Annotated in this window: 32 protein-coding genes and 2 riboswitches (1 of these 34 only partly in view); of the genes, 9 read left to right on the forward strand and 23 right to left on the reverse strand. The window is 61.2% G+C overall.

Annotated elements, in window-relative coordinates; genetic code table 11:
- The 3 genes from H7C19_RS05535 to H7C19_RS05545 all read left to right on the forward strand — a co-directional run.
- Nucleotides 1-1,478: the 3' portion of a sensor histidine kinase gene (locus H7C19_RS05535; RefSeq protein WP_185141571.1), read on the forward strand. The gene continues 277 nt to the left of window position 1, outside the view; the window shows 1,478 of its 1,755 coding nt (coding positions 278-1,755); its start codon lies off the left edge, out of view; its stop codon occupies nt 1,476-1,478.
- Nucleotides 1,478-3,049, forward strand: coding sequence for a response regulator (locus tag H7C19_RS05540; RefSeq protein WP_185141572.1), 1,572 nt, complete (start codon nt 1,478-1,480; stop codon nt 3,047-3,049). The genes H7C19_RS05535 and H7C19_RS05540 overlap by 1 nt, the downstream gene beginning before the upstream one ends.
- A gap of 108 nt (nt 3,050-3,157) precedes the next feature.
- A complete protein-coding gene (locus H7C19_RS05545) occupies nt 3,158-4,492 on the forward strand; it encodes an ABC transporter substrate-binding protein (protein ID WP_185141573.1) in 1,335 nt (444 codons plus the stop codon).
- Nucleotides 4,493-4,695: 203 nt separating this feature from the next.
- Here H7C19_RS05545 and H7C19_RS05550 read toward each other — a convergent pair whose 3' ends face one another.
- Complete coding sequence (locus H7C19_RS05550; RefSeq protein ID WP_185141574.1) at nt 4,696-5,601, reverse strand: DUF3895 domain-containing protein; 906 nt, start codon at nt 5,599-5,601, stop codon at nt 4,696-4,698.
- A gap of 377 nt (nt 5,602-5,978) precedes the next feature.
- Between H7C19_RS05550 and H7C19_RS05555 the strand changes: the two genes are divergently transcribed.
- Genes H7C19_RS05555 through H7C19_RS05565 form a run of 3 tightly spaced genes read left to right on the forward strand, consistent with a single transcriptional unit; the run spans nt 5,979 to nt 8,797 of the window.
- A complete protein-coding gene (locus H7C19_RS05555) occupies nt 5,979-6,881 on the forward strand; it encodes a carbohydrate ABC transporter permease (RefSeq protein WP_185141575.1) in 903 nt (300 codons plus the stop codon).
- Nucleotide 6,882: 1 nt separating this feature from the next.
- Complete coding sequence (locus tag H7C19_RS05560; RefSeq protein WP_185141576.1) at nt 6,883-7,728, forward strand: carbohydrate ABC transporter permease; 846 nt, start codon at nt 6,883-6,885, stop codon at nt 7,726-7,728.
- Nucleotides 7,729-7,762: 34 nt separating this feature from the next.
- Nucleotides 7,763-8,797, forward strand: coding sequence for a glycoside hydrolase family 88/105 protein (locus tag H7C19_RS05565; protein ID WP_185141577.1), 1,035 nt, complete (start codon nt 7,763-7,765; stop codon nt 8,795-8,797).
- Nucleotides 8,798-8,998: 201 nt separating this feature from the next.
- Here H7C19_RS05565 and H7C19_RS05570 read toward each other — a convergent pair whose 3' ends face one another.
- Entirely contained in the window at nt 8,999-9,691 is a 693-nt protein-coding gene (locus H7C19_RS05570; RefSeq protein WP_185141578.1) for a putative endonuclease domain-containing protein, read from the reverse strand.
- A gap of 133 nt (nt 9,692-9,824) precedes the next feature.
- Entirely contained in the window at nt 9,825-10,901 is a 1,077-nt protein-coding gene (locus H7C19_RS05575; RefSeq protein WP_185141579.1) for a DUF3048 domain-containing protein, read from the reverse strand.
- A gap of 288 nt (nt 10,902-11,189) precedes the next feature.
- On the opposite strand from H7C19_RS05575, the gene H7C19_RS05580 reads away from it, so the two are divergent.
- The gene (locus H7C19_RS05580; RefSeq protein WP_185141619.1) at nt 11,190-12,950 is read left to right on the forward strand and encodes a glycoside hydrolase family 13 protein; all 1,761 of its coding nucleotides are present in this window, start codon (nt 11,190-11,192) and stop codon (nt 12,948-12,950) included.
- A gap of 473 nt (nt 12,951-13,423) precedes the next feature.
- Here the strand turns inward: H7C19_RS05580 and ald are convergent, their stop codons facing one another.
- The 6 genes from ald to H7C19_RS05610 all read right to left on the reverse strand — a co-directional run bounded on the left by ald (nt 13,424) and on the right by H7C19_RS05610 (nt 21,554).
- Nucleotides 13,424-14,560: an alanine dehydrogenase gene (gene ald / locus H7C19_RS05585; protein WP_185141580.1), complete on the reverse strand. Its 1,137-nt coding sequence runs from the start codon at nt 14,558-14,560 to the stop codon at nt 13,424-13,426.
- Between the two features lie 341 nt (nt 14,561-14,901).
- Complete coding sequence (locus H7C19_RS05590) at nt 14,902-16,155, reverse strand: PucR family transcriptional regulator (RefSeq protein WP_185141581.1); 1,254 nt, start codon at nt 16,153-16,155, stop codon at nt 14,902-14,904.
- Between the two features lie 255 nt (nt 16,156-16,410).
- A complete protein-coding gene (locus H7C19_RS05595) occupies nt 16,411-18,003 on the reverse strand; it encodes an alpha-amylase family glycosyl hydrolase (RefSeq protein ID WP_185141582.1) in 1,593 nt (530 codons plus the stop codon).
- Nucleotides 18,000-18,839 carry a sugar ABC transporter permease gene (locus tag H7C19_RS05600; protein WP_185141583.1) on the reverse strand — a complete coding sequence of 280 codons (840 nt, stop codon included), beginning with the start codon at nt 18,837-18,839 and terminating at the stop codon, nt 18,000-18,002. Before H7C19_RS05600 ends, H7C19_RS05595 begins: the two co-directional genes overlap by 4 nt.
- A complete protein-coding gene (locus tag H7C19_RS05605; protein ID WP_185141584.1) occupies nt 18,836-20,149 on the reverse strand; it encodes a carbohydrate ABC transporter permease in 1,314 nt (437 codons plus the stop codon). Before H7C19_RS05605 ends, H7C19_RS05600 begins: the two co-directional genes overlap by 4 nt.
- Nucleotides 20,150-20,231: 82 nt before the next feature.
- Nucleotides 20,232-21,554 carry a sugar ABC transporter substrate-binding protein gene (locus H7C19_RS05610; protein WP_313731399.1) on the reverse strand — a complete coding sequence of 441 codons (1,323 nt, stop codon included), beginning with the start codon at nt 21,552-21,554 and terminating at the stop codon, nt 20,232-20,234.
- Between the two features lie 450 nt (nt 21,555-22,004).
- Here H7C19_RS05610 and H7C19_RS05615 point away from each other — a divergent pair, with 450 nt between their 5' ends.
- Both H7C19_RS05615 and H7C19_RS05620 read left to right on the forward strand, forming a co-directional pair.
- Nucleotides 22,005-23,045, forward strand: coding sequence for a LacI family DNA-binding transcriptional regulator (locus H7C19_RS05615; RefSeq protein WP_185141586.1), 1,041 nt, complete (start codon nt 22,005-22,007; stop codon nt 23,043-23,045).
- A complete protein-coding gene (locus H7C19_RS05620) occupies nt 23,042-25,042 on the forward strand; it encodes a glycoside hydrolase family 15 protein (protein ID WP_185141587.1) in 2,001 nt (666 codons plus the stop codon). The genes H7C19_RS05615 and H7C19_RS05620 overlap by 4 nt, the downstream gene beginning before the upstream one ends.
- A 620-nt stretch (nt 25,043-25,662) precedes the next feature.
- Here H7C19_RS05620 and H7C19_RS05625 read toward each other — a convergent pair.
- From H7C19_RS05625 to H7C19_RS05690, 14 genes are all read right to left on the reverse strand, one after another.
- The gene (locus H7C19_RS05625; RefSeq protein ID WP_185141588.1) at nt 25,663-26,484 is read right to left on the reverse strand and encodes an alpha/beta hydrolase family protein; all 822 of its coding nucleotides are present in this window, start codon (nt 26,482-26,484) and stop codon (nt 25,663-25,665) included.
- Nucleotides 26,485-27,167: 683 nt separating this feature from the next.
- Complete coding sequence (gene purD / locus H7C19_RS05630; RefSeq protein ID WP_185141589.1) at nt 27,168-28,427, reverse strand: phosphoribosylamine--glycine ligase; 1,260 nt, start codon at nt 28,425-28,427, stop codon at nt 27,168-27,170.
- A 514-nt stretch (nt 28,428-28,941) separates the two neighbouring features.
- Entirely contained in the window at nt 28,942-30,489 is a 1,548-nt protein-coding gene (purH, locus tag H7C19_RS05635) for a bifunctional phosphoribosylaminoimidazolecarboxamide formyltransferase/IMP cyclohydrolase (RefSeq protein WP_185141590.1), read from the reverse strand.
- 32 nt (nt 30,490-30,521) lie between these two features.
- A complete protein-coding gene (gene purN, locus H7C19_RS05640; RefSeq protein ID WP_185141591.1) occupies nt 30,522-31,139 on the reverse strand; it encodes a phosphoribosylglycinamide formyltransferase in 618 nt (205 codons plus the stop codon).
- Nucleotides 31,139-32,182: a phosphoribosylformylglycinamidine cyclo-ligase gene (gene purM, locus H7C19_RS05645; RefSeq protein ID WP_185141592.1), complete on the reverse strand. Its 1,044-nt coding sequence runs from the start codon at nt 32,180-32,182 to the stop codon at nt 31,139-31,141. Before purM ends, purN begins: the two co-directional genes overlap by 1 nt.
- Nucleotides 32,183-32,816: 634 nt before the next feature.
- Nucleotides 32,817-34,361 (reverse strand): amidophosphoribosyltransferase, encoded by a 1,545-nt coding sequence (purF, locus tag H7C19_RS05650; RefSeq protein WP_185141593.1) that lies wholly within the window; start codon nt 34,359-34,361, stop codon nt 32,817-32,819.
- The gene (gene purL / locus H7C19_RS05655) at nt 34,346-36,589 is read right to left on the reverse strand and encodes a phosphoribosylformylglycinamidine synthase subunit PurL (protein ID WP_185141594.1); all 2,244 of its coding nucleotides are present in this window, start codon (nt 36,587-36,589) and stop codon (nt 34,346-34,348) included. Before purL ends, purF begins: the two co-directional genes overlap by 16 nt.
- Nucleotides 36,567-37,259, reverse strand: a complete 693-nt coding sequence (gene purQ, locus H7C19_RS05660; RefSeq protein ID WP_185141595.1) for a phosphoribosylformylglycinamidine synthase subunit PurQ — start codon at nt 37,257-37,259, stop codon at nt 36,567-36,569. The genes purL and purQ overlap by 23 nt, the downstream gene beginning before the upstream one ends.
- A 6-nt stretch (nt 37,260-37,265) precedes the next feature.
- On the reverse strand, nt 37,266-37,508 hold the full coding sequence (gene purS / locus H7C19_RS05665; protein ID WP_185141596.1) for a phosphoribosylformylglycinamidine synthase subunit PurS: 243 nt from the start codon (nt 37,506-37,508) through the stop codon (nt 37,266-37,268).
- Nucleotides 37,509-37,571: 63 nt separating this feature from the next.
- Nucleotides 37,572-38,465 carry a phosphoribosylaminoimidazolesuccinocarboxamide synthase gene (locus H7C19_RS05670; RefSeq protein ID WP_185141597.1) on the reverse strand — a complete coding sequence of 298 codons (894 nt, stop codon included), beginning with the start codon at nt 38,463-38,465 and terminating at the stop codon, nt 37,572-37,574.
- Between the two features lie 96 nt (nt 38,466-38,561).
- Nucleotides 38,562-39,863, reverse strand: a complete 1,302-nt coding sequence (gene purB, locus H7C19_RS05675; RefSeq protein ID WP_185141598.1) for an adenylosuccinate lyase — start codon at nt 39,861-39,863, stop codon at nt 38,562-38,564.
- Nucleotides 39,864-39,869: 6 nt separating this feature from the next.
- On the reverse strand, nt 39,870-41,168 hold the full coding sequence (gene purK / locus H7C19_RS05680) for a 5-(carboxyamino)imidazole ribonucleotide synthase (protein WP_185141599.1): 1,299 nt from the start codon (nt 41,166-41,168) through the stop codon (nt 39,870-39,872).
- The gene (gene purE, locus H7C19_RS05685; protein WP_185141600.1) at nt 41,165-41,650 is read right to left on the reverse strand and encodes a 5-(carboxyamino)imidazole ribonucleotide mutase; all 486 of its coding nucleotides are present in this window, start codon (nt 41,648-41,650) and stop codon (nt 41,165-41,167) included. The genes purK and purE overlap by 4 nt, the downstream gene beginning before the upstream one ends.
- A 299-nt stretch (nt 41,651-41,949) precedes the next feature.
- Nucleotides 41,950-42,051: riboswitch (purine riboswitch) on the reverse strand.
- Nucleotides 42,052-42,367: 316 nt separating this feature from the next.
- Nucleotides 42,368-43,759, reverse strand: a complete 1,392-nt coding sequence (locus H7C19_RS05690) for an NCS2 family permease (RefSeq protein ID WP_185141601.1) — start codon at nt 43,757-43,759, stop codon at nt 42,368-42,370.
- Nucleotides 43,760-43,991: 232 nt separating this feature from the next.
- Nucleotides 43,992-44,092: riboswitch (purine riboswitch) on the reverse strand.
- Nucleotides 44,093-44,685 lie beyond the last annotated feature (593 nt).

Genomic DNA, 44,685 nt, shown 5'->3' on the forward strand with positions numbered 1-44,685 from the left:
CGTCCGAGTACGACCGCCACTTGCTCAAGGAAGACATCGTAGGCCGGCTCGTCAGCTATGCGGGAACGGATTCCTCGATCTACTCCATTCAGCTGATCGACACGTACGACGTCAAGCACGAAGCCGGCGCCGTGTACCCGATCGGCATGAACAAGATGGCACGGATTCGGGACATCACGGAAGCGAGCAAGGGCGGCAACAGCTGGATCTACCCGGACCTGGAGGATCCCGCCCTCATCTCCGCCCGCGAAGTCCGGTCGTTCAGCAATCTGAATCTCGATCTCCAGTATCTGGGGCTGCTCATCATCCGCGTCAACATCGACAAGATCGTCCGCAAGTACGCCGGCGAGGGCGAGGACCTCATCATGATCGCGGGCGACGAGGTTATCTATCCGGAGCATCCGCTGTTCGAGCCGAGCCGATATACCGGGCTGATCCGGTCGGAGAACGGATACTTCAAGCACGACTTCGACGGCAAGACGTACTTCGTCTCGCATATCCGCTCCGCGAACACCGGCTGGACGTACCTCAACATCACGCCGTTCAATCAGGTGTTCAAGCAGGTCATCTTCATCAAGGAGCTGGTCATTCTCGTCTTCGTCTTCCTCTTCGTCGTCGTCGTCCTGCTGGGCATTCGGTTCTCGCGCAGCCTGACGCGTCCGATCGAGGATCTGATCGGCCGGATGAAGCTGGCCGAGCGGGGCAACTTCGCCGAAGCGAATCTGTTGCCGGAAGGCGACCAGCCCGTCGCGATGGACGAGATCGGCCTGCTGCACCGGACGTTCCGGCTCATGATCGAACGCATCCAGGCCTTGATCACGGAGAACTATTCGAACCGCCTGCTGCTGAAGGAGACGGAGTTCCGGGCGCTGCAAGCCCAGATCAACCCGCACTTCCTCTACAACACGCTGGAATCGATCAACTGGCTCGCCAAGGTGAACCGGCAGTCCCAGATCTCCCAGATGGTCGAAGCGCTCGGCTTCCTCCTGCGCAACTCCATCAACCTGAAGCAGCCGATCCTGACGCTCGCCGAAGAGATCGACATCGTGAACAGCTACGTCGTCATTCAGAAGTACCGGTTCGAGGAGCGGCTCGACTTCACGCTGGACGTGCCGGATCGCTACCTGCAGCGCCGCATCCCGAAGCTGACGCTGCAGCCGCTGTTAGAGAACGCCGTTCAGTACGCCTTGGAGCCGTCTATCGGCACCTGCAAGATCTCGATCCGCGCCTGCGAGGCGGACGAAGGCGACGATTGGCTGGTCGCCATCAAAGACGACGGCCCCGGCATGGCGCCGGATACGCTGACGCGCCTTCGCAGCGGCGAGCTCGCCGCCAAGGGCAGGGGCATCGGCCTCGGCAATATCGACGAACGGATCAAGCTCGCCTTCGGCGAGCGCTACGGCATCCGCATCGACAGCGAACCCGGCCGGGGGGCGCGCGTTCTCATCCTGCTGCCGGGAGAAACGGAGGGAACCTGATGTACAAAGTGCTGCTGGTCGACGACGAACGCATCATCTTAGACGGCATCTCTCAGCTCGTAGACTGGTCTGCCTTAGGCACGACGCTCGCCGGGACGGCCGCGAACGGAATCGAAGCCTACGAGCGCATCCTGCGGGAAGCGCCCGACATCGTCGTGAGCGACATCCGCATGCCGGGCATGGACGGATTGGGGCTCGTGCAGCGGGTCAGCGAATCGCATCCAGACATCAAGTTCGTCATCCTGTCCGGATTCGGCGAGTTCGAATACGCCAGCAAGGCGATGCAGTACGGCGTAAAGCACTATCTCCTGAAGCCGACGAACGAGCGCAAGATCGGCGAGGCGCTGACCGAGCTCGTGGCCGAGCTCGACCATGCGCGCCGCAAGGACGCGTTCGTCCGGGACATGAAGGACGGCTTGGCCAAGCTCATGCCCCACGTGAAGGAGCAGGTGCTGAAAGAGTTCGTCACGAACAAGACGTACGGCAGCCGGGAGTGGGACTACTACCGCGACCTGTTCCGCTTCGAGATCGACGCGCCGGTACGGCTCCTGCTCTTCCGGCTGGAGGGGAACGACTTCGAGTTCGAGCATCTGTTCGCGCTCAAGAACATCGCCGAAGACCTGCTCGAGTCGACGCTGCTCGGCACGACGATCGGCGACCATGTGCTCATCCTCATCGAGGATACGCCGGACCTGGCTAGCCTGTACCGCCGCATCCAGGAGATCCGCTGCACGTTCAGGGACTACTACAAGCGGGACACGACGATCGCGCTCAGCGAGCCGAACCGGATCACGCACGCGCGCAGCCTGTACCGGGAGACGCTCCAATGCCTCGGCTACCGGTTCTATCTGGGCGAAGGGAGCCTGATCACGCTCAAGGACACGGCCGAGGGCGCGCAGGGCGGCGCTGGCGCGGACGCGTTCTCCTTTCCGGAGGAGCGGCTGACGATGCCCGTCCGGTCCGGCCATCGCGAGGAGGCCGAGCAAGCGCTCGCCGACTTCATCGAGGCGCTGCGGCGGGCGGGCCTGGCGATCGAGCAGACGAAGTCCTACGCGATCCAGCAGTACGTCTCGCTCATCCGGCATGCGGATCCCGCGCGATTGAACGAATATTACGCCCGCATCCCCGCCCTCGTGGAGCTCGGGACCCTTCAAGCGATCCACGCCTTCCTCGGCGAGACCGTCCGCGAGCTGACCGAGCGCCATTACGAGCAGAACGTCGTCAAGCACACCGCCATCGTGCGCAAGGTGATCGCCATCGTCGACGACCATCTCGGCGATTCGCAGCTGTCCCTGAACAGCGTCGCGAGCGAGATGCTCTATATGAACGCGGACTACCTCGGCAAGCTGTTCAAGAAAGAGACGGGCGAGAAGTTCTCCAACTACGTCATGAAGGCGCGCATCAAACAAGCGACCGAGCGGATGACCGACCGGCCGGATATCAAGGTCTTCGAGCTGGCTGAGCAGCTTGGCTTCGGCGACAACCCGCAATACTTCAGCCAGGTGTTCAAAAAGTACGCCGGATGCACGCCCTCGGAGTTTATGAAGACGGCCCACTCCTCTGCTTTTTGAACAAGATGATCTGTTTTTTGGATTAACCTTTCTCCCCTCCCGCTTGATAATAGGAAATGTAAGCATTATCAATCCGCTACAGACGACCATAAGGGGAGGAAATAAGCTATGAAAAAAGCAGCTACAGCGCTTCTGACGCTGTCCCTGGCAGCAGGTCTGACGGCAGCCTGCGGCGGAGGCGGCAAGGATGACGCCGCATCGCCAAGCGGCAGCGCGTCAGCCTCTGCGGGCGCATCCGCATCCAAGGGCGGCGACGGCGAGAAAGTGACGCTCCGCGTCGCCTGGTGGGGCGGCCAGTCCCGCCACGATTACACGCTGAAGGTCATCGACCTCTATCAGCAGAAGCATCCGAACGTCAAGATCGAGACCGAGTACGCCGCGTTCGACGACTACTGGAAGAAGCTCGCGCCTCAAGCGGCCGCGAACCAGCTGCCGGACGTCATCCAGATGGATATCTCCTACCTGTCCCAGTACGGCAGCAAAGGCCAGCTCGAAGATCTGAAGCCCTACATCGACAAAGGGCTGATCGATACGAGCAACGTCAGCGACAGCGTGCTGTCCGGCGGCAAAGTCAAGGATACGCTCTATGCGTTTAACCTGGGCTCCAACGCGCTCGCCTCGATCGTCGATTTACAGCTGCTGAAGGACAACGGCATCGACGTGCCGACGAACGAGTGGACGTGGGACGACTACACCGACATCGGCGCCAAGCTGAAGGAGAAGGGCAAGATCTTCGGCGGCTTCCGGTTCGACGTCTTCTTCCCCTTCTATCTGAGAGGACAGGGCAAGCACATGTACGCCGCGGACGGCACCGGCCTCGGCTACGAAGACCAGCAATTCATCGACTACTTCACGATGTACAAGGGCTGGTACGACAACGGCTACCTGCTGTCCCTGGACAAAGAGTCGCAGAAGAAAGGGACCCCGGAGGAAGACGAAATGGTGCCGGGCCACTCCTTCTCCTCGAACGGCTGGTCCAACCAGTACATCCTGCTCGCGAACGCGGTCAAGCGTCCGATCGATCTGCTGCCGGTCCCGGGTTGGAACCAAAACAAGGCGCTGTTCCTGAAGCCTTCGATGTACTTCTCCATTCCGCAGAGCTCCAAGGCCAAGGAAGAAGCCGCCAAGTTCATCGACTTCTGGGTGAACGACGTCGAAGCCAACAAGATCATCATGGGCGAGCGCGGCGTGCCGATCTCCTCCAAGATCAAGGAAGAGCTGAAACCGCTCCTGACGCCGGAGCAGACCAAAGTGTTCGACTACGTCGCCTGGGCCGAGCAGAACGCCAGCGAGATGGATCCGCCGAACCCGGTCGGCGCGACCGAGGTCGACGCGCTGCTCAAATCGTACGGCGAGTCGATCCTGTACAAGAAGATCACCATCGAAGACGCCGCCGCCAAGTTCCGCAAGGAAGCCGAAGAGATTCTGGCGAAGAACAAGTAAGGCTGGGGCTAACCTGACGGAGTTCATTAAGGCGGGGAGATCCTAGCGGAGAGCAAGGAAGATGAGGGCATAGGCTCTACTGGGAACGCCGCACATCACAGAAATCCGGACTCGCAATTGCCGCGGGTCCGGTTATTTTGAGTACGAGCGCCGCTCCCGCTCCGCAAGCCCGAGATTGACGGTTCTCCGGCTATTTCCTTCTTTCAGTAACTATATAGCCGATCATCCGTTCCTTGGATCGCAATACGAATACCATCCTGTGATTCAATGAATTTGCAAACCGGAACGAATAGGTGCGGCTTCCCCGTAATAAATCGAGTATCGGGGGCTCCATGGTCTTTCATTAGAAGTTCGCAAATGACCATTGCACTCCGAACGCCATTTGCCAAATACTTCAAGACAGGATCCTTCAATCGGTTAGGGAGTAGAAAATGATCCGGAAGCGGAGAGTTCGATGTCGGCTTCTCCTGAATCTCGACCCAGTGGAACAAGTCATTCGGGATCTCCTCCGGTTGAGGTCGTTTTTCGAAATAGAGCGGTATACCTGCTGCACGATTTGCATTACGTTTCTGCCGAAGCCGCTGGATTTGCCGATCCAGCAGCGGAAGACCTTGCTCGAGCTGAAGTTGGATGTCTTTGGGGATGTCGTCTATCTGCAGCAGCTCCGGATCAGGCTGCCACCCATTAACCACCTTGGTTAGAATATCGTCCAGTTCGAAGTCGATCGCGTCGAACCCTTTCTTGATAGCTGCAACAGCTGCGGCATCAATGCCGAGATGTTCCTTTAAATGCTCAATGCCAAATTTCTTTACCTCGCCGGAGGACTTGTGTTCTACATGATGCTGATATCTTAAGGGACGGCCGCATTCGCATCGAAGTTCGGGAGAAACCTGTCCAGTATCATAATAGCCGGTATACACCCATTCCGTTAGCAGAGCCTCGATATCCTCTGGCGATGCGTCATCCGGAATATGATGGCCTTTTTGCGCAGCCAGCGCATTCGCGAAGGCCGTTCTTCTTCCTCGGATCATCTGTTCATTCAGAAAGAGCCGCTGCTCTGGCGTGAGTTGGGCAAGTATGGGGTCCCGATCCTCGATGGATAGCCTCAATTATCATCCCCCCCTTGATCTTGTGTAGCTATAAACATAGCGACGACTACCCATACCTGACATAATCATTCTTGCAGAGAATCCCGCAGCCAGAAATAACAAGCCCACTCCACTGCGTTTATCGGGCTCCGACTCATATTTCTATCTCATACTCCTTGTTTTGTATTTCTTCACGTTGGCAGCCCATTCCTTCTATCAAGCCGAGTTACCTCTCCCGCCTCCCTACCTCCGCCTCCAGCATGTCGGCTTATTAAACAAACTAATCGGATTTTTGCCTTCATCTCCCTCCCCCCGTCCGCCATAATGAGAGACAGATTGAGAGCGCTTAAGCGCGCGTCTCGCCGCCATTCCACGCCATTCGAAAGGGGAGATCCGCCTTGAAGAAGCTCCGCGAGAACGACCATCTGGTCGGCTACGTATTCTCCGCCCCTTTTATCCTGGGCTTCCTCGTCTTCACGCTGTACCCGATTCTCAGCTCGCTCTACTACTCGTTCACCGACTACACGATGCTGGGCGCGCCCAACTGGGTCGGCCTCGACAACTACCAGAAGATGCTGTTCCACGACGACAAGTACGCCAAGTCCGTCAGCGTCACGCTCACCTACGTCCTCTCCAGCGTGCCGTTGCGTCTCGCGTTCGCGCTGCTCGTCGCGATGATCCTGAACCGGGCGGTCACCGGCATCGGCCTCTACCGTTCCGCCTACTACCTGCCTTCGCTTATCGGCGGCAGCGTCGCGGTCTCGATCATGTGGTCCCAAGTGTTCGGCAGCGACGGCCTCGTCAACTCCGTCCTGCGCACGTTCGGCGTCGACGCCAGCACGAACTACGTCGGCTCTCCAGGATACGCTATCTGGACGCTCATCGCCCTCTCGGTCTGGCAGTTCGGATCGTCCATGCTCATCTTCCTCGCCGGCCTCAAGAGCATTCCCGCTTCCTACTATGAAGCGGCGAGCGTCGACGGCGCGAACGGTCTCCATCGCTTCTTCAAGATCACGCTGCCGCTGCTCAGTCCGATCATCCTGTTCAACTTGATCATGCAGACGATCTCGGCGTTCATGACGTTCACGCCCGCCTACATCATCTCCCGGGGCGACGGCCGGCCGGTGGACGAGACGCTCGTCTACTCGCTGTACCTGTACCGCAAAGCGTTCGAATTCTCCAGCATGGGCTTCGCCTCCGCCATGGCCTGGATCATGCTGATCGTGATCGGGCTGCTGACGCTGCTTATTTTCCAATCGTCCAAGTATTGGGTCCACTACGAAACGAAAGGAGAGGGTTAAGATGGCGCACACGAACCGACGCCTCAAGGCGTTCGCCTACCACCTCCTGGTCGGGGGCCTTGCGCTGATCATGCTCTATCCGATCATCTGGCTGGCCATGAGCTCGCTCAAGCCGAACGACGAGATCTTCACGACCGCGTACAGCCTCCTTCCGAGCAGCTTCGAATGGTCGAACTACAGCAAGGGCTGGGCGGGCTTCGGCGGCAACACGTTCGCGAACTTCTACAAGAACTCGTTCATCATCGTCATCGCCTCCACCTTCGGGGCGGTGGCCAGCTCCGCGCTCGTCGCCTACGGCTTCGCCCGGGTGTCCTACTTCGGCAAAGCCTTCTGGTTCACGTGCATGATGATCACGATGATGCTGCCGCGCGACGTCACGATGATCCCGCAGTACATCCTGTTCTCCAAGCTCGGGTGGCTCGCTTCGTTCAAGCCGATCATCATCCCGCAGTTTTTCGCGACGCCGTTCTTCATCTTCCTGATCATGCAGTTCATCCGCACCATCCCGGGCGAACTGGACGAGGCGGCCAAGATCGACGGATGCAGCCGGTACGGCATCTTCTTCCGGATCATCCTGCCGCTCATCGCGCCGGCTCTCGTCACCTCCACCATCTTCGCGTTCTATTGGAACTGGGAGGACTTCATTCACCCGCTGCTGTACCTGAACAACCCGGATCTGTTCCCGGTCTCGCTCGCGCTGAAGCTGTTCCTCGACACCGACGCCGTCAACAACTGGGGCGGACTGTTCGCGATGTCGACGCTGTCGCTCGTTCCGATCTTCGTCGTCTTCTTCCTCTTCCAGAAGTACATCGTCGAGGGGATCAGCACGACCGGTCTGAAGGGATAACCGCACTATGAACTTGGAAGGAGCCGATAATCATATGCCAGCACTCGTCATTGACGACAATCGGATTCGCGAGGTCATCGACCAAGTCGTGAACCGCACGTTCCGCATGGATTTCAGTTGGGATTGGCCGGGGGGCGTCGCTTTTTATGGGGTTTGCGAGGCTTACCGGGCGACAGGCAACGAGACGTATCTGGAGAAAGTAAAAGCGTGGGTCGACGAGAATATGGCGGAAGGGCTGCCTAAGCTGTCGGTCAACGGCGTATCGATCGGTCACTCGCTGCTCACCCTGTACGAGGCGACGCGCGAGGAAGCCTACATGGAGACGGCCAAGGAGATGGCCGAATTCCTGACCCGTCAGGCGCCGCGCTTCGGCGATGGCATCTTCCAGCACACCGTGAACTCCGAGTCGTACAACTTCCCAGAGCAGGCGTGGGTCGATACGATGTTCATGGCCGGCTACTTCCTCCTGCGGATCGGGGCGCTGCTCGGCCGCAGCGACTATTTCGGGGACGGCTTGCGGCAGTATCATGGGCATGAGAACGTGCTGCAGGACGCGGTCTCCAACCTCTACTATCACGGTTGGGACAACATCGCCGGCAACCATATGTCCGGCATCAACTGGTGCCGGGGCAACGCCTGGGCGGCGCTCACGATGGCCCGCGCGCTCGAGATCGTGCCGGTCACGCATCCGTCGTTCATGATCATCGAAGGCTCGCTGCGCGACCAGCTCAGCGCGCTCGTCCGGCTGCAGGACGAGAAGTCGGGGCTGTGGCACACGATCCTGCAGGACCCGTCGTCGCCGCTCGAGACGTCCGGCTCCGCCGGCATCGCGGCCGCGGTGCTGACCAAAGGCCGCCTGTACAACAAGTACACGCAGCGCGCCATCGACGGCATCCTCGCCCAGATCGCGGACGACGGCACCGTCACCGGCGTCTCCGCCGGCACCGCGGTCATGGTCGACGCCGACGGCTACCGCGGCGTGCCGGACAAGCGCATCCAAGGCTGGGGCCAAGGCCTCGCCCTCGCGTTCCTGGCGGAGGTGCTGCGGGTCAAGGAGAATCCTTATTGAGCGCCGAATGATGGCACATTCAGATGCCGTTTTGCTCCTTCGTCCAAGGGACGGAGGAGCTTTTATTGGTGCTCGCTTTCGCGCCTCACGCCCACCAACCGCGAATGTAGGTAGTCTACATACGCACTTTCGCGCCTCACGCCCACCAACCGTCAATGTAGGTAGTCTACATACGCACTATTCGCTGCTTCAACCCACTACTCATCTCTTGAGGTCTCGAATATCCGGAACAGCCGTCACATAGCCCATCACCCTTCCTGTCGGCGAGATGATGGCGTTGAAATATCCCTTCTCCGTTAGGGATTTAAGATGTACAATCGCAGTTCTACTATTGATTTGCAGAGCTTCCGCTACGATCGAAGGCTTCAAGATCTCTCCCTCAAAGGTCGTATTGAACTGTATTATTGCCCGTTCATGGACGCAAAGTTTCTCTTTCCTGCCAAGCGACTGCCCCCACTTCGCCATCGCCAGCAGCAGCGTCCGCTGACAGCGGTGGGACTTCTCCTTGATCCCGTCGCTCGTGAATCGCAGCAGCTTCCAGCCATCGATCAGCAAGTGGTTCTGCCGCTCGCGCTCATCATCCAACTGCCAGCGGGTCATGTCCCGGCCATGCGATCCGAATCCATCTGCCTCGATCGCCAGTTGAAACGCTCGGGAAGGCATATAGCTATAGTCGCAGAACCGCACCCTCCCATTGAGATCGCGATATTCGTACTCCGGATGAAGATAATCCAAGCTGCCGATCACCGGCCACCATACGGAGGCAAGGAACAATTTCTCCAAGTGACCATGCTTCTCCAGCAGTCGTCTCTTGCGCTCGCCCCTGCTTTCTGTGGCCGCGCGCTCCATCAACCGGCCATATGCCGCTTCAAATGCCATATCCTGCTTCTCCAAAACTCCATCTCCTCCTTCAAAATAAAAGGCCGCCCGTCCGGAATCTCTCCGGTACGAGCGGCCTGTGCTTCAGGACGCATCCATATGCGGTGTAAATGTCGGTTTAACGGGCAACGCAGGCGGGCTTAGGCCGCTACTGATACTTCACATGCTCCGAGAACGCGGGCGTCGTCGGCACTACGTGATAATAGGTGATGCCCGGCACGAACTTCAGCTCGGCGCCATCCTTCATGAGCCGGACGATATCGCCCTTCTTGCGCTCCCAGGTGCAGGAGATCGCATGTCCCTCCTGGAACAAGACTGCTTCTCCGCCGCTGGTGAGATCGATCTCGAGCCGGCCGTAGCTGTCATAAGTCTTATGCTTGGCCGACAGGACAACCAGATTCGCCGCGGTGAGCTGTTCTTTGTTGTTCAGGTCGATGTGCGGCTGTCCGTTGATCGATCGCTCATAGAGTCCTGTCGAAGCATCGAAATGGTACGATACCTTGTAGTCCGACATCTGGAACATGATCTCGATGTCGGTCGCCGCGGGCTCGGCCGCAACGTTAGGCTTCGAATCGAAGGAGACGAACGGCACCGGCGCCGTCTCGGCGTACTTGTGCTTGGCCGCGCCTTCTCTCAGCTTGGCTATCGTCGAGTACAGGTTGTGCGGGGCTTTGCGCGATTTGTCGCGGTGGAAATAGGCGCCCGCGTTGTTGATCTCGTCGAGGTCCGCCTTCCCCGAGTGCTGCAGCAGCGCCAGCGCGTCGTTGCTGGCCCCGGCATGCACCAACACGCCGCCGTACCACTCGCCGATATCGATGAGATAGGGACGGATGCTGCGGATCGGTCCGACGGGCTCATCGAACGATTTGCTCTGGAAGATACCCACGAGCCTCGTAATGCCGCCTTCGGCCAGAATCTCCCACACGGTGTCCGCTTGGGTCAAGCCGGACTGGGGACGGGCGGCCTTGAAGTTGTTGATCATAATCGCGAGCGGGCGCTTCGAGACTTCCTCCTCGACGGGCAATCCCGTGAGCGGCGCGAGGAAAGCCGCGTCAGGCGCCTCGGATGCGGAGTCCGTCGCGGTCGGTTCAGTCGACGCGGACGTCGTCGGCTCAGGCGCGACAGTCGGTTTGGCGCCGCCGCATCCGGACAGCACCGCGAGACCGGCAGCGACCGTCAGCGCCAGCGCGACGCGCCGGGTGTAGCGAGAATGTAGCACGTTCATCCCGTTTCCTCCGTCTAATCGATGTATGGGGGCGTAGTAGGTACTTAATCCCATTAAACCATAATGCGGCGGGCTTGTCTTGGTCTCGTCGGCACATCTTGCCGGATTCGGGCAGCGAGAAGGCGCGTTCCAGCCCCTAGCGCATCCCGGCGCCATCCGGTATAATGAAGCTACAACTAAAAGGCAATGTTACCGGAAGGTACAACCTCGGCAAGCAAGCGGGGTTGTGCCTTTTTTTGCGCTTGTTTGCGGCATTCTATACCTAACAAGGAGTGTATCGAACCGATGATGCTAAGAGAAGCGATCTACCACCGCCCGAAGCTGAACTGGGCCTATGCCGCCGACAAGCGGACGCTGCATATCCGCGTGCGCGCGAAGCGCGGCGACGCCGAGCAGGTCCATGCGATCGTTGGCGACAAGTATGCTTGGGAGGATACCCGTTGGACCGAGCCGATGCGCAAGTTCGCCTCCGACGCGCTGTTCGACTATTGGGAGACGGCTGTCGTGCCGCCATACCGCCGCCTGCGGTACGCGTTTCATTTCCAGAGCAAGGACGAAGAGCTGTTCCTGACGGAAAAAGGGTTTGAAGACGCGCTTCCCGAACACAGCCTGGAATTCTTCGACTTCCCGTATATCAACCCGGCCGACGTCTTCGCGCCGCCGGCTTGGGTGAAGGAAGCCGTGTTCTATCAGATCTTCCCGGAACGGTATGCGAACGGCGATCCCTCGCTCGACCCGGCGGGCGTCGAGCCGTGGGGCGGCAAGCCGACGCCGGGCAACTTTTTCGGGGGCGACTTGAAGGGCGTACTCGAACACCTCGACCATATCGAGCGGCTTGGCGTCAACGCGATCTACTTCACGCCGCTGTTCGAAGCGACGACCAACCACAAGTACGATACGCGCGACTATATGAAGGTGGACCCGCAATTCGGCACGAACGAACAGCTGACAGCATTCGTAGCCGCCTGCCACGCGCGCGGCATCCGCGTCCTGCTCGACGCCGTCTTCAACCATGCCGGCAAGACGTTCGCCCCGTTCGTCGACGTGCTGGAGAAGGGGGCGGATTCCAAGTATGCAGACTGGTTCCACGTGCGGGAATTCCCCCTGCGCGTCGTGGACGGCATCCCCACGTACGAGACGTTCGCGTTCGAGCCGATCATGCCGAAGCTGAATACGGAGCATCCCGAAGTGAAGGCTTACCTGCTCGAAGTCGCGCGCTACTGGGTCGAGGAGATCGGCATCGACGGCTGGCGTCTCGACGTGGCCAACGAAGTCGACCATGCCTTCTGGCGCGAGTTCCGTGAGACGGTTAAGGCAGCCAACCCGGAAGCCTACATCCTCGGCGAGATCTGGCACGACTCCATGATGTGGCTGCAGGGCGATCAGTTCGACGCGGTCATGAACTACCCGTTCACCAACGCGGTGCTGGACTTCTTCGCCGCGGGCAAGATCGACGCGGCCGGCTTTGCGAACGCCATCGGCGCACAGCTGGCGGCCTATCCGCAGACGGTCACCGAGACCGCGTTCAACCTGCTCGACAGCCACGATACGCCGCGCCTGCTAACGCTCTGCGGCGACGACGAGCGTCGGATGCGGCTGGCCGCGCTGCTTCAGTTAACCTTCCCCGGCGTCCCGTGCATCTACTACGGCGACGAAGTCGGCATGAACGGCGCGGGCGATCCCGACTGCCGCAAGTGCATGGTGTGGGAGCGGGAGGCGCAGAACGCGGACCTGCTGCGCTTCTACACGGAGACGATCGCGCTGCGCAAAGCGCATGAAGCGCTGCGGGGAGCGGACCTCCGCTTCCTGCAGGCGGAGAGCGGCAGCGACTTGCTCGTCTACGCGCGCGGCGCGGCGGGCGGCGAGCGCTTCGTCATCGCCATGAACGCGGGCGATGCGGCGGCATCCGTCGCCGTCGACGTCGGCGATGCCGCCGCGGCGGGATGGACGGAAGCGTACACAGGCGCTGCTGCGAACGCGTCCGGCGGTCGGTTGCGCGCCGCGCTGCCGGCTTACGGCTACGCGGTTTGGCGTCACGCGGGCACGTAAGGCACAACAAAGGAGACCCCAGCGGGTCTCCTTTGTTGACTGCGACTGGGGACGGATCGTCACGAAGGCGCGGAACATTCATTTTCAGGAGGCGGCGATGTTTGGCTGGCAGTGGGCAGCCTTCCTATCGCGAGTCCAAACTGACAGCATAGATGCTAACCCTACTCCAAGCTTTGTCGGAAAATTAAACCGCATTCTGCGGGTCATTTCTCAAAAAAACTAGCTCCAAAGCAAAATAAGACGCAAAATGCGTCTTATTTGCTGATCGCAATCGGACAAGCCAGTTGCCTGGTCACGTTGTCATCGCCCCGCCATTAACTACCATCATACTGTCATTGGCTGCCTCATGCAGCAAGCCTCCGCTTCATACTGTCATTGGCTGCCTCATGCAGCACAAGCCCCCGCCTCACGCTGCCGTCGGCAACCTTGCACAGCGAGCGCCACTCGCTCAGCCACAGCCCTAGGCGCACCGCTCAGCTCGCCGATCCGAGCCGGCGGCCCAGCGCCTTCTCCGCCGGCACGTAGGCGAGGCCGAGGTCGCGCGCGACCGCCTCGTACGTGATGGCGCCGCCGGCCACGTTCAGGCCGAGCAGCAGCGCGCGGTTGTCGGCCAGCGCCTGCGCCGCCCCTTTGCCCGCGATCTGCAGCGCGTAAGGCACCGTCACGTTCGTCAGCGCGAGCGTGGACGTGCGCGGCACCGCGCCCGGCATGTTCGCGACCGCGTAGTGCACGACGCCGTGCTTGACGTAGGTCGGCTCGGCATGCGTGGTGACGCGGTCGACCGTCTCGAAGATCCCGCCTTGGTCAACGGCCACGTCGATGACCACGGAGCCCGGACGCATCGTCCGCACCATGTCCTCGGTCACGAGCTTCGGCGCTTTGGCGCCGGGGATCAGCACCGCGCCGATGACGAGATCCGAGTCCGCCACCGCTTCGGCGATGTTGAACGGGTTCGAGATCAGCGTCTGCAGATCCGAACGGAAGATGTCGTCCAGCTGGCGCAGCCGCTCCGGACTCAGGTCCATCACCGTGACGTCCGCGCCGAGGCCGACCGCCACCTTCGCCGCGTTCGTCCCGACGACCCCGCCGCCGATGATCGTCACCTTGCCCCGCTTCACGCCGGGGACGCCGCCGAGCAGGATGCCGGCCCCGCCGTACGGCTTTTCGAGGAATTGCGCGCCGATCTGCGCCGACATTCTCCCCGCGACTTCGCTCATCGGCGTGAGCAGCGGCAGCGTCCGGTTCGCTTCGACCGTCTCGTAAGCGATCGCCGTGACGCCCTTGTCCGCCAAGGCGCGCGCCAGCGCCGGCTCCGCGGCCAGATGCAGGTAGGTGAACAGAATGAGCCCTTCCCGGAAATAAGCGTACTCCGAAGCCAGCGGCTCCTTGACCTTCATGATCATGTCCGCCGCCGCCCAGACCTCGGCCGCTTCGCTCAGCACGGCGGCTCCGGCCGCCGTATATTCGGCGTCGACGAAGCCGCTGCCGAGACCCGCGCCTTGTTCCACATAGACCGTATGTCCGGCCCGCGTCAGCGCCGCCGCGCCCGCCGGCGTGATCGCTACCCGGTTCTCGTTGTTCTTGATCTCCTTGGGGATGCCTACCTTCATGTCGCCCAGCTCCTCGCGAATCGATTCGTCTGCTATATCTTCAGTATAGGAGAACGAGCCGTCCGCATCTTCGTCCCAAAACGACAAAAAAGAAAGGGCGCTTTGTGAAATCGCACAAAGTCACCCAATCAAGTAAAAACGGCTTTGCCGTCTTCGCGGAAGAGGGCAAAACGTTTTATCGGCGGTCATACAGAAATGGATAGGCGTGAAACTTATAAATTCTGTATGCCCAAGTAAAAACGGCTTCCCCGACCTCCTTTGAGGCGATACGTTTTTATCGGAGACCTCCTTTGAGGCGATACGTTTTTATCGGAGACAGATCCGTGAGGGATAGGCGAACCTTATCCTTTCTGATCTGTAGCCAAACGCTCCGCCTTCAAAGCCAAGTACAGCGAGACCTTCTGGTCCATGTCGGTCAAGTCGATGCCGCCGATCTCCGCGATCCGCTTCAAACGGTAGCTCAGCGTATTCGAATGCACGTGGAGCGCCTCGGCCGCCGTCTTGGCGTTGCTGTCATGGGCGAGGAACGTTGCAAGCGTGCTCAGCAGATTGGCGTCATGCTCCCGGTCGTACGCCCGGAGCCGGACGAGCGATTCGTTCCGGAAGACTTCGGCGCGGCTCTGGGCCGCGATGGCGGGCAGGAAGCGATAGTAGCCCAGATCCGGGTAGTAGAACGCGCGCTCCGTCTCCCGGGGAAAAAGCCGCTTGGTCTGCAGCACCGCCAATGCCTCCCGGTGCCGTGCCGGCGTCTCCGCGTACGACTGTCCGAAGGCGCTGCTCCCGACCGCCGCCGGGACGCCGTCTTCTTCCCCCCTAGCGAGCCGGGCGAAGAACGCCTGCGCCTCGCGCGCATAGGCGCGCCTGTCCGCCCCGGCCAGTTGCGGGGCGCAGAGCAGGATTGCTTGCGCGCGATCCACCGCGTGCAGCACCGGCCTTACCGACCGGCTCGCCGAGACGCGGTCCAGCAGCCGCTGCTCCGCCCGCTCGTCGATCGCGCCCGCCGCCTGCACGACGACCACGTGCCATTCTGCCGGCAGGGCGAGGCCGAGCTGCTCCGCCTTGTCCCGGATCGGCGCCTCCGAGCCGAACTGCCCGTGCAGCAGCATCCACATGAAGTCGCGCAGGCCCTCCCTGGACTTGCGCCGCGCGCTCTGCAGGCGCACCATCTTGTCCGCCGCCGCCCGCGCCGCCTGCTTGAACAGCGCGAGCTCCCGGCCGCCGAGCGTCTTGCCCGACTCAAGCAGCCACAGGTAGCCGAGCACGGCATCCTTGTGACGGATGGCGATGGCGAGACGGCCGCTGAACCCGACCTCGTCGATGGCCGGCACCCGGATCGGCTCCAGGCTGTCCGCGAGCCGCTGGATGACGCCGTCCCGCCGCAGGCTGGCGATGACGTTCTCGGGCACGCGCCGGCCTACGATCGTGGCCAGCCTGGCCGAGTCCGTATGGGGATCGTGCGCGCTGTACGCCAAGAGCCGGTGCCCCGCGTCCTCGATCGTCACCGGGCAGCCGAGCACTTCGTTGATCGTCTCCGCCAGCGTCTCCAGACTATCGAACGACTGCGCGAATGGATTGTTCTCCGTGGGCTCCGTCAATGCTCTCTCTCCCGTTCGTGTTCCGTATCGAGATTTATTTTACCGCATTCGTCTCCCCCTGTCTCACCCAAAAAAGATGCGTTGATGCGGCGAAGCGCCAAAAACGATCCAGCCACGCATCTTCAAGTTCCGCCTCACGCCCCTTTTCTCCCGCCTCACATCGCCCAGCTCCACCCCGAGACCTACCAGCAATCCCAGGCTGACCTGATCATACGAAAGACCGCCGACCCCAGGCCGGCGGCAATCCTCATCCTATCAAGGCTTCAAGACAACAGTCGTATAAGGCGGGAGCGTCAGCTTCCCTTGGCGAAGGGAGGCCGCGGCGTCCGTCGATCGCGCGATCTTAGCGAACGCGTCGCCCGTCCCCTTCGGCGGGACGATCGTCACTTCCTGCTCCTTGCCGGAAAGGTTGTGCAGCACGAGGCGCTTGACTTCTCCGGCAGCGCGCGTATACGCCATCACCGCGTCATTGCCGATCTCGTAGGAGCCGACCGTCCCTTTGCGGAGCGCCTCATCCTGCTTCCGCCACGAGATGAGCGTCCGGTAGCGGCTGAGCAGCGAGTCCTTGTCGCTCTCTTCCTGCTCGACCGAGACGGTGCCGTCGCCGCGATATTGCGATGCCTCCCAAGTCGTCTCGCCCGCCTTGCCGGGCTCGCGATTCCAGGGGAACGGCTCCCGGATGCGCTCGTCCGGCTTCAGCCCGCTCATGCCCAGCTCCTCGCCGTAGTAGACGAAGGCGTTGCCCGGCAGCGTCAGCAGCATCGCGGCCGCCGTCTTGGCATGGTTGACGTTGCCGCCGACGGCGGACATGACCCGGTTCTGGTCATGGTTCGACAAGAAGAGCGCGTCGACGAACTTGCCGTCCGAAGACTTGGCGTAGTAGTCGTAGATCCGCGAGAGCGTGAAGCCGATATCCGCCGACCGCTCGGTATCGGCCGCCCCGATCAGCTTGCCGGCCAGGTCGAAGTTGAACGCGGAATCGAAAGCATCCTTCAGATAAGGTCCGATCACCGCCGGTCCATCCCACACTTCGCCGACGAGATACGCCTTCGGGTTGACCTCGTTCAGTCCGCTGCGGAACTCCTGCCACCAGGCTTGGTTCTTCTGCTTCACGCCCGGGGTGTTGATCGTGGAGTTGAAGTCGCCGTAGATATGCTTGGCCGCATCCAGCCGGAACCCGTCAAAGCCTTGCTTCAGCCAGTATTGGCCGACGGCCGTCATCTCTTGGCGCACGGCGGGGTTGTCGAAGTTCAGGTCCGGCATGCCCTCCCAGAAAATGCCGAGATAGTCGTCTCCGTTCAGCGCATGCCACGGCGGCGCGCCGGCGGCGCCGTCGGCCGGGCTGCGTCCGCCGCGTTCGCTGGACCAGATGTACCAATCGCGGTAGGCGCTCGTCGGCCCTTTAGACGCATCTGCGAACCAGGGATGCTCGCTGCTCGTATGGTTGACGACCAGATCCATGATGACGCGGATTCCCCGCTTGTGCGCTTCCGCGAGGAGCCGCTTCAGATCGTCCGGCGTGCCGTAATCCTTGTTGATGCCGTAGTAGTCCGTCACGTCGTACCCGTGATAGCTCGGCGAGGGTTGAATCGGCATCAGCCAGATGCCGTCCGCGCCCAGCGATTTCACGTAATCCAGCTTCTGCGTGACGCCGTTCAGATCGCCGATCCCGTCGCCGTTGGAGTCCGCGAAGGAACGGACGAAGATCTCATAGTACACGTCGGAAGGTCCGGCAGCGTTCTTCTCGTCCTTCGCGCCGCCCGGCGTGCAGCCGGACAGCAGGACCGCTAGCGCCGATAGGACGGCCAAGCCCGTTCCGGCGCGCCTGCCGAGAGGCCGTCGCCTCATCCCTTGCTGGCTCCCGAAGTGAGCCCTTCGACGATGAAGCGCTGCAGCAGCAGGTAGACGATCGTGATCGGCAACGCGACCAGCACGCACCCCGCGGCGAACATCGTGAAGTTCGCGGTGCGGAAGTTCGTCGCCAGATCCCACAGGCCGACGGCCACCGTCCACTGCTCGCGCGAGCGGAGCACGAGGCGCGCCAGGATGAAGTCGACCCACGGGCCTACGAATGTCGTAACCGCCATGTAGGTGAGGATCGGCTTGGCCAGCGGAATCATGATCTTGCCGAATACCGTCAGATGGCTGGCGCCGTCGATCCGGGCCGACTCCTCCAGGCTGCGGGGGATCGTATCGAAATACCCTTTGACGATAAACGTCGATAAGACCGGAGCTCCGCAGGAATAGACGATGATAAGCGCCAGATGCGTATTCAGCAGATCGAACTGGTACAGCAGCAAGAAGATCGAGATGAGGGCCATGAAGTTGGGGAACATTCCCAGGATGAGCAGCGTGGAAAGCCCTGCCTTGCGCCCCTTGAAGCGGAATCTGGAGAGCACGTACGCGACCATAGTCGTGGCCAACGTGCCGAACAGCATCGTGAAGATGCCGATCTTAAGCGTATTCCAATACCAACGGCCGAACACAAAGCTCTTGTCGGTGAACAAGGCCGAATAGTGCTCTCCCGTCCAGTTGGAAGGGAAGAAGGTCGGGCTGTAGATCGCGCCTCCCGGCCGGAACGAAGATACGAGAATCCACACGGTCGGATAGAGGACGGAGAGGCCTAGAATCGCGAGCAATACGTAGCTGAAAAAGAGACGGATGCCCGTACCCGTTTTTCTCATTGCACCATATCCTCCTCTTTGAACGACTTCGTCCGCAAATAGCTGGCGATCGAGATGGACGCGATGATCAGGAACACGATAATGCCGATCGCGGAAGCGAAGTTGTATTTGTTATTGTCCAGGGTCAATTTGTAAAGCCAGGTGACGAGCAAGTCGGTCTGGCCCGCGAATTGATAGTCCCCTGTCTTCGGATCGCCGCCCGTCAGCAAGTAAATGGCGTTGAAATTGTTGATATTGCCGGCGAACTGCGTAATTAATACGGGCGCCGTCACGAAAAGCACGCGGGGGAGCGTGATGGTCCGGAATTTCTGGAAGGCGGTGGCGCCGTCAACCTCCGCGGCCTCGTACAGGTCCTTAGGGATCGTCGTCAGTACGCCGAACATGAGCATCATCGTCACCGGAATCCCGAACCAGGCGTTAACGAGCACGACGGTGAACTTCGCCCATTGGGGATCCGTCAGCCAGCCGATCTTCTCGATGCCGAGCATCCCGAGATACTGGTTGATCGGACCGAACTCGCCGTTGAAGAGGTTGTTCATGATCAAGGCGGAGCACAGCTGCGGGATGGCGAAAGGAACGATGAACAGCGTGCGCCAGAACTTCTTGAACCGGATGCCCGGCTGCTGCACCAGCATCGCCACCAGCATGCCGCCCAGATAGGTCGTCACCGTCGCCAGCAACGCCCACTCCACCGTCCAGAGCAGGACGTGCCAGAAGGTGTAGCTCCAGGTTTTCAGCGTCAGAAGATCCGTGAACGTTCGGAAGCCGACCCAGTCGACCAGGGCATTCGGAGGCACGAAGTTCGGCCCCGAGAAGTTCGTGAAGGCGATCAGAATCCCGAAGATGATCGGCATGATCGTTAAGAACAGAATGCCGACGATCGGCACCGCCAGCATCGTAAACGGGAACGATCTGTCAAACAGGGCGCCGGCCGAACGGTAGAAGTTCACCGTCTGGCCTCCGTTCTCTCTCACCAGGCCGTTGCGGCGGGCGTCGATCACGGCTTGCACGTAGAACCACGCGAAGATCATGAACAAAATAAGAATGATCAACCCCTGCACCAGCAAATGAATCGAGTGGTCGCCGGGCACCATTTTCGTGATCTTGCCCACTTTCTCCATGTGCTGCTTTTGCGTGCCCAGCGTCACGATGCCCCATACGGCACGAGGCAAATGGTTGATGAAGTACCACAGGCCCAGCGCGTCGATCGCTAGGAACAGGACACCCTTGATGAATTGTCGATTGTATAATTGCCCCAGTCCGGGAGCGATAAGCGACAGAACGGAAGCCGTCAGGCTCATACGGCGCATCCCGCCTCCCCCTTTCACGGTCCTTGCAAAGCATCATCCGCCGTCGGGACGGCGGATGACGTTATATAGGAACCCAGTAATTTTACTTGACTGCTTTGTTCGCTTCCTGGATTTGCTTCACAGCGTTATCCAGCGCCGCTTTCGGATCCGTTCCCTTATCCCAGATGTCGGCCATCGCCGCTTGGCCGGGACCCCATACGTTGCCCATCTCCGGAATGGCCGGCATCGGATAGGAGTTTTTGAACTGTTCGAGGATGCCGACGATCAGCGGGTCGGACGTGACGGTCGAATCCGATGCCGCTTCGTTGTTGGAAGGCAGGAAGCCCAATTCCTTGAAGTCGGCCAGTTGATTCTCTTTCGTCGACGCGAAGTGCGCGAACAAGCGGCCTGCGTTCGGGTATTTCGAGAAGGCGTTGACCGCGTAGCCTTTGACGCCGGAGAACGAGACGTTCGGCTTCCCGTCGATCGTCGGCAGCGGCGCGATCCCGAAGTTGACGCCGGCTTTCTTCAGATCCGCGATCGCCCATGGCCCGTTGATATCCAGCGCCAGCTTATTGCTTGTGAACAAGCCTTTCTTGACGTCGAACGTCGCGTCGCCGGACTTCATCGGCAGGATGGACTTCAGTTGTTTATAGACCGTTGCGCCTTTGACCGCGCCTTCGTTGTTCAGGCCGATGTCGGCCGCGTCGGAGCCGTTTTGGCCGAATACATAACCGCCTGGAGTCGCCAGGAAGGAGTATGCATAGTAGAAGTTGCTAATTTCCCACATCAAGGCGTATTTCTGATTTTTCGTATCGTTGAACGTTTTCGCGAATTCGATGATCTCGTCATACGACTTCGGAGGATTCGGAATCAGGTCTTTGTTGTAGAACAGCGCGTACGTCTCGACGGAGCGAGGATAGCCGTAGAGCTCATCTTTGAACGTAAACGCCTTGACGGACGCTTCGGAGTTCTCCGTCTTCGTATCGTCGGCGAAGTAGTCGTTCGGCAGCAGTAAGCCTGCGGCCACCGCTTTGCCGAGATTGTCGTGCGGGAAGATGACGACGTCCGCGCCGACGCCGGCAGGTCCGTCGTTCATCAGCTTGTTGATTTGGTCCGGTTCGTTGACCTCTTCGACCTTGACCGGTATGCCGTATTTGTCGGTGAATGCCTTCGCGATCGTTTCCATGCGGGGACGGAACTCCTTGGACTCCCATACGATGAGGGAAGCGCCGTCTTCCGGTTTCAGTTCGTCATCGGCGGATGCCGAGGCGGTCGCCGAAGCCGAAGCGGACGGGCTCGCTGCGCTGGCGGAGGGAGACGCGTTGTCTCCGCCGCTATTGCTGCCGTTGCCGCCGCAAGCGGCCAGGGCTGCGGCCATCAGCGACAGCGCGCTAATCATGGACAATGTTTTCTTGGTATTCACTTTCATGTCCCCTCTCTAATCGTGTACATGCGTGATCATCGCTTACATGCTTCAAGCATTCGTTCGACGATTTGCGCAAACGTTTGAACAAGCGCGAGCTCCCAGGGTAGGTTTTGACGTTCAAACGTTGATTTCGAAAATGGAAGCGCTTCACGTCTCGCTCCTATACTATACACCATTTATTTCGTTTGTTAAAACGTTTGCACAAACGGAATATGGAAAAGAAGACTTACATAGCTTTGAATTACGCCGATTTTCGATCGATTGCTCACGTTTTCGCTCATACAGCGTTTTCGCTTCTACTATTAGAATTAGGGGATCCCTCATGCAAAATGTCGCGAACGAGATGCAACGCATGCACAAAGCGCCGGTTTACAATCCCTTTTGGTTCATGTAACATGAAGGCATACCAGGGTAGTTCAAACGGTTGCACAAGCTGTGGAGGTCTATATGGCAGTCACGATCAAAGACGTCGCCAAAAAGGCGGGCGTCTCTCCTTCTACCGTATCCCGCGTCTTGTCGAACCATCCCCGGATCAGCCGGGAGACGACGCGCAAAGTCAAAGCCATCATGGAAGAGATGGGCTATCATTCGAATATGATGGCTCGCAGTCTCGTCTCCAACAAGACGTATACGCTCGGTATGATTCTGCCCCGACCGGCGGAAGAATTATTCCAAAACCACTTTTTCGCGGAAAATATACGAGGGATTACGACCCAGGCCTCGCGCAACGGATACGACATTCTGATGACGACCGGCCATTCCGAGCAAGAAGAATTGGCAGCGGTTACCCGGCTCGTCAAGGGCAAACGGGTCGACGGCGTCATCCTGCTGCAGTCCCGGCGCAACGACCCGATCATCGCATTCCTGAAAAACGAAGATTTCCCGTTCATCCTCATCGGACACTACGCCCAGGACGAAGACATCCTGTGCGTCGACAACGACAACGTCCAAGCCGCCTACGACGCGACGCAGCATCTGATCGCCCAAGGTCACGATCGCATCGGCTTCGTGAGCGGGCCGCCGAACCTGACGGTCTCCGTGGACCGCTTGGACGGATACCGGCGCGCGCTGGCCGATCACGGCCTGCCGATGCAGCCCGAATGGATCGTGGAAGGCGAGTTCCTGCAGGAGAGCGGCTACCGGGCGATGTCCTTCTTCATGAATCTGCCGGAGCGGCCGACCGCGCTCGTCGTCATCGACGACCTGGTCACCTTCGGCATCCTGCGGGGCCTGACGGAGCTCGGATTCCGCGTGCCGGACGACCTGAGCCTCGTCAGCTTCAACAACATCTCGCTGACCGAGCTGTCTACGCCTCCGCTGAGCAGCATCGACATCGGCATTTATCAGCTCGGGTATATGGCTTCGCAGCTGTTGATCCGGCAAATTCAAGGCGACAAGCCGCAGCAGAGCCGCACCATCGTGCCGCATCGCTTGATCGTGCGGGAGTCGTCCTTGAACCTTCATCGAAACGGAGCTGAACGCAAGTGACTTCCTATCTGGAGAACAAGCCTTACCTCGTCGACGCCGTCATCGGCAACGGCCGCTTCCTCGCTTCGGCGCTGGACACGGGCCGTATCGTGCGCATCTGGTGGCCGCACGTCGACATCCCGCAGCATGCGGATACGCTGCGCGCCGGCCTGCGCCTCGCGGGCGAAGGCAACCGCACCTCTTGGTTCGACGGCAAGGAAGACGGCTGGCAGCATCGTTCCGGCTATCGGCCGCAGTCGAACGTCTTCGCCGTCGAGGCGTCTTCCGACCGGCTGCCGCTCCAGGTCTCGTCGGCCTATTATGCCGTACCGGGCGAAGACGTTCTGGTGTTCGACCATGTCATCACGAACGCCGGCGCGACGCCGGCTTCCTTCTCGTTCGTCTTCTATTCCGCGATGCGGACGGCCGAGAGCCCGTATTACCATACGACGCAGTTCAACGAAGGCGCGGACGCGATCGTCCACTTCCGCCACCGCTATTATTTTTCGGCCTCTAGTGCAAACGTATGCACAAAATTCCAGTCCGGTTTTGCGTGGGAGAACGCCCAGACGGGCGAACTGAACGGCGACGGGATCCAGATGGCGACCGACGGCGCGATGGAGTGGACGTTCGCGGACGTCGCGCCTGGCGCGAGCGTTCGCGTTCCCGTTTATCTGACGGCAGGACATCGTCTGGAGGAGGCGCTCGGCGCGCTGGCCAAAGCCAAGGCGACGAGTCCCGACGTCTGGCTGGCGCAGACCGACCGCTACTGGGCGGACCATGTGGCCGCCGCGAACGCTTGCCCGATCGACCAGCCTGATCTGAAGGACCTGTACGAGCGCTCGGTGCTTATGATGAAGCTCATGTCGGACGAGGCGACGGGCAGCATCATCGCCGCGCCGGAGTTCGACGAGCGCTTCTCCCGATGCGGCGGCTATGCATACTGCTGGGGACGGGACGCGGCGTTCATCACGACCGCGCTCGACAAGGCGGGGCTCACGGACATGTCCACCCGCTTCTATGAATGGACGCTGACCGCGCAGGACCCGGACGGCTCCTGGCAGCAGCGCCATTACCACGACGGCTCGCTCGCGCCTTCGTGGGGTCTGCAGATCGACGAAGGCGCTTCGATCCTCTGGGGGATGTACCAGCATTACCTGGCATTGTCCCAAGACGCGCAAGCGCCCTTCCTGGGCTCCGTCTGGGAAGCCGTCCGAAAGGGCGCCGAGTATCTGCTGAGCTATAGGGACCCGGACAACGGATTGCCGCTCGCGAGCCGCGATCTGTGGGAAGAACGGGAAGGCCAGCACACCTATTCGTCCGCGGCCGTCTATGCCGGCATGACTGCGGCGGCGAGCTTCTCCGTCCTGGCCGGAGAGCCTGCGCTGGCCGAGCGGCTGCGCCAAGCGGCGGACCGCATCGCCGAAGCGATCAAGACGCTGTGCTGGAACGAACAAGGCGGCGTCTTCTACCGGGGCGTGAACCTGACGGTGACGCCCGAAGCCTATGCCCGTGCCGCCGAGCAAGGTCTGGCGGTCTCTCAGCTCGCTCGATCCAAAGGCTATGTCCGCCATCGTCTCGCGCACGATCCGATCGTCGACGTCAGCCTGCTCGGCTGCGCGGTCCCGTTCGCGGTCGTGCCGCCTGATCACGATCAGGCGCTGCGCACGGCCGAAGCCGTCGAGCGCGCGCTGACCGTGCCCGGCGTGGGCGGCATCAAGCGCTACGAGAACGACGCCTACATCGGCGGCAACCCGTGGATCTTGACGACGCTCTGGCTCGCGCAGTACCGCGCCGCCAACCGCCAGCTCGACGAGGCGCGCCGTCTGCTCGACTGGGCCGTCCGGCACCGCACGCCGTCCGGCCTGCTGCCGGAGCAGGTGGACCGTGAGACGGGCGCCGCCGCCTGGGTCGTGCCGCTCACCTGGTCGCACGCGATGTTCATTCTAACGGTGCATATGGTCGCTGAACTCGAAGCATCGGCGGGCACGTCCGCGGAAGCCTCCGCGACGCGCTAAGCAGTGGGCTCAGCTACGGCAAAAATGCTCAATGAGACGTACTGAGTACGTCACTTGGGCACGGCTGAGGCGAAAATGCTCAAAGAGACGTGCTGAATACGTCACATGGGCTCAGTTGCGGCGAAGATGCTCAATGAGACGTACTGAGTACGTCACTTGGGCACGGCTGAGGCGAAGATGCTCAAAGAGACGTACTGAGTACGTCACTTGGGCTCAGCTGCGGCGAAGATGCTCAAAGAGACGTACTGAGTACGTCACTTGGGCACGGCTGAGGTGAAACGCTCAAAGAGACGTACTGAGTACGTCACATGGGCACGGCTGAGGCGAAAATGCTCAAAGAGACGTGCTGAATACGTCACATGGGCTCAACTGCGGCGAAGATGCTCAAAGAGACGTACTGAGTACGTCACATGGGCTCAGCTGCGGCGAAGATGCTTAATGAGACGTACTGAGTTCGTCACTTGGGCTCAGCTGTGGCGAAGATGCTCAAAGAGACGTGCTGAGTACGTCACTTGGGCTCGGACGAGGCGAAGATCAGCTCAAGTTCAGCCTTCCGGGACTTCTTCTGCGCATCCCGTGTCCGCAGAGACTTGCATCTCCCTCCTGCGCTTGCGGGCGATTCAGATGCTCCAGTGCTGCCAATCTCTCTGACGCTGTTCGAAGCCGCCCAGCCAGTCTGCGGTCGCTTTGAACAGCTCTTTTTTATGCTCGCCTTGGGAGTAGGTGTGGTCCGCCTGGAAGACGATCGCCTTCTCGCAGCGGCCCTCCCCGCGCAGCCAGAACGTCTTCTCCAGCAGGAACGTGTAGTCCACCGGAATCGTCTCGTCGCCCGTGCCGTGTACGAGGAAGACGTCGCCGGGGAACTTCTGCGTCTCCTGGAACGGCTGATGCTTCATGAGCGCGTCGAAGAATGCCGGCGTGATCGCATACCCCAAGTAATCCGAGGAGCCGCGCGTCACCGCTTCGTCGTACGTCTTCCTGCCCACGATCCGCAGAATGTCGTTGAACGGATAGCCGACCGGCGACCACAGCGCCAGCGACTTCACGCGGCGATCCCGCACGCCGGTCAGGAGGGCTACCGCCCCGCCCAGGCTATGGCCGAGCAGCGTCACGCGCATCGGATCGACGATATCGAGGCCCAGCGCGTAATCCAGCACGGCCCGCGTCTGCTCGATCATCGAGTCCAGCCCATGTTCGCCGTAGACGCCTTCGCTCTCCCCGCATCCGGCGAAGTCGAAGCGGATGACCAGGTTGCCCTGGTTCGCGAATTCGCGGGCGGCCAGCACGAACAGCCGGTCGACGCCGATCCGGTTGCCGACGAAGCCGTGATTGATGATGACGAGCGGCAGCTTGCGGTCTCCGCGGCACTCCTCCTTCGGGGGGTAGTGAATCGTGGCGGCCAGAGCCAGGCCTTCGTATTTGATCGTCAGCGAGCGTTCCATGACGCAGCCTCCTTCGCATTATTCCTCTAATTCCGATTAATTTACTATGTTTTAAATCCTATCACCGACGGATGGCGCTGTCAAGGGCTCCGGGGAAAATGGAAGCATTCGGGACACACTAGGAACATCCCATTCCAACGGAAGAAGGTGTAAGGATGGAAGCGTTCGTCTCCTGGCTGTCCCACCACGTCTTGACGACGATCCTAATTATCGGCACCATTTTCGCCGTCGCCTACGTCATCAAGAACCGCAAGAGCTTGTTCTACAAACAGTAACGGAGGGCATGCAGCGTGGCGTCGGATAACGGAGGGCGGTGTCTGATACCGGCAGCTTGCCTCCGGAAGCGTGCGCAGCGCCCGAACCGGCAGCTTGCCTCCGTGAAGCAGCCGGGAATATAGCGCCTTGCTTGCCTTGCTTGCTTGCTTGCTTGCTTGCCTGCCTTGCTTGCCATTGCTCGCCGTAGCGTAGTATAAGATGCAATGCCAGGGTTCATACGGCGCAGAGGACAGATGCATGACGGGAGCATTCCGCATTGTCCTTCCGGAGGCTGTGAGCAAGAAGATTCTCCTACGCCGAAACGAGCAAAGCCGCCGGACGCTCCCCCGCCAGGGTCGCGTCTCGACGGCTGTACATTCGTGTCTATTCGCTTCTCTCACTAGCTTTGCTTCGTTCGGCGTTCGGTTTTATACAAGCGCCTTCGCCGCGATATCGCTGCGGTTTTGCTTACCCTCGAACGTAATGCGTTCCGCGGCTTCATAGGCTTTCGCGCGCGCCTCGGCGATCCCCTCGCCGAGCCCGACGATCCCGAGCACGCGTCCGCCTGCGGTGACGATCTCGCCGTCCTTCTCCGCCGTGCCGGCGTGGAAGACCAGCGCGTCACCCGCTTGGTCCAAGCCCCGGATCGGCAGCCCCTTCGGATACGATCCGGGGTAGCCGCCGGAGGCCAGGATGACGCAGACCGCCGCTTCGTCGCTCCAGCCGATGTCGATCTCGTTCAGGCGGCCGTTCAACGAAGCCAGGAAAATGTCTACGAGATCCGTCTTCAGCCGCGGCAGGACGACCTGTGTCTCCGGATCGCCGAAACGCGCGTTGAACTCGATCGTCTTCGGGCCGTCGGCCGTAATCATGAGCCCGCCGAACAGGACGCCCCGGAACGGACGTCCTTCGGCGACCATCGCGCGGGCCGTCGGCTTCACGATGTTCTCCACCGCGTCCGCGATGATCGCGGGGTCGACGTGCGGCAGCGGCGAATAGGTGCCCATGCCGCCCGTATTCGGGCCCTTGTCGCCGTCGAAGGCCGGCTTGTGGTCTTGGGCGGCCGGCATCGCGCGGACCGTCTCGCCGTCCACGAACGCCAGGATGGACATCTCCTGTCCGGCGAGGAATTCCTCGATGACGACTTTGTCGCCGGCCGCGCCGAACGACTTGTCGACCATCGTCTCGCGGAGCGCCTGCTCCGCCTCTTCGCGCGTGAAGCAGACGGTCACTCCTTTGCCCGCCGCCAGCCCGTCCGCCTTGATGACGATCGGGAGCGGCTGCTCGGCGAGGTAGTCCCGCGCGGAAGCGTAGTCCGTGAACGTCTCGTACTTGGCCGTCGGGATGTTGTACTTCTTCAGCAGATTCTTCATGAAGATCTTGCTGCCCTCGATCTCGGCGGCGTTCTTCCGCGGTCCGTACACCGGCAACTTCGCCGCTTCGAATGCGTCGACCGCTCCGGCTGCCAGCGGATCGTCCGGCCCGACGACGACCAGGTTCACCGCGTTGTCCTGCGCGAACTGAACGAGCTTGTCGAACTCCATCTCTCCGATCGGCACGTTCTCGGCCAGCTGTCCGATCCCCGCGTTGCCCGGCGCGCAGAAGATGTGCTTCACCTTCTCGCTCTTCTTCAGCGCCCAGATGATCGCGTGCTCGCGCCCGCCCCGTCCGATTACCAGAATCCGCATGTTCCTTGTCCCCCTAATCGCATAAGTTCCCGTTCCTTGCTTCGAATGATGGCAGCGAGGTTGAATAACCCGATTATTTCGGGTTGCAGCCCACTTACCAACGCTCCGGCGGCACGCAACCCGATTATTTCGGGTTACAGCCCGCTAACCCGCGCTCCGGCGGCACGCAACCCGATTATTTCGGGTTACAGCCCACTTACCAACGCTCCGGCGACACGTAACCCGATTATTTCGGGTTACAGCCCGCTAACCCGCGCTCCGGCGACACGTAACCCGATTATTTCGGGTTACAGCCCGCTAACCCGCGCTCCGGCGGCACGCAACCCGATTATTTCGGGTTACAGCCCGCTAACCCGCGCTCCGGCGGCATGCAACCCGATTATTTCGGGTTACAGCCCGTCATGCTCCAAACCCTGCGCCGCTCCAAACGCGCCCGTGCAGAGAAAATAGCGTTACGCCGTAACGCTACCCCTCTCCCCGCAGCGTGTCATGCCCGCCGCGAGATCTACTATGATCAGTGCTTGAAGTGGCGCACGCCAGTGACGATCATCGCGATGCCGTACTTGTTGGCGACGGCAATCGACTCTTCGTCCTTAATCGAGCCGCCCGGCTGGATGACGGCCGTGATGCCGGCTTGCGCAGCCAGCTCCAGCGTATCGCCCATCGGGAAGAACGCGTCCGAAGCCAGCACCGCGCCCTTCGCCTTGCCGTCCGCTTGCTCGATCGCGATGCGCGCCGCGCCGACGCGGTTCATCTGCCCGGCGCCTACGCCGACCGTCTGATTGTCCGCGGCCAGCAGGATCGCGTTGGACTTCACGTGCTTCACGACTTTCCACGCGAATAGCAGCTGCTTCAGCTCTTCCGGCGTCGGCTGGCGCTCCGTGACGACCTTCGGGTCGGCCTCGCCGAGCGAGTGCACGTCGCTCTGTTGGACGAGCATGCCGCCCTCGACGCTCGTGACGAGCCATTCGGATTGGCGTTCCGCCGCCGAGGCGGTCTTGCCGGTCGCGAGCAGGCGGATATTCTTCTTGCGCTGCAGAATCTCCAGCGCTTCCGGCGTGAAGTCCGGCGCGAGGACGATCTCGAGGAAGATCTCGCTGAGCCGCTGCGCGGTCGGGGCTTCGATCGTCCGGTTGGCCGCGACGATGCCGCCGAAGATCGACGTCGGGTCGGATTCGTACGCCTTGACGTAAGCTTGGTCAATGTCGCTGCCGATGCCCACGCCGCACGGATTCATATGCTTCACCGCAACGACGGCCGGCTCGTCGAACTCTCCGACGATCGCGAGCGCCGCGTTCGCGTCGTTGATATTGTTGTAGGACAGCTCCTTGCCGTGCAGCTGCTTCGCCGTCGTGACGTTGGCGCCGGAAGCGATCGGCTTGCGGTAGAAGGCGGCCTGCTGGTGCGGATTCTCGCCGTAGCGCAGGTCCTGCACCTTCTCGTACGTGACGGTCAGGCTCTCCGGCAGCGGCTCGCCGAGCTGCTTCGCGAAGTATTCGGAGATCAGCGCGTCGTAGGCGGACGTGTGGCGGAACACTTTGGCCGCGAGGCGCTTGCGCGTCTCGAGCGTCGTGTCGCCGCCGGAGCGGACTTCCTCCAGTACCTGCGCATAGTCGCCCGCGTCGACGACGACAGTGACGAACGCATGGTTCTTCGCCGCGGAGCGCAGCATAGTCGGCCCGCCGATGTCGATGTTCTCGATGGCGTCCTCGTAGCTGACGTTCGGCTTCGACACCGTCTCCTTGAACGGATACAGGTTGACGACGACCAGGTCGATATAGTCGAGGCCCAGCTTCTCCATCGCTTCGCGGTGCTCCGCGCTGTCGCGGATGGCCAGCAGGCCGCTGTGAACGGCCGGATGCAGCGTCTTCACGCGTCCGTCCAGAATTTCCGGGAAGCCCGTTACGTCCGAGATGCCGATGACCGGCACGCCTTCCTTCTCCAGCAGCGCATGCGTTCCGCCCGTCGAGATGATCTGCACGCCTTGCTGCGCGAGCTCGCGGCAGAATGCCGTGATGCCCGTCTTGTCGGATACGCTGACCAGCGCTCTTCTGATCGCCATGATTCCCCAACACTCCTCTTCGCTATTGCTTGTTATCGTCTAACCGTTACGATCCGTCCGTCCAAAGCGACCCGTCCTTCGGCGATCCAGCGGACCGCCCGCGGCAGCAGCTCATGCTCGACCGCGTGCACCCGCGCCGCCAGCGTCTCCTCCGTATCGTCGTCCCGGATCTCCACCGCCCGCTGCGCGAGGATCGGTCCCGAATCCATACCGCCGTCCACATAGTGCACCGTCGCGCCTGTCAGCTTCACGCCGTATTCCAACGCCTGCCGAATCGCCCGGATTCCCGGAAACGCGGGCAGCAGCGCCGGGTGGATGTTGATCATCCGTCCGTAATACGGCTGAACCAGCACGTCCGTAATGAGCCGCATGTAGCCGGCCAGGACGATCAGCTCGATGCCTTCGTCCCGCAGCCGCGATACGATCTCCGCTTCGTAAGCTTCGCGGGACGCGTAGTCCCTCGGTTGGAACACGAAGGCGTCGATCCCGAAGGCGCGCGCCCGGCTAACCACAGGGGCAGAGGGCTTGTCGCATACGAGCAGCGCGATCTCCGCCCCGAGACGGCCGCCTTGGGCCGCCTCCGCCAGCGCTTGAAAGTTGCTCCCGCTGCCCGAAGCGAAGACCGCGATCCGCAAGGGTGTAGATGACATTAGAGCTCAACGCCCCCGAACGTGACGATGCGGCTGCCCGCGGTCACTCGACCGATGAGGTACGCCGCTTCGCCGTTCTCCTTCGCGAGGGCGATGGCTTGTTCGGCTTGCTCGGCCGGGACGACCAGCACCATGCCGATGCCCATATTGAACGTCGTATACATGTCGCGGTCGGAGATGTGGCCGTCCCGCTGCATGAGGCCGAATACCGGCTGCACCGGCCATGCGCCGCGCGCGATGTCGACGTTCACGCCTTCCGGCAACACGCGCGGAATGTTCTCGATGAAGCCGCCGCCGGTGATGTGGGCCATCCCCTTGATCTTGACGCTCTCCAGCAGCTTCAGGATCGACTTCACGTAGATACGGGTAGGCTCGATGAGCGCCTCGCCCAGCGTTTGTCCTTGCAGCTCCGGCAGCTTGTCGTCCAATCCGTAGCCTTGCTGTTCCAGCAGCAGACGGCGCACGAGGGAGAAGCCGTTGGAGTGGATGCCGCTCGAACCGAGGCCGATGACGGCGTCGCCCGCCGCGATCGTAGAGCCGTCGATCGCCTTCGGCTTGTCGACGATGCCTACGGTGAAGCCGGCGATATCATACTCGCCGTCCTGGTACATACCCGGCATCTCCGCCGTCTCGCCGCCGATCAGCGCGCAGCCGGCTTGCTCGCAGCCGTCGGCCACGCCTTTGACGATCGCTTCGATCTTCTCCGGCACCAGTTGGCCGCAGGCGAGGTAGTCCAGGAAAAAGAGCGGCTCCGCGCCCGTCACGACCACGTCGTTGACGCACATGGCGACCGCGTCGATGCCGATCGTGTCGTGCTTGTCCATCTGGAAAGCCAGCTTCAGCTTCGTGCCGACGCCGTCCGTGCCGGACACGAGCACCGGCTCCTCGTACTTGTCCTTGTTCAGGCCGAATAGCCCGCCGAATCCGCCGAGCCCGGTCAGCACCTCGGGACGGAACGTTCTCTTGACGTGCTTCTTCATCCGTTCGACCGCTTCGTTGCCTGCGGCAATGTCGACGCCTGCCTGTTTGTACGCTTCGGACACTGTGTAAGCCTCCCTGGAATATTCATTAGTCGGAGCGACTCTGCAAAAGTGCAGGTAAATCCCGCCTCGGACCGGTGGGAATCCGGCGGGAGTTAGCTGCATCTTTGCAGACGGTAATGCTGGATGCTTCGGATCAAGGCAGGCGCCCGGTTGGACGCCTTTCCGCTTCTCCGCGCAATACGTTGCAAACGTACTGCTTAAATCCCGCTAGATCGCGCTTCTACCGTATCTCTTCTTTGACGCCAGAACCTTACATACATCTTCTTTCTCGCTTGGGCGCGCATTCGTCACTCTGCATCGCTCACTCAAGCAGACAGATGTATCTTCATTCTCGCTAGGTCGCTCTCTCGCCGCGTTCATCTGACACATTACCGTTCATCCGCGCAATAAGTTGCATTCGTACATCTTATTTCTCGCAAAACGGCTCTTTCGCGGCTATAAGTTGCATTTGTACATCTTATTTTGCGAAAAACCGGCATTTCGGCTGAATTCCGCGAAATAAGTTGTACGTTTACAACAAAATCACGTTTCCCGTCGCAATGCGGTCCAATAAGATGTACTTTTGCAACTTTTGAGCGTGCTGTAACGCAAAATGGGCGATAGTCGGGGGCTTAACGCCCTCGCAAGCCGCGACTCAGTCGCAGCTGCACGACGTCGCTTTGGCGTGCTCGAACTCTACCCGCGTCGGGTAGTCGTTCGTGAAGCAGCCGAGGCACAACCCGCGGTCCTGCTCGCCGGCGTGGCCGCCGACCGCTTCGAGCAGCCCTTCCTTGCTCAGGAAGTAGAGCGAGTCCGCGTTGATCGCCTGGCGGATCTCCTCGACCGTCTTGCTCGAAGCGATGAGGTCGCGGCGGTCCGGCGTATCGATGCCGTAGTAGCAAGGGTTCGCGAAAGGCGGCGACGTGATCCGGACGTGCACCTCGAGCGCGCCAGCCTCCCGCAGCAGGTTGACGATGCGGAGCGAAGTCGTGCCGCGCACGATCGAGTCGTCGATCATGACGACGCGCTTGCCCTGCACCACCTTGCGGACGGCGGAGAGCTTCATCTTGACGCCCTTCTCGCGCAGCTCCTGCGACGGCTGAATGAACGTCCGGCCCGTGTATTTATTCTTGATGAGTCCAAGCTCGTAAGGAATGCCGGTCTGTTCGGCGTAGCCGATCGCGGCGGAGATGCTGGAATCGGGCACGCCCGTGACGATATCCGCGTCGACGAACGCTTCCTGCGCCAGCTGTTGACCCATCCGCTTGCGGGACATGTGCAGGTTCACGGCGTTAATGTCGCTGTCCGGCCGCGCGAAGTAGATATACTCCATCGCGCACACGGCACGGCGCTCCAGCTTGGCGTAGCGGTCCTCGCGCAGGCCGTTCTTGTCGAGCACGAGCAGCTCGCCCGGCTGGACGTCCCGCACGTACTCGGCGCCGATCGTCTCGAAGGCGCACGACTCGGAGGCGAAGATATACGCGTCGCCGAGGCGGCCGATGACCATCGGACGCAGGCCGTTCGGGTCGCACGCCGCGATGAGGCGGTCCTTGGTCATGATGAGGAACGCGAAGCCCCCGATGAGCCTGGAGAACGCGTCCTTGACCGCTTCGACGAGATCCTTCGGCGAGCGCGCGATCATGTGTGCGATGACCTCGGTGTCGCTCGTCGTCTGGAAGATCGAGCCTTGCTCCTCGAGCTCGCGCCGGATGATCGGCTCGTTGACGAGGTTGCCGTTCGTGCAGACGGCCAGATCGCCGTCGCGGTACTTGAACACGAGCGGCTGCGCGTTCGCCAGCTGGCTCGCGCCAGCCGTGGAGTAGCGGACGTGGCCGATCGCGTTCGTGCCCGTCAGCGACGCCAGCCTGTCGCGGTCGAATACTTCCTTCACGAGGCCCATCCCGCGGTGATAGTGGAACGCGCCCTCGTCGGACGTGCAGATGCCGCAGCTCTCCTCGCCCCGGTGCTGCAGCGCGTGCAGGCCGTAGTAGGCGAGCGAAGCGGCGTCGGGATGACCGAACACCCCGAAGACGCCGCATTCTTCCTTCAGCTTGTCAAAGATCTCTTCATGACCGTTGCCCTGATTATAGTAGTCTCCGGTCCAGAAACGCGCCTCGGCGGGCGCGAGGCCCTCCGTCTGCGTGCCGGGCAGCGCGGGGGCCGCGCCGGCGATGCTTCCGGATTTTACTGCATCCGGCATGGGATCGCTTCCTTCCATTCTTGGCGGAATTCGTTCACAGATGCTTCGATAGCCGTATGTCCGTTCACCGCGATCGCCAGTCGGTCGCCGCCGACCGTGCCGAGCTGCTGCGCGGGCACGCCTTGCTCCGACAGCCAAGCCGCGAGTTCTTCCGCATGCCGCGGTTTCGCCGACAGCAGAATCCGCGACTGCGATTCGCTGAACAGCGCAAGGTCCGGACGCAGGTTCGTCGCGAAGTCGATCTTGGCGCCCAGGCCGCGGCCGAAGGTCGCTTCGGCGACGGCGGCCGCGAGGCCGCCTTCCGACAGGTCGTGCGCGGAAGCGACGAGTCCTTGGCGGATCGCGCCGAGGACGGCGCCGTGCAGCGCCTTCTCCGTCGCCAGATCGATCTCCGGCGGGCGGCCTTCCGTCAAGCCGTGCACCGCGTATTGGAACTCGCTGCCGCCGATCTCCGCCTTCGTCTCGCCCAGCAGGAAGATGACGTCGCCTTCGGCTTTGAATTCTTGCGTCGTGATGTGATCGATATCGGCGATGAGGCCGACCATGCCGACGACCGGCGTCGGGTAGATGGCGCCCTTCGCGTTCTCATTGTACAGCGACACGTTGCCGCCGATGACCGGCGTCTCGAGGAAGCGGCAGGCTTCGGCCATGCCGTCGACGGATTTCTCCATCTGCCAGAATACTTCCGGCTTCTCCGGCGAACCGAAGTTCAGGTTGTCCGTGATCGCGAGCGGCTCGCCGCCGGAGCAGACGATGTTGCGCGCCGCTTCCGCGACCGCGATGCGTCCGCCGACTTCCGGATCCAGGTAGACGTACCGGCCGTTGCAGTCGGTCGTCATCGCCAGCGCTTTGCGCGTGCCGCGGATCGTGACGACGGCCGCGTCCGAACCCGGCACGACGGCCGTGGACGTGCGGACTTGGTAGTCGTATTGGCTGTACACCCACTCTTTGCTGGCGAGCGACGGAGAACCGAGCACTTTCTTCAAGGCGTCGTTCAGGTCGAGCGCTTGCTCGTAGCGGTTCGTATCGATGGAGCCGTTCTTCAGGTAATAGTCCGGCACCTTCGAAGGCTTGTCGTAGATCGGGCAGTCGTCGACGAGCGCCTTGACCGGCATGTCGGCGACTTCCTCGCCCTTGTGGAACAGGCGCAGGCGGCCGTCGTCGGTCACCTTGCCCACCTTCGCGCAGTGCAGGCCCCAACGCTCGAAGATCGCCTTCGCCTGGGCTTCGTGCTGCGGTTCGGTGACGAACAGCATGCGCTCCTGCGATTCGGACAGCATCATCTCGTACGCCGTCATGCCTTCCTCGCGCTGCGGCACCTCGTCGAGGTACAGCTCCATGCCGTTGCCGGCTTTGCTCGCCATCTCGGCGCTCGAGCACGTGAGACCCGCGGCGCCCATGTCCTGGATGCCCAGCACGATGCCGGAATCGATCAGCTCGAGCGTCGCTTCCATGACCAGCTTCTCCATGAACGGATCGCCGACTTGGACGGCGGAGCGCTTGGCTTCGGACTCGGCGGTCAAGTCCTCGGACGCGAACGTCGCGCCGTGGATGCCGTCGCGGCCGGTAGCCGGACCGACGTAGAAGACCGGGTTGCCGACGCCTTTGGCGACGCCGCGCTGGATCTTGTCGTGATCGATGAGGCCGACGCACATGGCGTTGACGAGCGGATTGCCTTCATACGCTTCGTCGAACATCACTTCGCCCGCGACGGTCGGGATGCCGATGCAGTTGCCGTAGCCGGCGATGCCGCTGACGACGTGCTCGAACAGGTAGCGCACGCGGTCGTTCTCGAGCCGGCCGAAGCGCAGCGAGTTCAGCAGCGCGATCGGACGGGAACCCATGGAGAAGATGTCGCGGATGATGCCGCCCACGCCCGTAGCCGCGCCTTGGTAAGGCTCGACGGCGGAGGGGTGGTTGTGCGACTCGATCTTGAACACGACGGCTTGCTTGTCGCCGATGTCCACGATTCCGGCGCCTTCGCCGGGGCCCATCAGGACGCGCGGGCCGGTCGTCGGGAAGCGGCGAAGCAGCGGCTTGGAGTTCTTGTACGCGCAATGCTCCGACCACATGACGCTGAACACGCCGATCTCGGTGTAGTTCGGCTGGCGGCCTAGGAAGTCGCAGATGAGCGCGTACTCGGAGTCGGACACGCCGAATTGCTTGTATATTTTCTGCTCGGCGATCTGTAGGGTTGTCGGTTCTTTAGCGGACACTTGCTGCGCCATTGCGTTCCCTCCAAGCGTTGAGTACTGACTTGAACATGCCGGCGCCGTCCGCCGAGCCGAGCAGCTCGCTGACCGCGCGCTCCGGATGCGGCATCATGCCGACGACGTTGCCTTCTTCGTTGCAGATGCCCGCGATGTCGTCTACGGAGCCGTTCGGATTGTCGCCCGCGTAGCGGAAGACGATCTGCTCGTTGGCCTGGAGCTTCGCCAGCGTCTCGTCGTCGCAGTAGAAGTTGCCTTCGCCGTGCGCGATCGGGATGCGGATGAGGTCGCCGTGCTCATAGCCGTTCGTGAACGCCGTCTTCGTGTTCTCGACCCGCAGGTCGACCGGATGGCAGCGGAACTTCAGGCTCTTGTTGCGGATGAGCGCCCCCGGGAGGAGACCCGCTTCGGTGAGGATCTGGAACCCGTTGCAGACGCCGAGGACGAACTTGCCCTGCTCCGCCGCCTTGCGGATCTCGCTCATGACCGGCGCGAATTGCGCGATCGCGCCGCAGCGGAGATAGTCCCCGTAGGAGAAGCCGCCCGGCACGAGAATCGCGTCATAGGCCGACAGGTCGGTAGCCGTATGCCACACATAATCGACGGGTTGTCCGACCGTGTCTTCGACCGCTTTCAGCATATCGATGTCGCAGTTGGAGCCCGGAAATACGATGACCGCGAATTTCATGAGGTCTCAGCCCTCCAGTTCGAAGCGATAGTCTTCGATGACGGTGTTCGCGAGCAGCTTCTCGCACATCGCCTTGATGCGCTCTTCCGCATGCGCGCGGTCGTTCGTGTCGAGGTCGAGCTCCATGTACTTGCCGATGCGCACCTTGCCGACTTCGTCGAAGCCCATCGTGTGCAGGGAGCCTTGGACGGCGTTTCCTTGCGGGTCGAGCACGTTCTCTTTGATCGTCACGTATACCGTTGCTTTCATGGGTGGGTTCTCCTCCTGATTGGGGAAAAGTTAAAGTGCTTCATCGTTAGCGGTCTAAAAGATCTAGGCTTCGCCGCCTTCGGTCAACCGGCGGTAGATGTCCCGGTAACGCTCGGTCGTCGCTTGGACGACGGCGTCCGGCAAGCGGGGCGGCGGGCTGTTCTTGTCCCAATCCGAACCCGACAGATAGCTGCGCACGGGCTCCTTGTCCATGCTGTCGATCTCGACGTCCAGCGCGTAGTTCTCCCGCGCCCAGAACCGCGAGGAATCCGGGGTGAACAGTTCGTCGATCAGGATGATCTCGTCATCGATAAGTCCGAACTCGAACTTGCAATCCGCGAGGATGATGCCTTTGCGCTCGCACGCCCGGCGGCCGTATTCGTATAAATGAAGGCTCTTGTCACGCAGCGCCTCGGCCAGCGGCAGGCCGACCCGGCGGGCCATCTCCCCGAACGGGATGTCCTCGTCGTGGCCGATGTCGTTCTTGCCGGCCGGCGTGAAGATCGGCTGTTCGAGCTTGCCGTTCTTGCGCAGGCCGTCCGGCAGCCGGATGCCGTTCACTTCGCCGCCTTGTTGGTACTGCCGCCAGCCGCCGCCCGTGATATACCCGCGGACGACGCATTCGATGTCGATGCGCTTCGCTTTCTTGGCGACCATGATCCGGCCGGCCAGCTTGCCCGGCTCGGCGACCAGATCGCCCAGCTTCTCCGCGTCCGTATGGACGACATGGTTCGGCTGGATCTCCCCGGTGAGCGAGAACCAGAAGGAGCTGAGGCCGTTCAGCACGCGCCCCTTGTCCGGCACGGCCGGATCGAGCACGTAGTCGAAGGCGGAGATGCGGTCGGTGACGACGATGAGCAAGTGTTCGCCGAGGTCGTAGAGCTCGCGCACTTTGCCTTTGTGGAGGAGCGGCGCTCGGACGAGCCCTTCGGCGGTGGATAACGCTTCGGTCGGCATGACAGCCTCCTATTAGGTAGGAATGAGAATCTCTTATTTGAAGTTAAACCGGCTTCGCCTTCCGCTTGAGGAAGGCGAACGCGCCTTTAACGGGGTTTACTCCGCGATCAAGCCGAGACGCTCGAAGATGGTATCGACGTGCTTGAGATGCCACGACGGATCGAACGCGTCGGCAATCTCTTCGGCCGTGAGCACTTCCGTAATCGCAGGCGTCGCGGCGACGATGTCGCGGAAGTCGCGCTGCTCCTCCCAGGCCTGCATCGCGCGCGGCTGCACGGTGTCGTAGGCCTGTTCGCGGCTGAAGCCCTTGTCGATCAGCTTCGTCATGATGCGGCCGGAGAACGGCACGTTGTACGTGCTGCGCATGTTGCGCTTCATGTTCTCCGGGAACACCGTCAAATTCTTCACGATGTTGCCGAACCGGTTCAGCATGTAGTTCAGCAGCATCGTCGCGTCCGGCAGGATGATGCGCTCGACCGACGAGTGGGAGATGTCGCGCTCGTGCCACAGCGATACGTTCTCGTACGCGGTGATCATGTGGCCGCGGATGACGCGGGACAGGCCGCTGATGTTCTCGCACCCGATCGGGTTGCGCTTGTGCGGCATCGCGGACGAGCCCTTCTGGCCCTTCGCGAACGGCTCTTCGACCTCGCGGAATTCGCTCTTCTGCAGCGCGCGGATCTCGGTGGCGAACTTGTCGAGCGACGAAGCGATCAAGGCCAGCGTCGCCATGTACTCGGCATGGCGGTCGCGCTGCAGCGTCTGCGTCGAGATCGGCGCCGCGGTGATGCCGAGCTTCCGGCAGACGAACTGCTCGACGAACGGATCGAGGTTGGCGTAGGTGCCGACGGCGCCGGACATCTTGCCGAACTGCACGTTGTCGGCGGCCCGCTTGAACCGCTCCAGGTTCCGCTTCATCTCTTCGTGCCACAGCGCCAGCTTCAGGCCGAACGTCGTCGGCTCCGCGTGCACGCCATGCGTACGGCCCATCATCGGAGTCGATCGATATTGAATCGCTTGCTTGCGAAGGATGTCGATGAAGTTCGCGATATCGCGCTCGAGAATCTCGTTGGCCTGCTTCAGCAGGTAGCCGAGCGCCGTATCGACGACGTCGGTGGAAGTCATGCCGTAGTGCACCCATTTGCGCTCCGCGCCCAGGCTCTCGGATACGGCGCGGGTGAAGGCGATGACGTCGTGGCGCGTCTCCTGCTCGATCTCGTAGATCCGGTCGATGTCGAACTTGGCGTTCTTGCGCAGTTCCACCGTATCTTCCTTCGGGATATGCCCGAGCTCGGCCCAAGCCTCGCATGCGCACAGTTCCACTTCCAGCCAGGCTTTGAATTTATTCTCCTCGGTCCAGATGGCCCGCATCTCGGGGCGGCTGTAACGTTCGATCATGACTCTTTAGACCCTCCAGATATTTGATTGGGCGATCCACGCCAGCGCCGCCTCTACGTTCGGGGCGAGCACGTTGACGTGACCCATCTTGCGCTTATGTTTGGCTTCCGCCTTGCCGTACAGATGCACCTTCGGCTCGACGCCCAGCCGCGCGGCCTCGGGGTCGGCCGTCCGCATCCAATCCAGCAGCGGAAGGACGTGCTCGCCGAGGACGTTGGCCATGACGACCGGCGTCAGCAGCCCCGGATCGCCGAGCGGCAGGTCGCAGATCGCGCGGATATGCTGCTCGAACTGCGACGTCTTGCTGGCCTCCATCGTATAGTGGCCGGAGTTGTGCGGCCGCGGCGCCAGCTCGTTCACGTACAGCGTCCCGTCCGTCGCGACGAACATCTCGACGGCGATCAGGCCGACGGCGCCGAGCGTCTCGGCGATCGACACCGCGAGCCGCTCCGCCTCCGCGCGAATCGTGTCGTCCACGCGCGCGGGCACGATCGATAAATGTAAAATATTGCGAACGTGCACGTTCTCCGCGGGCGGGAACGTTCGGATCTCGCCCGACGGCCGGCGTGCCGCGATGACCGAGATCTCCCGGTCGAAGACGATGAACTTCTCCAGGACGAGCGCGGTGCCCGCCTGCTCCGCTTCCGCCCACGCGGGCGCAAGATCGGCCTCCTCGCGGAGCACCCATTGGCCTTTGCCGTCGTAGCCGCCGGTCGCCGTCTTCAGGACGGCCGGCAGGCCGAGACGGGCCGCCGCTTCGCGAAGCCCCTCGAGGCTCGCGATCTCGGCGTAAGGCGCCACGCGCGCGCCCGCCGCCTCGATGGCGCGCTTCTCGCGCAGCCGGTGCTGCGTCGTGTGCAGCAAGTCGCTGCCTTGCGGCACGTAGGATTCGCTCGCCAACATCGCGGCGACGTCCGCGTCCACGTTCTCGAACTCGTACGTGATGACGTCCGACCGGCGCGCCAGCTCGCGCGCCGCCTTGCGGTCCGAGTAGCCGGCGACGATCTGGTCCGCCGTCTGGCCGCAAGGCGCGTCCGGCGTCGGGTCGAGCGTCACGAACTTGTACCCCATCCGGCCGCCCGCGTGCGCCAGCATCCGGCCGAGCTGTCCGCCCCCCAGGATGCCGATCGTCGCGCCGGGCAGGATCGTGCGCGCCGCCGCGCTGCCGCCGTCCTCCGCTTTAGGGGCAGCCGCTTGCCGCTCCCCCGGACCGCCGAAGCCCGCGCCGATCGGCCCGCAGACATCCCCTTCGCACGAGATGCCTTCGCCGTTCAAGAGCTGCTCCAGATCCCGATTCAGGCTCATGGCAGCTCACCGTTGTCGAGCACCTGCTGGGTCGTCCGCTCGCGGCGTTCCGCGACCCGCGCTTGCACCTCGGGATCGAACGCCCCGATGATCTGCGCGGCCAGCAGCCCCGCGTTGGTCGCGCCGGCCGGGCCGATCGCCACCGTGCCGACCGGGATGCCGCCCGGCATCTGCACGATCGAGAGCAGCGAATCCAGCCCGTTCAAGGTAGAGGACTTGACGGGCACGCCGATGACGGGCAGGACGGTCTTCGCCGCCACCATGCCCGGCAGATGGGCGGCCCCGCCCGCGCCGGCGATGATGACCTTCAGTCCCCGCCCGGCTGCGGATGCCGCATATTCGAACATGAGATCCGGCGTCCGATGCGCCGAGACGACCTTTTTCTCATACGGTACGTTCAATTCGTCCAGCACGTCGCACGCTTTCTTCATCGTTTCCCAATCCGACGTGCTCCCCATGATGACGCCGACCAATGCCGACATGATTCCACCCTTCCCGTTTTAACGAATGTAGTCCTTGAATTCGCCGGTCCGGCCTCGCCGTCTCCTCTGCGCGCGTCGCCATCCTATAGGGCGAGCCCGAGAGAACGGACGGACGGGCGAAACTCCTATTCTCTGAATGGCGTACAAAAAAAGGGCGACGGGTATATGTTGTCAGCATTCCCCATCTCGCCCGTCTTCTCTCGCGAGTCCCTATTCGCTTCAGCCTGCGGCCCGCCGGACGCCACATAGGCGCAATGCGCGGTCCGGTCCCGATTCGATCGGTCGCAGGCGGCATTCCACCTTGGGTCCCAGGAGCTCGTAGTCCGAAAATTTAGGGTTTTCGGGTAGAGACGATCGGGCCTTATTCCCGATGATATACGAGCGATTATCGTTTTTTTTCACGGTCTTAAGTTTACCGCAAACCTTACATGAATGTCAAACGAAAGGCGAACGCTTTTTCCTGATGAAAATACGAATGTTCGGATTCTGACACAATCGCTTCTGAATTCGGATTTCCCTCCCTCGTCTGCCTCCCATTCCGCCTAAGGCGGATTCCGAGGAGCAGCGGATAGTCCCGCCCCTATACATCGATCTTTTCCAAATAGATGAGAATGATAGATAAAACCCCGCCCTACCTCCCTCGGTCGGGAAGCAAAACGGGGTTGGATACACGGGGTTGAAGGTTCGCTCCGTTAACGGTCCGAGCTCGGCCTCAGATTAACCTGCGGAGCCGACGAAGATATAACGGGCGATGACGAGCACGAACAGAATCCACATGAGCCAGTGAATCTGATACTTCTTGCCGCCGAACAGGTTGGCTACCAGAGCCAGTACGACATAGGCGATGATGCCGAAGGAAATGCCGTTCGCGATGTTGTAGGTGAAAGGCATCATGGCGACCGTCAGGAACGCCGGAATGCCGATGACGAGATCGGAGAAGTCGATCTCCTTAACCGACTGCATCATCAATACGCCGACGATGATCAGCGCCGCGCTCGTGGCCGGGGTCGGCACGAGCAGCGCGATCGGCGCCAGGAACAGCGAGAGCAGGAACAGCACGCCCGTCGTCGAGGAGGTGAGGCCCGAACGGCCGCCTTCCGCGATGCCGGCGGAGCTCTCGACGTAAGCCGTCATCGTGCTGGTGCCGAGCATGGCGCCGCCGCTGACCGCGACCGCGTCGACGAACATCGCCTTGCCTACGCGTTTGTTGCCTTCTTCCTTGTTCTTGAAGAAGCCGGCGCGGTTGGCCGTACCGACCAGCGTGCCGAACGTATCGAACAGCTCGACGAACGTGAAGGTCGCGATCGCCGAGAGGAGACCGGTCGTCATCAGGTCCGCGAAGTCGAAGTCCCAGAAGTTCAGCTTGCCGAACTCCGGCACCCAACTGGCGGACTTGAGCGAGTCGAAGCTGACGACGTCGACGCCCGGAATCGCGCCGATGAGCGTGGTGATCAGAATCCCGAACAGGATGGCGCCCTTGACGCGCAGCACCATCAGGATGCCGATGATCAAGAGGCCGGCGATCGTGAGCCATACGGAAGGCTCCGCCAGGTCGCCCAGGTGCAGGATCGTCTCGTTGCTGTTCAAGTTGACATAGTTGCCGGCGGCATAGTCGTTGAACGGGCTCAGGGAGATCGTCAGCAGTCCGCTGTTCTTCAAGCCGATAATCGCGATGAACAAGCCGATGCCGACGGTGATCGCATGCTTCAGGCCGTCCGGAATCGCGACGAGCAGCATCTGGCGAACGCGGGTAACCGTCAAGATAATGAAGATGATACCGGAGATAAAGACAGCCGCGAGCGCCATCGAAGGCGTGATCGCATGGCCGGTCGCTTTGGAAGTGATAACGGTCGTGGCGAAGTAGGCGTTGAGGCCCATGCCCGGCGCGAGCGCGACGGGGAAGTTCACGAAGATCCCCATGGCCAGCGTGAAAATACCTGCGGCAAGCGCGGTCGCGAGGAAGATGCCGTACGTGTCCAGCCCGGATCCGCCAAGCACCAGCGGGTTGACCGCCAGTATGTACGCCATCGTCATAAACGTCGTGATCCCCGCCATGATCTCTGTGCGTACGTTTGTTCCCAGTTCTTTCAGCTTAAAGAAACGTTCCATCGTTTCAATAGCTCCTCCCTCATCTGGTGAGATTGATTGGATAAACCGTAACAAACCCGTAAAAACGAACGCGCTGTCCTCTATGAGGGCGAGACGTTTTTATCGGAGACGATTCGGATAAGGCTAACCGAAACTTAAACCTTCCGAACCGCTCAAAAAGCCTAGAAGAATTCTCTTCTAGGCTCCGCACAACCGCGAAAATCCATACGCCGGGAATCGCGAATCCCCTTGCGCATGCTTTTTCGCTTTCCGTAGATAGATCATTTGCGGTGACCTCGTAGAGACTTCCGGGCCGATCCCCGGAATTATACGAAAAGGAATATGCAGTTGTATATTATCCACAACTCATTCTAGGTATTTTGTAGGGATGTGTCAACGAAATTTTCGAATATTGTCGATCCAGACGATCCGAATGTTCGGGAAATTCCCGATAATAACGCTTACAATGATATACAGTCGCCCGACAGAGCATCATTATGCCCATTTTCAGGGGAAATGGGAGCGTTCGAATCGCAAGCGAAGGCATCGATAGGAAATTTGATGCATACAGCCAATGCCAAGCGCGGGCGGCTTCCCTCGTATGAACTGCAAAACGCCAAAAAACACGCATGACCTTACCAGGTCACAGGCTATAATGAAAATTGCGATAGGCTATAAAAGGATCGCACAGCGGCGAATCCGGCCTTTACGAGCTGCAACGATAAAATCTACATGGCCTATTTGATTTTTATTTGGTGGTTAGCGGACATTCTGACATTCTAAGCACCTATTGTTCCATCATCATAGATTTGTCGGACCTCCGGGCCTCCGGACCTCCGGACCTCCAAATCTCCAGACCTCCGGACCTCCGGATCCCCAGATCTCCGGATCACCAGACCACCAGACCTCCGGATCCCCAGATCTCCGGACCTCCGGACCTCCAACGC

The organism is Cohnella nanjingensis (genome assembly GCF_014212125.1).
GTDB lineage: Bacteria > Bacillota > Bacilli > Paenibacillales > Paenibacillaceae > Cohnella > Cohnella nanjingensis.

What these genes read in the sequence shown, in the direction of transcription:
- H7C19_RS05540 (WP_185141572.1), top strand. Translation starts at nt 1,478, where the DNA reads ATGTACAAAGTGCTGCTGGTCGACGACGAACGCATCATCTTAGACGGC.
- H7C19_RS05545 (WP_185141573.1), top strand. Translation starts at nt 3,158, where the DNA reads ATGAAAAAAGCAGCTACAGCGCTTCTGACGCTGTCCCTGGCAGCAGGT.
- H7C19_RS05560 (WP_185141576.1), top strand. Translation starts at nt 6,883, where the DNA reads ATGGCGCACACGAACCGACGCCTCAAGGCGTTCGCCTACCACCTCCTG.
- H7C19_RS05565 (WP_185141577.1), top strand. Translation starts at nt 7,763, where the DNA reads ATGCCAGCACTCGTCATTGACGACAATCGGATTCGCGAGGTCATCGAC.
- H7C19_RS05575 (WP_185141579.1), bottom strand. Translation starts at nt 10,901, where the DNA reads ATGAACGTGCTACATTCTCGCTACACCCGGCGCGTCGCGCTGGCGCTG.
- H7C19_RS05580 (WP_185141619.1), top strand. Translation starts at nt 11,190, where the DNA reads ATGCTAAGAGAAGCGATCTACCACCGCCCGAAGCTGAACTGGGCCTAT.
- ald (WP_185141580.1), bottom strand. Translation starts at nt 14,560, where the DNA reads ATGAAGGTAGGCATCCCCAAGGAGATCAAGAACAACGAGAACCGGGTA.
- H7C19_RS05595 (WP_185141582.1), bottom strand. Translation starts at nt 18,003, where the DNA reads ATGAGGCGACGGCCTCTCGGCAGGCGCGCCGGAACGGGCTTGGCCGTC.
- H7C19_RS05600 (WP_185141583.1), bottom strand. Translation starts at nt 18,839, where the DNA reads ATGAGAAAAACGGGTACGGGCATCCGTCTCTTTTTCAGCTACGTATTG.
- H7C19_RS05605 (WP_185141584.1), bottom strand. Translation starts at nt 20,149, where the DNA reads ATGCGCCGTATGAGCCTGACGGCTTCCGTTCTGTCGCTTATCGCTCCC.
- H7C19_RS05615 (WP_185141586.1), top strand. Translation starts at nt 22,005, where the DNA reads ATGGCAGTCACGATCAAAGACGTCGCCAAAAAGGCGGGCGTCTCTCCT.
- H7C19_RS05625 (WP_185141588.1), bottom strand. Translation starts at nt 26,484, where the DNA reads ATGGAACGCTCGCTGACGATCAAATACGAAGGCCTGGCTCTGGCCGCC.
- purD (WP_185141589.1), bottom strand. Translation starts at nt 28,427, where the DNA reads ATGCGGATTCTGGTAATCGGACGGGGCGGGCGCGAGCACGCGATCATC.
- purH (WP_185141590.1), bottom strand. Translation starts at nt 30,489, where the DNA reads ATGGCGATCAGAAGAGCGCTGGTCAGCGTATCCGACAAGACGGGCATC.
- purN (WP_185141591.1), bottom strand. Translation starts at nt 31,139, where the DNA reads ATGTCATCTACACCCTTGCGGATCGCGGTCTTCGCTTCGGGCAGCGGG.
- purF (WP_185141593.1), bottom strand. Translation starts at nt 34,361, where the DNA reads ATGCCGGATGCAGTAAAATCCGGAAGCATCGCCGGCGCGGCCCCCGCG.
- purL (WP_185141594.1), bottom strand. Translation starts at nt 36,589, where the DNA reads ATGGCGCAGCAAGTGTCCGCTAAAGAACCGACAACCCTACAGATCGCC.
- purQ (WP_185141595.1), bottom strand. Translation starts at nt 37,259, where the DNA reads ATGAAATTCGCGGTCATCGTATTTCCGGGCTCCAACTGCGACATCGAT.
- purS (WP_185141596.1), bottom strand. Translation starts at nt 37,508, where the DNA reads ATGAAAGCAACGGTATACGTGACGATCAAAGAGAACGTGCTCGACCCG.
- H7C19_RS05670 (WP_185141597.1), bottom strand. Translation starts at nt 38,465, where the DNA reads ATGCCGACCGAAGCGTTATCCACCGCCGAAGGGCTCGTCCGAGCGCCG.
- purB (WP_185141598.1), bottom strand. Translation starts at nt 39,863, where the DNA reads ATGATCGAACGTTACAGCCGCCCCGAGATGCGGGCCATCTGGACCGAG.
- purK (WP_185141599.1), bottom strand. Translation starts at nt 41,168, where the DNA reads ATGAGCCTGAATCGGGATCTGGAGCAGCTCTTGAACGGCGAAGGCATC.
- purE (WP_185141600.1), bottom strand. Translation starts at nt 41,650, where the DNA reads ATGTCGGCATTGGTCGGCGTCATCATGGGGAGCACGTCGGATTGGGAA.
- H7C19_RS05690 (WP_185141601.1), bottom strand. Translation starts at nt 43,759, where the DNA reads ATGGAACGTTTCTTTAAGCTGAAAGAACTGGGAACAAACGTACGCACA.